At 35.8% G+C, this 52,418-nt stretch carries 47 protein-coding genes; 27 read left to right on the top strand and 20 right to left on the bottom strand.

Annotation, left to right across the window (positions count from 1 at the left end; translation table 11 throughout):
- Positions 1-53 precede the first annotated feature (53 nt).
- A complete protein-coding gene (locus ABD792_RS17320) occupies positions 54-611 on the top strand; it encodes a DUF1572 family protein (protein WP_345007633.1) in 558 nt (185 codons plus the stop codon).
- Positions 612-730: 119 nt separating this feature from the next.
- On the opposite strand, the gene ABD792_RS17315 is transcribed toward ABD792_RS17320, so the two are convergent.
- Positions 731-2,020, bottom strand: coding sequence for an NAD(P)/FAD-dependent oxidoreductase (locus tag ABD792_RS17315; RefSeq protein ID WP_345007631.1), 1,290 nt, complete (start codon positions 2,018-2,020; stop codon positions 731-733).
- Between the two features lie 107 nt (positions 2,021-2,127).
- On the opposite strand from ABD792_RS17315, the gene lpdA reads away from it, so the two are divergent.
- Positions 2,128-3,504, top strand: coding sequence for a dihydrolipoyl dehydrogenase (gene lpdA / locus ABD792_RS17310; RefSeq protein ID WP_345007630.1), 1,377 nt, complete (start codon positions 2,128-2,130; stop codon positions 3,502-3,504).
- 253 nt (positions 3,505-3,757) lie between these two features.
- Here lpdA and ABD792_RS17305 read toward each other — a convergent pair whose 3' ends face one another.
- The 12 genes from ABD792_RS17305 to lon form a co-directional block, all read right to left on the bottom strand.
- A complete protein-coding gene (locus ABD792_RS17305; RefSeq protein WP_345007629.1) occupies positions 3,758-4,252 on the bottom strand; it encodes a CAP domain-containing protein in 495 nt (164 codons plus the stop codon).
- A 155-nt stretch (positions 4,253-4,407) separates the two neighbouring features.
- Positions 4,408-5,055 carry a pyridoxamine 5'-phosphate oxidase gene (gene pdxH, locus ABD792_RS17300; protein ID WP_345007628.1) on the bottom strand — a complete coding sequence of 216 codons (648 nt, stop codon included), beginning with the start codon at positions 5,053-5,055 and terminating at the stop codon, positions 4,408-4,410.
- A gap of 151 nt (positions 5,056-5,206) precedes the next feature.
- Entirely contained in the window at positions 5,207-6,121 is a 915-nt protein-coding gene (locus ABD792_RS17295) for a ribonuclease Z (protein WP_345007627.1), read from the bottom strand.
- The gene (locus ABD792_RS17290; RefSeq protein ID WP_345007626.1) at positions 6,118-6,591 is read right to left on the bottom strand and encodes a DUF3291 domain-containing protein; all 474 of its coding nucleotides are present in this window, start codon (positions 6,589-6,591) and stop codon (positions 6,118-6,120) included. Before ABD792_RS17290 ends, ABD792_RS17295 begins: the two co-directional genes overlap by 4 nt.
- A 2-nt stretch (positions 6,592-6,593) precedes the next feature.
- Positions 6,594-6,926, bottom strand: a complete 333-nt coding sequence (locus ABD792_RS17285; protein ID WP_345007625.1) for a ribonuclease Z — start codon at positions 6,924-6,926, stop codon at positions 6,594-6,596.
- 3 nt (positions 6,927-6,929) lie between these two features.
- On the bottom strand, positions 6,930-7,859 hold the full coding sequence (locus ABD792_RS17280) for an aspartate carbamoyltransferase catalytic subunit (protein WP_345007624.1): 930 nt from the start codon (positions 7,857-7,859) through the stop codon (positions 6,930-6,932).
- A 73-nt stretch (positions 7,860-7,932) separates the two neighbouring features.
- Positions 7,933-8,472 (bottom strand): bifunctional pyr operon transcriptional regulator/uracil phosphoribosyltransferase PyrR, encoded by a 540-nt coding sequence (gene pyrR, locus ABD792_RS17275; protein ID WP_345007623.1) that lies wholly within the window; start codon positions 8,470-8,472, stop codon positions 7,933-7,935.
- Positions 8,473-8,652: 180 nt separating this feature from the next.
- Positions 8,653-10,485, bottom strand: a complete 1,833-nt coding sequence (gene rpsA, locus ABD792_RS17270; protein ID WP_345007622.1) for a 30S ribosomal protein S1 — start codon at positions 10,483-10,485, stop codon at positions 8,653-8,655.
- Between the two features lie 272 nt (positions 10,486-10,757).
- A complete protein-coding gene (locus ABD792_RS17265; protein WP_345007621.1) occupies positions 10,758-11,384 on the bottom strand; it encodes a hypothetical protein in 627 nt (208 codons plus the stop codon).
- 445 nt (positions 11,385-11,829) lie between these two features.
- Positions 11,830-12,528 (bottom strand): (d)CMP kinase, encoded by a 699-nt coding sequence (gene cmk / locus ABD792_RS17260; protein WP_345007620.1) that lies wholly within the window; start codon positions 12,526-12,528, stop codon positions 11,830-11,832.
- A 5-nt stretch (positions 12,529-12,533) separates the two neighbouring features.
- Entirely contained in the window at positions 12,534-13,553 is a 1,020-nt protein-coding gene (gene porQ, locus ABD792_RS17255; protein ID WP_345007619.1) for a type IX secretion system protein PorQ, read from the bottom strand.
- A 102-nt stretch (positions 13,554-13,655) separates the two neighbouring features.
- The gene (gene lon / locus ABD792_RS17250; RefSeq protein WP_345007618.1) at positions 13,656-16,106 is read right to left on the bottom strand and encodes an endopeptidase La; all 2,451 of its coding nucleotides are present in this window, start codon (positions 16,104-16,106) and stop codon (positions 13,656-13,658) included.
- A gap of 258 nt (positions 16,107-16,364) precedes the next feature.
- Here lon and ABD792_RS17245 point away from each other — a divergent pair, with 258 nt between their 5' ends.
- Complete coding sequence (locus ABD792_RS17245; RefSeq protein WP_345007617.1) at positions 16,365-17,159, top strand: hypothetical protein; 795 nt, start codon at positions 16,365-16,367, stop codon at positions 17,157-17,159.
- A gap of 121 nt (positions 17,160-17,280) precedes the next feature.
- Here ABD792_RS17245 and ABD792_RS17240 read toward each other — a convergent pair whose 3' ends face one another.
- On the bottom strand, positions 17,281-17,931 hold the full coding sequence (locus ABD792_RS17240) for a rhomboid family intramembrane serine protease (RefSeq protein ID WP_345007616.1): 651 nt from the start codon (positions 17,929-17,931) through the stop codon (positions 17,281-17,283).
- 159 nt (positions 17,932-18,090) lie between these two features.
- Between ABD792_RS17240 and ABD792_RS17235 the strand changes: the two genes are divergently transcribed.
- Positions 18,091-18,969 (top strand): lysophospholipid acyltransferase family protein, encoded by an 879-nt coding sequence (locus ABD792_RS17235; protein ID WP_345007615.1) that lies wholly within the window; start codon positions 18,091-18,093, stop codon positions 18,967-18,969.
- Positions 18,970-18,984: 15 nt separating this feature from the next.
- On the opposite strand, the gene ABD792_RS17230 is transcribed toward ABD792_RS17235, so the two are convergent.
- Positions 18,985-19,647 carry an ATP-binding cassette domain-containing protein gene (locus ABD792_RS17230; protein WP_345007614.1) on the bottom strand — a complete coding sequence of 221 codons (663 nt, stop codon included), beginning with the start codon at positions 19,645-19,647 and terminating at the stop codon, positions 18,985-18,987.
- 305 nt (positions 19,648-19,952) lie between these two features.
- The gene (gene glmM / locus ABD792_RS17225; protein ID WP_345007613.1) at positions 19,953-21,344 is read right to left on the bottom strand and encodes a phosphoglucosamine mutase; all 1,392 of its coding nucleotides are present in this window, start codon (positions 21,342-21,344) and stop codon (positions 19,953-19,955) included.
- Positions 21,345-21,414: 70 nt separating this feature from the next.
- On the opposite strand from glmM, the gene ABD792_RS17220 reads away from it, so the two are divergent.
- The 5 genes from ABD792_RS17220 (at position 21,415) to ABD792_RS17200 (ending at position 25,583) form a co-directional block, all read left to right on the top strand.
- Positions 21,415-22,002, top strand: coding sequence for an acyl carrier protein phosphodiesterase (locus tag ABD792_RS17220; RefSeq protein WP_345007612.1), 588 nt, complete (start codon positions 21,415-21,417; stop codon positions 22,000-22,002).
- 16 nt (positions 22,003-22,018) lie between these two features.
- Positions 22,019-23,704, top strand: a complete 1,686-nt coding sequence (gene ggt / locus ABD792_RS17215) for a gamma-glutamyltransferase (protein WP_345007611.1) — start codon at positions 22,019-22,021, stop codon at positions 23,702-23,704.
- 82 nt (positions 23,705-23,786) lie between these two features.
- Positions 23,787-24,500, top strand: coding sequence for a hypothetical protein (locus ABD792_RS17210; protein WP_345007610.1), 714 nt, complete (start codon positions 23,787-23,789; stop codon positions 24,498-24,500).
- A gap of 112 nt (positions 24,501-24,612) precedes the next feature.
- Positions 24,613-24,846: a thioredoxin family protein gene (locus ABD792_RS17205; RefSeq protein WP_345007609.1), complete on the top strand. Its 234-nt coding sequence runs from the start codon at positions 24,613-24,615 to the stop codon at positions 24,844-24,846.
- A gap of 137 nt (positions 24,847-24,983) precedes the next feature.
- Positions 24,984-25,583, top strand: a complete 600-nt coding sequence (locus ABD792_RS17200; RefSeq protein ID WP_345007608.1) for a MarR family winged helix-turn-helix transcriptional regulator — start codon at positions 24,984-24,986, stop codon at positions 25,581-25,583.
- Positions 25,584-25,632: 49 nt separating this feature from the next.
- Here ABD792_RS17200 and ABD792_RS17195 read toward each other — a convergent pair whose 3' ends face one another.
- Positions 25,633-26,157, bottom strand: a complete 525-nt coding sequence (locus ABD792_RS17195) for a hypothetical protein (RefSeq protein ID WP_345007607.1) — start codon at positions 26,155-26,157, stop codon at positions 25,633-25,635.
- Positions 26,158-26,719: 562 nt separating this feature from the next.
- Here ABD792_RS17195 and ABD792_RS17190 point away from each other — a divergent pair.
- From ABD792_RS17190 to ABD792_RS17135, 12 genes are all read left to right on the top strand, one after another.
- Positions 26,720-27,091 (top strand): hypothetical protein, encoded by a 372-nt coding sequence (locus ABD792_RS17190; RefSeq protein ID WP_345007606.1) that lies wholly within the window; start codon positions 26,720-26,722, stop codon positions 27,089-27,091.
- A gap of 172 nt (positions 27,092-27,263) precedes the next feature.
- A complete protein-coding gene (gene uvrA, locus ABD792_RS17185) occupies positions 27,264-30,098 on the top strand; it encodes an excinuclease ABC subunit UvrA (RefSeq protein ID WP_345007605.1) in 2,835 nt (944 codons plus the stop codon).
- A gap of 115 nt (positions 30,099-30,213) precedes the next feature.
- Positions 30,214-30,903, top strand: coding sequence for an LOG family protein (locus ABD792_RS17180; RefSeq protein ID WP_345007604.1), 690 nt, complete (start codon positions 30,214-30,216; stop codon positions 30,901-30,903).
- Between the two features lie 105 nt (positions 30,904-31,008).
- Positions 31,009-33,840: a gluzincin family metallopeptidase gene (locus ABD792_RS17175; RefSeq protein WP_345007603.1), complete on the top strand. Its 2,832-nt coding sequence runs from the start codon at positions 31,009-31,011 to the stop codon at positions 33,838-33,840.
- A 172-nt stretch (positions 33,841-34,012) separates the two neighbouring features.
- Positions 34,013-36,424 carry an alpha-ketoacid dehydrogenase subunit alpha/beta gene (locus tag ABD792_RS17170; RefSeq protein WP_345007602.1) on the top strand — a complete coding sequence of 804 codons (2,412 nt, stop codon included), beginning with the start codon at positions 34,013-34,015 and terminating at the stop codon, positions 36,422-36,424.
- Positions 36,425-36,452: 28 nt separating this feature from the next.
- Positions 36,453-36,833: a DoxX family protein gene (locus tag ABD792_RS17165; protein ID WP_345007601.1), complete on the top strand. Its 381-nt coding sequence runs from the start codon at positions 36,453-36,455 to the stop codon at positions 36,831-36,833.
- A 6-nt stretch (positions 36,834-36,839) separates the two neighbouring features.
- Positions 36,840-37,310 carry a hypothetical protein gene (locus tag ABD792_RS17160; protein WP_345007600.1) on the top strand — a complete coding sequence of 157 codons (471 nt, stop codon included), beginning with the start codon at positions 36,840-36,842 and terminating at the stop codon, positions 37,308-37,310.
- Positions 37,311-37,328: 18 nt separating this feature from the next.
- The gene (locus tag ABD792_RS17155) at positions 37,329-37,880 is read left to right on the top strand and encodes an NUDIX hydrolase (protein ID WP_345007599.1); all 552 of its coding nucleotides are present in this window, start codon (positions 37,329-37,331) and stop codon (positions 37,878-37,880) included.
- Positions 37,881-38,555: a PrsW family intramembrane metalloprotease gene (locus tag ABD792_RS17150; RefSeq protein WP_345007598.1), complete on the top strand. Its 675-nt coding sequence runs from the start codon at positions 37,881-37,883 to the stop codon at positions 38,553-38,555. It abuts the gene before it with no gap.
- 175 nt (positions 38,556-38,730) lie between these two features.
- The gene (locus ABD792_RS17145) at positions 38,731-39,216 is read left to right on the top strand and encodes an acyl-CoA carboxylase biotin carboxyl carrier protein subunit (RefSeq protein WP_345007597.1); all 486 of its coding nucleotides are present in this window, start codon (positions 38,731-38,733) and stop codon (positions 39,214-39,216) included.
- A 217-nt stretch (positions 39,217-39,433) separates the two neighbouring features.
- On the top strand, positions 39,434-40,873 hold the full coding sequence (gene accC / locus ABD792_RS17140; protein ID WP_345007632.1) for an acetyl-CoA carboxylase biotin carboxylase subunit: 1,440 nt from the start codon (positions 39,434-39,436) through the stop codon (positions 40,871-40,873).
- Between the two features lie 9 nt (positions 40,874-40,882).
- Positions 40,883-42,424 carry an acyl-CoA carboxylase subunit beta gene (locus ABD792_RS17135; RefSeq protein ID WP_345007596.1) on the top strand — a complete coding sequence of 514 codons (1,542 nt, stop codon included), beginning with the start codon at positions 40,883-40,885 and terminating at the stop codon, positions 42,422-42,424.
- Here ABD792_RS17135 and ABD792_RS17130 read toward each other — a convergent pair whose 3' ends face one another.
- The 3 genes from ABD792_RS17130 to rocD form a co-directional block, all read right to left on the bottom strand.
- Positions 42,425-43,510 carry an amidohydrolase family protein gene (locus ABD792_RS17130; RefSeq protein ID WP_345007595.1) on the bottom strand — a complete coding sequence of 362 codons (1,086 nt, stop codon included), beginning with the start codon at positions 43,508-43,510 and terminating at the stop codon, positions 42,425-42,427. It lies immediately after the preceding gene.
- Positions 43,511-43,776: 266 nt separating this feature from the next.
- On the bottom strand, positions 43,777-44,415 hold the full coding sequence (locus ABD792_RS17125) for a MarC family NAAT transporter (RefSeq protein ID WP_345007594.1): 639 nt from the start codon (positions 44,413-44,415) through the stop codon (positions 43,777-43,779).
- A 1,372-nt stretch (positions 44,416-45,787) separates the two neighbouring features.
- A complete protein-coding gene (rocD, locus tag ABD792_RS17120; RefSeq protein ID WP_345007593.1) occupies positions 45,788-47,032 on the bottom strand; it encodes an ornithine--oxo-acid transaminase in 1,245 nt (414 codons plus the stop codon).
- 241 nt (positions 47,033-47,273) lie between these two features.
- Between rocD and rlmD the strand changes: the two genes are divergently transcribed.
- From rlmD to ABD792_RS17090, 6 genes are all read left to right on the top strand, one after another.
- Positions 47,274-48,683, top strand: coding sequence for a 23S rRNA (uracil(1939)-C(5))-methyltransferase RlmD (rlmD, locus tag ABD792_RS17115; protein WP_345007592.1), 1,410 nt, complete (start codon positions 47,274-47,276; stop codon positions 48,681-48,683).
- Positions 48,684-48,874: 191 nt separating this feature from the next.
- Positions 48,875-49,411, top strand: coding sequence for a DUF6452 family protein (locus ABD792_RS17110; RefSeq protein WP_345007591.1), 537 nt, complete (start codon positions 48,875-48,877; stop codon positions 49,409-49,411).
- Positions 49,377-50,105 (top strand): DUF6048 family protein, encoded by a 729-nt coding sequence (locus ABD792_RS17105; protein WP_345007590.1) that lies wholly within the window; start codon positions 49,377-49,379, stop codon positions 50,103-50,105. Before ABD792_RS17110 ends, ABD792_RS17105 begins: the two co-directional genes overlap by 35 nt.
- Before the next feature lie 339 nt (positions 50,106-50,444).
- On the top strand, positions 50,445-51,137 hold the full coding sequence (locus ABD792_RS17100) for a hypothetical protein (protein ID WP_345007589.1): 693 nt from the start codon (positions 50,445-50,447) through the stop codon (positions 51,135-51,137).
- 188 nt (positions 51,138-51,325) lie between these two features.
- Positions 51,326-51,607 (top strand): DUF6048 family protein, encoded by a 282-nt coding sequence (locus ABD792_RS17095; protein ID WP_345007588.1) that lies wholly within the window; start codon positions 51,326-51,328, stop codon positions 51,605-51,607.
- Between the two features lie 274 nt (positions 51,608-51,881).
- Positions 51,882-52,358 carry a hypothetical protein gene (locus ABD792_RS17090; protein WP_345007587.1) on the top strand — a complete coding sequence of 159 codons (477 nt, stop codon included), beginning with the start codon at positions 51,882-51,884 and terminating at the stop codon, positions 52,356-52,358.
- Positions 52,359-52,418 lie beyond the last annotated feature (60 nt).

Below are 52,418 nucleotides of genomic sequence, written 5' to 3'. Positions count from 1 at the left end.
TTTAATATACTGAATATCAATATAATAAACTAAAATAAAAACACTTTTTTCTTATCCGAGATTCACGTTATTTAGCAAGTGTTATTAAGCAATTTAAATATTACAAAAGTCTGGGAGACAAAACCTTTGAACAATTAAACTTCGATGAGCTAAATAAAGAATTTGCCCAGGATGCTAATTCTATTTCAATTATTATAAAACACCTTGTTGGCAATATGTTAAGCCGATGGACTAACTTTTTGACTGAAGACGGCGAAAAAGAATGGAGGCAACGTGATCTTGAATTTGAAGCTACTTTCACATCTAAAGAAGAACTTAATGTAAATTGGAATAAAGGCTGGTTTTGCTTATTTGAAGCGCTTGAATCATTAAAAGTATCCGATTTGGAACGCATTATATATATTAGAAACCATGGACATACTGTTATTGAAGCCGTTAACAGACAGCTAATGCATTATGGCTATCACGTAGGACAAATTGTATTTATAGGCAAACTTATAAGAGGAGTGCAATGGCAATCATTATCAATACCAAAAGGGCAATCTAAAAGTTATAATGAAAAAAAATTCAGTAAAGAAAAAACCAGAAAGCATTTCACTGACGATCTATAGATTAATTTATGCTTATTAAGGTAATTGCTGTCTTATCCATTACTTTTTCAATTCCACTGTAATGCAAACAGCATACTACTTAATATATTTCGTTTACTTTCCTTAAAATTAAGATCAACCTAGCCTTTAACTTTTCGCCTGGTTTTAAATGGCCTAATAATCAATCGTGCTTCCCTATCAAACCTTATATAATTGTAAACCCAATTAACAAATACGACTACCCTATTTCTAAAACCAATTAAAAAAAAGAGATGCACAAACATCCATACGTACCATGCAAAAATACCCTGAAACTTAAAGCGCTTAAGATCTACTACGGCCTTATTTCTGCCAATCGTTGCCATAACACCTTTATCTTTATAAACAAAAGGTTCCATTGGCTTTCCTTCTATTAGCCTAAGCAGATTATCTCCTAACTGATCGCCTTGCTGAATGGCTGGCTGAGCCATCATTGGTAAGCCATTGGGAAAACTGTCGGTAAGCATATTTGCTACATCACCAACAGCAAAAATATGTTCAAACCCTTTAACCTGGTTATATGCATTAACCAAAAGCCTATTACCTTTGGTTACCATATATGTTTCGTCCATTCCTTTTATGGTAGCGCCCTTTACACCCGCCGCCCATATTAAGGTTGCTGTTTCAAAAGTTAAATCGGTGTTTGTTGTTACGGTCATTCCATCGTAATTAGTAACCCTCACATTTTTCCAGATGTTTACTCCTAGTTTTTCTAAAAAATCTTCTGCTTTTTCGGATGCCTTTTTACTCATACCCTTCAGTATACAATCACTGGATTGAATAATATGAATTTGTGCCAAGCGTGTATCCAAATCGGGGTAATCCTTAGGTAAAATACCTTTTTTTATTTCTGCAAGTGCACCGGCCAACTCAACACCTGTTGGTCCACCTCCAACAATCACAAAATTCATTAAGGCATTACGCTCATTAAGATCGGATGTTAATAAGGCGTCCTCAAAATTCTCTAATATGAGGCTTCTTAAATTGAGTGACTGTGGTATGGTTTTCATTGCCATACTATGAGCCTCAATTACTTTATTTCCAAAATAATTGGTTTTGGCTCCTGAAGCAATAACCAGATATTCAAATTTAAGCTCTCCAATATTCGTTATTACTTTGTTGCTTTCTGCATCAATCTCATTAACATTCGCCAATCTAAAATGAAAATTAGGAAAGTTTTTAAGTATTTTACGAATGGGGTAAGCAATCGAATCGGGTTCTAGACCACCAGTAGATACTTGGTACAAAAGTGGCTGGAAAGTATGGTAATTATTCTTATCCAACAAAACTACTTGAACTTCACGCTTAGACAGTTTCTTGGCCAGGGCAACTCCTGCAAAACCACCTCCAATGATTACAATTCGTGGGTAACTCGTTCTTGGTATGTTCATGTATCAATACTTACACTACAAAGGTAGTATTAAAGATGTAAATTAAAAGCGATGTAAATTCTTTATTCAAATTCGATTTCGTAAATTCGTAGCCTAAAAATTAACACATGAGTAAATACGATATTATTGTTCTTGGAAGTGGTCCTGGTGGTTATGTTACAGCCATTAGAGCGTCACAATTAGGATTTAAAACAGCTATAGTTGAAAAAGAAAGTCTTGGTGGTGTATGTTTAAATTGGGGGTGTATTCCTACTAAAGCATTATTGAAATCTGCTCAAGTTTTTGAATATCTTAAGCATGCAAATGATTACGGATTATCTGTTAAAGATTTTGACAAAGATTTTGACGCTGTCGTAAAACGTAGCCGTGGAGTGGCCGATGGTATGAGCAAAGGCATCGAGTTTTTAATGAAGAAAAATAAAATTGATGTTATTAAGGGCTATGGCAAATTAAAGCCTGGCAAAAAAATTGATGTTGACGGCACGGTATATAGTGCAGATCATATTATAGTAGCTACGGGCGCCCGCTCTCGTGAGCTACCAAGTTTACCACAAGACGGCAAAAAGGTAATTGGATATAGAGAAGCCATGACATTGCCTACCCAACCTAAAAAAATGATAGTCGTTGGATCTGGTGCTATTGGTGTTGAGTTTGCTTATTTCTATAATTCCATGGGAACAGACGTAACTATTGTAGAATTTTTGCCAAATGTAGTGCCTGTAGAAGATGAAGAAGTATCTAAGCAACTTGAGCGCTCATTTAAGAAAAGTGGCATTAAAATTATGACATCGGCTGAAGTTACTCATGTAGACACTTCTGGCGATGGAGTAAAAGCAACGGTTAAAACAAAAAAAGGAGAAGAAATTATCGAAGCCGATATAGTACTGTCTGCTGTAGGTATAAAAACTAACATTGAAAACATTGGACTTGAAGATGTAGGTATTGCTGTAGACAGGGACAAAATACTGGTAAATGATTATTACCAAACAAACATTCCCGGGTATTATGCAATAGGCGATGTAACCCCTGGCCAAGCTTTGGCTCATGTTGCTTCGGCGGAGGGTATATTATGTGTTGAAAAAATTGCTGGGCAACACGTTGAGCCTTTAGATTATGGTAATATTCCAGGATGTACATATTGTTCTCCAGAAGTAGCCAGTGTTGGTCTAACAGAAAAGCAAGCAAAAGAAAAAGGTTTTGATATCAAAGTAGGTAAATTTCCATTCTCAGCATCTGGTAAAGCAAGTGCAGGAGGAAACAAAGAAGGTTTTGTAAAAGTTATCTTTGATGCTAAATATGGAGAGTGGCTAGGTTGCCATATGATAGGAGCTGGTGTAACCGACATGATAGCTGAAGCTGTTTTAGGTAGAAAGCTAGAAACCACTGGGCATGAAGTCTTAAAGGCCGTTCATCCACATCCTACGATGAGTGAAGCGGTTATGGAGGCTGTCGCCGATGCTTACGACGAAGTAATTCACTTATAGCATAACGATTTTAACTAAACCAAAAAAGCTCTCAACATAATGTTGGGAGCTTTTTTTACCTAAAGCTAAATTCAATAACAATAATGCATGCTATCAATAATAATCTACCACTTAATATGACTGTAGATTAAGTTTTAAGGTTGCCTTGAAAGAATCCATCTTGGGGCATTAAGAACCTATCGCTATAGATTAAAATTTTAATCCGTTATTAGGTCATTCTTTGCATTCTGAAAGATTCCTTAGTTAGGCTCATCTATTTTTTTATGAATATATTAGTGTAATACCACTTCCCCTCTTCGTTCTTTTCTGCAGAAATATCAAAATTCGAAAAATCGCCTTCAATATTTTCTTTATGCCCTTCACTTTTAATCCAGGCATTAACAACAGATTGTGCAGAAGTATAGCCATATGCCACATTTTCAGAAACTTTAATGGCTCCTGCATTAGATTTTAAATAATTACTTCTTTTATAAAAGTTATCGTGAGACACTATATTGTTCTCTACCATATAATCGGTATGGGTATAAGCTTGTGACTTAATAATATTCATATTACCTAAAGGGTTTAAACCTTTTGATAAACGGTGGTTATTAATAAGTTCTAATATTTCAACTTCAATTGGTTTGGGCTCTGGAACTACAAGATTTTTGGTAATGTCTTCTACTTGGTCATCCAAACTATCTGTAGAGCAGGAAAAGGATAGCATGGCAAGGAATGTCAATAATGACAGTTTTGTTAACAACTTCATGGTTAAGTAAATTTAGATTTGGTTCAGTAAAATTAGAACCCTAACCCAAAGTAACTGTTAACAAAATGTTAAAATCGATTAAAAACATGTATTTTATCGTGTTTTTATGTTTTTAATCGATTAACTGTCGAAAATAAATGTATTTCAACGATGATTTAAGGAGATAATCGATTAATCAACCAATTGTAATCCTCTTGAAGTTTATATCGTATTCTATCGTGTAATCGGTTTGCCCTACCTTGCCAAAACTCAATTTCTACGGGTTTAACAATGTAGCCTCCCCAATTATTAGGTCTAGGAATTTCCTTGCCTTCATATGTCTTTTCTAAAGCTAAGAGCTTTTGTTCAAGTATCTCTCTGTCTTTAACTACTTCACTTTGTTTAGAAACTAATGCTCCTAACTGGCTTCCTCTGGGTCGCGACTCAAAATAACCGTCACTTAAATTTTCAGCAATTTTTTCGGCCCTCCCCTTTATAATAATTTGACGTTCTGCTCCATGCCAAAAAAAGGATAAACATATATTTGGATTTGCTGAGATGGCCTTTCCCTTCTCACTTTCATAATTGGTATAAAATATAAATCCCTCGAAAGTGTAACGCTTCAATAAAACCACCCTATTTTTAGGATAACCATCCAAGCCTATTGTTGAAACAGTCATGGCATTGGTTTCATCTTCTGGAAAAAAGGCATCGACCTGATGAAACCAAGTTTGGAATAATTCCATAGGATTCTCTGGTACGTCTTCTAAACGCAGTTCATCCTTTTCATAAGATTTTCTATAACCGCTTAAATCTGTATTCATTATTAAATTCTATTTGTCTTAATCTTTTAATTGTTTATTTAAAACGACTATAAAATTAAGCATTAATTTGTAGTAATTAATCTTTAAGCAAATTTAAATTGACTCTAAAGAAACTCTTTACAACGTAATATTGCCGAGATGCTTATATAAATTATTTTGAAGGGAACTCGAAGGTTTTTCCATCATCGCACAATGCAACAGGCTTAAAGATTTCCTGGGCTTCTACCTTAAAGGCCTCTAAGCTATCGTAACGTGTTGAGTAATGCCCTAAAAGCAACATGCCCGCATTTGCTTTTTTTGCAATAGTGGCTGCTTGTTTTGCTGTAGAGTGCTTTGTTTTTGGAGCTAATTTTGCATGCTTTTCTAAAAAAGTAGATTCATGATATAGCACGTCTACGTTCTTAATAATTGTAACAATATCTTCTTTATAGGCCGTATCACTACAAAATGCGTAGCTCATAGGAGGTTCTGGTGGGCTGGTTACTTTTTCATGGTCAATTAGTACACCATCTTCGTTTACCACATCAAATCCTTGTTTAAGTTTTCGGTAATACGCTACATTTATATTGGCCTGCTCTACAGCGTTAACATCCAGTTTACGTTCTCCAGGTTTTTCTTTAAAAAGATAACCATTGGTGTACACACGATGGTCTAATGGAATGGTGTAAACTTCTACACTATCATCTTCAAAAACCAACTGCGATTCGTTTGAACTGAGTTCATGAAAAATAAGCTTATAATTGGTCCACGAATCCGCTAATTTCATTTGAAGGGTAACAATCTCCTTTATCCCCTTAGGCCCATATACATGGAGATCGGCCTCTCTTGTAAGCAACCTAAATGTCGATATCAATCCTACCAAACCAAAAAAATGATCGCCATGCAAATGAGAAATAAAAACATGTTTAATCCTGTTAAACTTTATTTTATGCTTACGTAATTGTACTTGTGTCCCCTCTCCACAATCAATTAAAAACATGTGGTTGTTTATTTCTAAAACTTGGGATGTAGTATTTGTTAAAGCTCTGGGCGTGGCACTGTAGCAGCCTAATATGGAAAGCTTCATACAGTAGTAGGTTTATAGTTTAATAAATCGGTTACAGTATATTTCTTTTTAAATGTAAAAGCAAAAGGAGTTTCTCCATTTGCATTTAGGTAATCCAAACGCTTTTTGGCCTCTACCAATGTTGGCTCGTGTCCAATTGGAACATACCAAAAAACCATATGCTTCATTTTTAACTTTGAAAACCATTCTTTTCGACGTTTAAAAACGGCTACATGCAAAGAGTTATAGGTATATTCAAACAAGGATTCTATATCATTCCAAACTGACATATTAACAAGCAATGAATCATCCTTAAAAACATTGGAAGTAACGGCTTTGTCTTCATCTTTTAATCGCCAAACAAACCCTTTACTTTTTTCTGCGACAGCATTTATTCTATCGATATTTTCAACAAAGTCCTTCATGATAGGATCTTCTAAAGGAGCTAGCATTTTGGCTATATTAATCTGTGCAAGATGAAACTGGTTCATATCTAAAAACCTAAATCTCTTTCCATTTCTTCCATTTCAATAATATCGTATGCCTCTTGAATTGTTGGTACCACTACAATTTCGTCTGGCACATTATCTAAATCAATCTTGTTCGACACAATAACGAACGAATGCTTATCTCCCCTATGTTTATTTGATATTTCGAGAAACTCAATAATATCATTAACTCTTACTTTATCTAACGATGTTAGAACAACAATAATGTTATTATGCTTAAATTTAGAATAAACGCCCCATAGTCTTTTTACCAACTCTACGATGGTTGCTTTCTCTTGAGTTATTATTGACGTATTGCCATCTTGATCGAAAATCATAACTTACTGTTTTATTTTTGATGCTAATAAGTAAATCACTGCCATACGTATCGCAACACCATTTTGAACTTGATCTAATATAATGGCTTGTTTCGAATCGGCAACATCACTAGTTATTTCTACACCTCGGTTAATAGGTCCTGGGTGCATGATAACAATTTCTTTATCTAATGAGTCGAGCAAGGCTCTATCGACCCCAAATTGTTGGGTGTATTCCCTTGTAGATGGAAAATAGCTTATATCCATACGTTCATTCTGCACTCGTAACATGTTTGCTACATCACACCAGTTTAAAGCTGTACGTAAATTTGTTTCCACTTTAACACCTAAATCGCCTATGTATTTAGGTATTAATGTTTTTGGCCCACATACCATAACTTCTGCCCCCTGCAACTTTAAGGCAAAAATATTGGACAATGCCACACGGCTGTGTAATATATCGCCAACTATAACCACTTTTTTTCCTTGAACATCCCCTAACCTTTCTCTTATTGAATACGAGTCCAACAATGCTTGCGTTGGGTGTTCGTGCGCACCATCTCCTGCATTTACGATACTCGCCTTTACATGTTTTGACAAAAAGATACCAGCTCCTGGATTTGGATGTCTCATAACAACCATATCTACTTTCATTGAAAGGATATTGTTAACCGTATCTATTAACGTTTCGCCTTTTTTTACCGAAGATTGTGCTGAAGAAAAATTAATAACGTCTGCCGACAACCTCTTTTCTGCTAACTCAAATGATAATTTGGTACGCGTAGAGTTCTCAAAAAAAAGATTGGCTATGGTAATGTCACGTAGTGAGGGAACCTTTTTAATAGGTCTATTGATCACTTCTTTAAAATGATCGGCTGTTTCAAAAATAAGTTGAATATCTTGTGGGTTAAGATATTTGATTCCTAATAAGTGATCAACACTTAATTCGCTCATTGTTAAAGTTAAAAGTTAAAAGTTGAAAGTAAAAGTTGCTGCGTTGCTTTTAATTTAAACTTTATTTATCATTTTATTTTTCAATTAAGTACACGGCATCTTCATTTTCATTTTCTTTCCAATGCACTTTTACTTTTTCATTGTTAATAACATCTACCTGCCTTCCTCTATAATCTGGTTGAATAGGCAAATGCCTGCTAAAACGCCTGTCTATTAAAGTCAGCAACTCTATCTCGTTAGGCCTACCAAACGACTGAATAGCCGTTAGAGCTGCTCTGATACTGCGACCTGTATATAATACATCGTCTATAAATACAATATTTTTATCTTCTACCAAAAAATCTATTTTAGTTGAGTTGGCTGATAAAGGCTTTTCTCCCCGACGAAAATCATCTCTAAAAAATGTAATGTCCAAATAACCTAAATGTACATTTTCTACCTTATAATCGTCCTTTAATATTTTGGCTATACGATCTGCTAGGAATACACCCCGAGGTTGTAACCCTATTAAGACGGTATTAGAAAAATCATTATGTTTCTCAATAAGTTGACAAGCCAATCGGTGAAGAATGATGTTTACCTCTTTTGCGTTAAGTAAAACTTTTTGACTCATATACTATCCAAACGTATTTGGAAAGCAAAGTTAGTTAAAAAAATGTTGTGCACAATATGAAATGCCCCTGTATTAATGTAATAATTTTATCTAATGTCCAAACTTTACAGGGTGTAAAAAAAAGAGGTCGTCTAAAAAGTAAAATTAGACAACCTCTTTAATATTTAAAAGAATCGGTAATTATATTTTACCGTCCATTTTATCTTTTAAAGCTTGTAATGCATCATTAGCGTCACCAAGAGTTGGCTTAGCTTCTGCAGCTGCATTAGCAGCCTTCTTAGCCGCAGCTTTAACATTAGCAGCTTCTTCTGCTTTATATACTGCTGTATGAGAAGCAACTACACGTTTGAATTCTTTATTAAACTCAATGATTTTGAATTCGGCAGATTCACCTTTTTTAAGCTTACCTCCTTCTTCTTTTTCAAGGTGACGTGTAGGTATGAAAGCTACGATGTCTTCATTAAACTGAACTGTTGCTCCTTTATCAACTATCTCAGCTATTTCGGCTGTATGAACAGTTTCTAGTGCAAAATCCTTTTCGTAAACATCCCAAGGGTTATCTGTTGTTTGTTTGTGACCTAAACTTAATTTACGTCCTTCTACATCCAATTCTAACACAATAACATCTAATTTATCACCTACAGCACAGAATTCACTTGGGTGTTTTATTTTCTTGGTCCAAGATAAGTCTGAGATATAAATCAATCCGTCAATACCTTCTTCCAACTCAACAAAAACACCAAAGTTTGTAAAGTTACGTACAACACCAACATGCTTAGAACCTAGTGGGTATTTACCAGTAATATCTGTCCATGGGTCTGGTGTTAATTGCTTAATACCAAGTGACATTTTACGCTCTTCTCTATCTAAAGTTAAGATAACTGCTTCAACTTCATCTCCTACAGATACGAAATCTTGTGCAGATCTTAAATGTGTAGACCAAGACATTTCAGAAACGTGGATAAGTCCTTCAACTCCATCAGCAACTTCAATAAACGCACCGTAATCTGCTATAACAACTACTTTACCTTTTACTTTGTCACCAACTTTAACTTCTTCAGCAAGAGCTTCCCAAGGGTGCTTGCTTAATTGTTTTAAACCTAATTGGATTCTTGATTTGTTTTCATCAAAATCAAGGATTACCACATTAAGTTTTTGATCTAATTCTACGATCTCGTTTGGATGGTTAATTCTAGACCATGATAAATCTGTTATATGAATTAATCCATCAACACCGCCAAGGTCAATAAATACACCATAAGAAGTAATGTTTTTAACAACACCTTCTAGTACTTGACCTTTCTCTAATTGACCAATAATTTCTTTCTTTTGTTCTTCAATATCAGCCTCAATAAGTGCTTTATGAGAAACAACTACGTTTTTAAATTCATGGTTGATTTTAACAACTTTGAATTCCATAGTTTTGTTTACGTACTGATCGTAATCTCTAATTGGCTTAACATCAATTTGAGATCCTGGCAAGAACGCTTCAATACCAAATACATCTACAATCATACCACCTTTAGTACGACATTTAACAAAACCGTTAACGATTTCACCTGAATCGTGGGCTGCATTAACGCGATCCCATGCTTTGATTACACGTGCTTTTCTATGAGACAATACTAACTGACCTGTCGCATCTTCGCGTACATCAATTAGTACTTCTACCTTATCTCCTACTTTTAAGTTTGGATTGTAGCGGAACTCGTTTAAAGAAATAACACCTTCAGATTTTGCATTGATATCAATAATCGCATCACGATCAGAGATATGTACTACAGTACCTTCAACTACCTCATCGTTAAGGGTGTCTACAAAGTTTTCTGCTACTAGTTTTTCAAATTCTTGTAATTGTTTGTCATCAACTTCATCAATACCTTCCTGGTAATTGTGCCAATTAAACTCTTTTAAGAATTTTTCAGGATTTGCTTGTGCTTCTGATACTACAGGAGCTTCAGCTGTTTTTGCTTCAGTTGCTTCAACTTCAGCTTTGTTTGCATTTTCAGCCATGTGCTGATAATAAATTTGTATTCTGCATGCTTTGGAAGATTTAAGCGATTAACACACAGAAGTGTTAAAATAATTTTTGTTTCTTTTCCTCTTATCTTTCCAACGACTCGCTAAAAGGAGTGCAAAAGTAATGTTTTTTTAACAAAACACCTAATGTATTAGGCTTAAAATTAGGTTGGTACTATTATTTACCCAACTACACACTTCGTAAAGCAAACAAAAAGGCTCCTAATTAAATAGAAGCCTTTGTATATATTATTTAGGTTATGTTACTATTTAAAATCCGGACGACTTTCTGATAGGTAAATATCCCTGGTAGCTACTTGCATCGCTCCCTTTTTTTCAAGGCGCAGCATACTTTTAACAACTTCAGAACGACAAGCAAGCGTTAAATCTGCTATTAGTGGATCGTCGTCAAAAAAGAAAGGATTCATATCGTATTCAGGATTTCCTGGTACTTTAATCACCCTATTGATTTGCTTAAGCTCTTTTGTACGTAGAAATTTCCCTGGCATAAAAGTGTAAAATGTATACCTTCCATCGGCATCAGTCTTTATCCAGGCTCTGTGATGTACGTATCGTTTACGATTACTATCACGCTTCATCACAAAATCACCATCCTCATCGGGTTGGCATATGTAGAGGATAACATCCTTTGCTGGTGTTTTTCTATCCTTTTCATAAATAATTCCAGTAACCATAAGTTTATTGGATGCTGTTTCAAAACCCGGAACGGTATCTGTATTATTAAGTTGTTTTTCTGAATAATCGTAAATGGGATTGCGCTTCTTGTAATTGGCAGGTACATCCATTGATGCACTTGCTATATCTTGAGCCTGTACCGTATAGAAGCAACCTACAAAACAGACAGTGAAAAAGAAACTTATTAGATTTTTCATGAGGCATTATTATTAAATTCGTTTAAAATTATACAATTCAGCTCATTACAACCTAAAAAATCATATGAACTAAAAAAATAAACGATGAAATGAATAAATAATACCTGCCATAATAGCTATATCAATCTTTTACTACTTAAAATTTTGGTAACATCAAGAATAAAAACGCACATATACGACGCTTTCAGTAAAAATGAACTGCAAGTTACAATTTCACACCAAACCTCCAAATGGGAGTTAATACTTGTACACAATTATATAAACGACTAAATCTAAAAATCAAATAGAAAGCTATTTAACAATCCCCTTTAATTATATAATTATAATTTGTGCTTTATAAACTACAGCAATTATGCCACAAAGGTCTAAGGTGATGCCGCCATTGCTTGATTTGATAACCCAAAAACACCTCGTAGTTCTTCTAAAGTGGTTATCTCCTTAACTATTAAGCATTTGAAATAGCCTTAGTTACCAGATTACTTATTACTTTAAACTGCTCATCAATGGTCATATTGGAGTTGTCTATTTCAATAGCATCCTTAGCTTTTATTAAAGGCGAATCTTTTCTGTTTGAGTCCATATAATCACGTTCCTGAACATTTTTTAAAACAGCTTGGTAATCTACCTCATCACCTCTTTCAATAAGTTCGTTATAGCGTCGCTCAGCTCTTGTTTCTGCTGATGCTGTCATGAACAATTTAAGATCTGCATTAGGAAAAACCACGGTTCCTATATCTCTTCCATCCATAACAACGCCTTTATTTTCACCTATTTTACGTTGCTGATCAACTAATTGCTTTCTTACTTCTGGAACAGCTGCCACTTGACTTACAAAACCTGAAACTTCCAAAGTTCGTATGTCTTTTTCTACATTAACACCATTCAAGAAAACTTCTGCAAATCCAAGTGTTTTGTTGAATGCAAAACTTATATCAATAGTTGGCAATTGTTCAATAAGTGTTTCTTCTTTAAAATAGGCATCTCCTATTAAGTTATTTTGCATAGCATATAGTGTAACTGCCCTATACATAGCACCTGAATCTACATAAACGTATCCCAACTGATTTGCCAGTTGCTTAGCTATAGTACTTTTTCCTGTTGAAGAAAAGCCATCAATGGCTATGGTAATTTTATTATTGTCCATCTTAATTATTGCAAGTCTATTTGTAGTCCAAAAAAGTTTGAGTTGGCTGCACTCGTATACTTGGCATGTGCGTAACTAAACCGCATTTTATTCATCTTGATTGAAAAACCAGCAGATAACCCGGAAAAATTACGTTGATCTACTATTCTTAATTCTTCAGATCTTCTAAAGTTGTACCCCAATCTTATGTTAAAACCCCCTTTAGGAAAAATTTCAGCTCCTATAATGGTATGCCTAATAACTTGTCCAAAAAACCCAATTCTTTCTTCGGTTTGGTTACCACTTAAATCACTTTCAACCCGGGAAGGATTAGGACGTGCTATGGGCCACTTTTGTAAATTTTCAAGTGTTATATGCCAACGTATTGGCACGTGCTCAAGAGTTTGTGACATGCCAAAATCTACTTCAAAAGGCAAAGGTTCATTTAACCCAGCATAAGTAGTAATTTGTGTTCCCAAGTTCCTAACTGCTATGGCAGCATGAAAATCTAAATCTTCGTCAATGTAAAGTAAACCCAAATCAATTGCTGCTCCAAAGGAACTGTATTGTTCCAATTTAGATGTAATTAATTTTAAATTGCCTCCAAGATAAAAATCAGAATACCCAATTTGGAATGCATAGCCCATAGATAAAGCGGCTTCACTACCAGAAAATGTCCCTGTTGCATTTCCATTCTCATCATAGCCATCAAATGATCCGTAATTAATATAGGTAATACCTCCATGTAGTGTTTGGGCATGTCTATCTATATTATAAGCGTAAGCAGCTGAACCATAACCAATACCTCCCAAATAACTCACATAATTTATGGCCAACTGGTTATGCATTTCAACATTGATGGTAGCAGGGTTGTAAAGCCCCTGGGTCACATCATAATCTACATTAGTTAGGATTTTACCTCCCAATGCAGCTTGACGTGGTGATGCCATTAAATTAAGAAATTGATAGGTCGTTTCACCCCCAACTTGAGAATAAGTCAAAACGGAAGAAAACAAACACAAAAGGGCAATTATTGTTCTTAACATATGATACCACAAAGTAAACAAATCTATCTTAAAACGACAGTAGCATTCATTTATTTTAAATCAAAAAAAACCTCGATGTGTATCGAGGTTTTTGGTCTTGACTTATAGAGTCTTAGCATTTTTTACTTTTTGGTTTGTGAGCGCTATCTTAATTACATCGCTCATATCGGTGACATAATGAAATGTTAAGCCTTTTAGATACTCTGACTTAATCTCTTCTATATCCCGGCGGTTTTCTTCACAAAGCAAGATTTCCTTTATACGCGCACGTTTAGCCGCAAGGATTTTTTCTTTTATCCCACCTACGGGCAATACTTTACCACGCAACGTAATCTCACCTGTCATTGCTAAACTTTTCTTTACCTTACGTTGTGTAAATAAAGATACGAGTGATGTTAACATAGTTACACCAGCACTAGGCCCGTCTTTAGGTGTTGCACCTTCAGGTACGTGTATATGTACATTGTACTTATCGAAAACTTCTGGGTTTATGCCAAATTCATCTGCATTCGATTTAATAAACTCCATAGCGATGGTTGCCGACTCTTTCATAACCTTACCTAAATTACCGGTAATAGTAAGCCCTCCTTTTCCTTTTGATAAAATAGACTCTATAAACAGAATATCGCCTCCCACACGCGTCCATGCCAATCCAGTAACAACACCGGCTACGTTGTTATTCTCGTATTTATCACGTTCTAATTTAGGAGCACCTAGAACCTCAACAACATCCTCATTGGTTACTTTTACATTATAGCCCTCTTCCATGGCAATGTTCTTAGCTGCATAGCGCACCATTTTTGCTATTTGCTTTTCTAAACCACGAACACCAGACTCGCGCGTATACCCCTCTACAATTTTTTCCAATTGTGGCTTAGCAATCTTTAAATCGTCTCCCGTTAAGCCATGCTCTTTTAATTGCTTAGGTAACAAATGACGCTTGGCAATTTCTACTTTTTCCTCAATAGTATATCCAGTGACATTAATGATCTCCATGCGATCTAACAAAGCTGGCTGGATGGTAGACAAGCTATTGGATGTTGCAATAAACATTACTTTAGAAAGGTCGTACCCCATTTCTAAAAAGTTATCGTAAAACTCACTATTTTGTTCTGGATCCAATACTTCTAACATCGCTGATGACGGATCGCCTTGATGTGAATTTGTCAATTTATCAATTTCGTCCAAAACGAATACTGGATTGGAGGTACCTGCTTTTTTAAGGCTTTGAATTATACGCCCTGGCATGGCTCCAATGTATGTTTTTCTATGACCACGTATCTCGGCTTCATCTCTTAAACCTCCTAATGAAATACGTACATATTCCCTACCTAATGCTTCAGCTATCGATTTGCCAAGCGATGTCTTACCTACCCCTGGAGGCCCGTAAAGACATAAAATAGGTGACTTCATATCGTTGCGCAATTTTAAAACAGCAAGGTATTCTATGATACGGCGCTTAACATCCTCCAATCCGAAGTGATCGCGGTCTAGTATTTTTTTAGCACGCTTTAAATCGAATTTATCCTCACTAAATTCATTCCATGGTAAGTCTAAAAAGAGTTCTAAATAGTTTCTCTGAATGGAATACTCGGCTACTTGGGGATTCATACGTTGCAGCTTAGCTATTTCCTTATCAAAATGTTTCGCTATTTTTTCATCCCATAATTTTTCTTCAGCCTTTATTTTCATCTCTTCGATTTCCTGATCGTGGCTTACACCTCCCAATTCTTCTTGAATGGTTTTCATTTGCTGATGCAGAAAATACTCTCGTTGTTGCTGATTCATATCCATTTGGACACGAGACTGAATGTCGTTTTTAAGTTCCAATTTTTGAAACTCAACATTCATATACTTTAGGGTTGTAAGTGCGCGTTTCTGTAAATCGTTTATTTCTAAAAGAGCTTGTTTTTCGTCTACAGAAAGATTCATGTTAGACGAAACAAAGTTCACTAAAAACGAATTACTCTCTATATTTTTAATGGCAAATGATGCTTCACTAGGAATATTGGGACTGTCTTTTATAATCTGTAGTGCCAAATCTTTTATAGACTCAATAATTGCTGTAAACTCAGGATTATTAATTGCAGGTTTCGCTTCTGGAATGTCCCGAATGGTAGCATTCATATAAGGTTCTTCTGTAATAACCTCAGCTACCTTAAATCGTTTTTTTCCTTGAATAATAACTGTAACATTCCCATCTGGCATTTTTAAAACGCGTAAAATACGGGCAACCGTACCTGTTTCATGAATGTCTTTGGCTGTAGGGTCTTCTACAGATTCATCTTTTTGAGCAACAACGCCTATTACTTTACTACTACTATTGGCATCATTAATCAATTTAATGGATTTATCGCGTCCGGCAGTAATAGGTATAACAACCCCTGGAAACAATACTGTATTTCGTAACGAAAGTATTGGTAAGGTCTCTGGGAGGGACTCATTGTTAATCTCTTCTTCGTCTTCAGGTGTCATTAATGGAATTAATTCTGAATTTTCATCAAATTCCTGTAATGACAAACTGTCAAGGCTTATAAAATTAGATTTTTTCATATATACTTTTAAGTCAATTTGTCATTAAAACAAGATTGACGTTTTTTATAAATTATTCTTTTAATCCTTTAAAACACTTACAAGCACTATTTTAAGGCATTATAAGTAGTATTTACAATACTATAATTTCAATTGTTATGCCACACTTAATAATAGCAAAGCAAAAGAAGAATAAATATTTATTTTAAAAATAAACTTTTGCATAATAATTTGTAAGATAATACACTTATATTTGTAGCTTAATTTTAATAAAACATTATGAATTTAAAACAATTTTTACTAGTGACTTTATTTATTAGTGTATTAGCATGTAGTAGTGAATCTGATGATTCTAAAGAAACTCCAAATGATGGGATACTTATTGAGAAAATAATTTATGACAAGGGAACTGAAGATGAGTATACCGAAACTTTTATTTATGATGGCAATAAGCTAATGAGCGTAGACTATGGAGATGACTACAAAAATGTTTATACCTATGATGACAATGATAATTTAATTAAAGATGATGCCTACGCAGAAAATGAGCTAATGGCTACTATAGCTATAGAATATAATTCTGAAAATAAAGTAGCAAGTTATACAGAGACTTTTCACGACGGTTCTGGGTTAGAAGGAATCTACAAATATGAGCTCAGTTATAATAATGATGCTACCATTACTGTAAAAGTATATAACAAAACTTCAAGCTCTGACTTTGAATTATATAATACTGAAACAATTACCTTAAACGGAAAAAACATTGTGAAAATAGTACACGATGATGGTTACACAGAATCCTATACATATGACAATAAAAATAGCGCCTTTAAAAATATTCATGCCATTGAAGTCTTAAACCTTTTAAGCCATCATGAATATGGTGCTGAAATTTATTCTAACACCCACAACATTATTAGTTTTGTAGAAAGTGGTGATAGTATAAGTGACAACTATAATGATATCTACGAATATACGTATAACGAAAATAATTATCCCAAAACAGGTATAGCAACCTATTCATATGGTAATCTAGAGAACGAAGTTTCTACTATAGAATTTGTCTACAAGTAAGTGATCTGATTAATCAATAAAAAGGGCTGTCGATATTTTTGGACAGCCCTTTTTATATTGTAAGCATTGTATAAATGATTATAGAACACCCTATTTTCAAAATATCTAAACAACTTGTATTCTACATTTTACCCGATTTTTTTAAAGCATACAACAAAACAATTGGTATCGCCAATAAGACAATCATGAGTAAGTTTGTTTTTAATAACCAAGGAGCCAAAATCAAAGTTAAGATATAGCCTCCAACAGCCCCTCCTACATGTGCGTCGTGACCAATATTGCCTAAACTGTTCTTCATTCCATAAATAGAATACAATAAATAGCCAATACCAAAAATATAAGCAGGAATAGGGATTGGTATAAAAAATATATACAAGCTCATTCCGGGTTGCAATAAAATAGCTGCATAAATAACTCCCATAACTGCGCCACTAGCCCCAACAGCACTATAATGGTATTCGTTCTTATGGAAATACAACGATACTAAACTCCCCATTAAAAGGCTTCCCACATAAATAATTATAAAACTGGAAACGCTCATTAGATTTATAACAACCTGAGCAAAAAAGTACAGGGAAAACATATTAAAGAATAAATGGGCATTATCTACATGCAAGAATCCCGAACTAAACAAACGCACCTTCTCTCCCCTTTGTATTGCCCCAACATTGAACTTATATTTTTCAAAAAAACCAAAATCACCAAATCCTTTATAGGATATTATAACATTTGCAACAATTATAACGATCGTAACTAAATCCAGATTACCCATTTAATATACTTTTTGAAATTGAAGAATTGAATTCTTTTATTTTGAACAAACAAATCTAAACGAAAAAATGATATTGTCTCTTGCTTTAACTAATTAAATACATTTTCTTTTCAGTTAAAATATAACATATCTTTGCACCTGCAAACCTAAAATCATTTCATGCAATTCTTAATATTTTTGCTGGTTTACCCTCTTTTATGGGGAATTTCCAAATTACCTTTTAAAATACTTTACTTAATATCAGACGGTCTATATGTTTTAATGTACCATATTATTGGTTATAGAAAAAAAACAGTTACTGAAAATCTAAAACTCGTTTTCCCCAAAAAAACAGAAAAAGAAATTACCATTATAAGGAAAAAATTCTACCAGCATTTGTGCGATATGTTTTTAGAAATGGCAAAGACCATGTCCATTTCAAACAAAACGCTGGAAAAACGTTTTAAAATTCTTAATCCCGAAGAATTTAAGCGACTTGAAGGCTTAAATAAAAGTATTATTTTAATGTTTGGACATTATGCCAGTTGGGAATGGACTATTGTACTGCAAAACTACATAAACTTTAAGACCCTTGCCGTTTACAAGAAATTAGCAAACAACCATTTTGACAAACTGGTACGGGGTATTCGTTCTAAATTCAATTTAACATTAATAAGTACGAAGGAAACCATTAACACTATTAATAACAACGAAAGCAATAATATTAAAAGTATAATAGGTTTTTTAAGCGACCAGTCTCCCCGATTATCGAAAGATGTGTATTGGGGGGAATTTATGGGTATTGAAATCCCTTGCTTTACAGGTGCCGAGCGCCTAGCGAAAAAACTAGACCTAACTACTGCTTTTCTAAAAGTTACTAAAGTAAAACGCGGTTTTTACGAAGCCAAAATTATAACGCTTGCGGAAGACTCCAGAATATATCCAGATTATGAACTAACAGATCTGTTTTTAAGAGAAGTTGAAAAACAAATTATTGAAGCACCCGAATATTATTTTTGGACCCATAAACGTTGGAAACACAGAGGAAAAAAGCAATAGTTCAAGATTTTAATGTTACAAATCTGGTATGTATCCATACCTGTAAAGTTCATCCAAATTATTGATTTTCTTAATAGCTCCATCAAAAACCATATGCCACGTATTGGCCACATCCAATACATTTCTATAGTCATGATCCGTTAAAATAACACCCTTGGTTAACGCTGCTTTCCGTATCAAATCCTTTAATGAGTCTATTAATACAGGAGCCACACCGTTAAATGGTTCATCCAACAGAACAAATTTTGAATGTCCTTCCAAAAGAAGTTTAATTTCTAAATACCTCAACTCTCCACCCGATAAAGTAGACACTTTTTGTCCCCATAATTTTACCAACAAGGCATCATCCAAAAAAGAAGCAACATTTTCTTTTCCTAAATATGCCTCAATAATTGTTTCTATTTTCAAGTTATATGGCAAAAAATTATCTTGGGGTAAATAGGCAATTAATCCTGTCTCCTTATAAGGTTTGTTATAAACTTTCCCATTGCTCTTTATAAACTTTCTATCGGCAGAAACGGTTCCGAACAAAATTTTTAAAAGTGTGGATTTTCCCGAACCATTTCTTCCTAAAAGACCTATTATGTGTCCCGTTTCACATTTTAAATAAATATCTGTAAGTACTTGGTTGCCATTATAAGATTTAATAACACTATCTATTTCAAGAACATCAGGCATAAAGTCACTATTGAAATTAAAATGATAATAAATAACACATTGATAAGGAAATTAACTAACAATAATTGCATTTTTGTAATACCCGCATTGTAATAATAGTAATACACATTCTTATGCGTTATTTCTTTATACCCCCAACTAACAAGAAATCCCACAGAACAAAATACTCCTCCAAAAACCAAAACAGATTTTGCTATAATCGCAAATGCTACCGAAATTAAAAAATTAATAAGAAAGGTGCTTTTGTAAAATTGCCAATATATGCTCCATTTGTTATGCATATAGTAATTGTCCTTGTTATAGTATTACAAACTTTTAGCAACGGCTCCAATCTCCAAAATAAACTTATCTGCCAGTGCATTTGCCTCGTCCTGCGATTTTGCTTCAGTATAAACGCGAATAATAGGTTCTGTATTGCTCTTTCTTAAATGCACCCAATTTTCAGGAAAATCAATTTTAACGCCATCAACTGTTGACACCTCTTCATTTTGATAGCGATTTGCTATAGTTTTTAAAATTCCATCAACATTTAAATCTGGAGTTAATTCTATTTTCTTTTTGCTCATAAAATAATTGGGGTATGTTTTTCGCAATTCGCTTACAGTCATTTTCCTATCTGCTAACAAACTCAAAAACAATGCTACACCAACAAGGGCATCTCGACCATAATGCGATTCTGGGTAAATGATACCTCCATTCCCTTCTCCACCAATAACCACATTATTTTTTTTCATCAAGTTCACTACATTTACCTCTCCAACTGCACTAGCTTCGTATGTGCCTCCATACGCTTCCGTTACATCTCTTAAGGCTCTGGTCGAACTCATATTGCTCACAGTATTACCTGGCGTTCTACTAAGCACATAATCGGCACAAGCTACAAGTGTATATTCTTCACCAAACATTTCCCCATTTTCATCCACAAACGCCAAACGATCAACATCTGGATCCACAACAATACCAAAATCGGCATGCACTTCAACAACTTTCTTTGATAAATCTTCCAAATGCTCCTTTAAAGGTTCTGGATTATGCGGGAAATGCCCTGTTGGCTCACAATACAACTTTACAACATCAACACCCAAACGCTCCAACAATAAAGGAATCGCTATCCCTCCTGTAGAATTCACACCATCGACCACAACCTTAAACCTAGTCTCTTCAATAGCTTTAACAGTTACTAACGACAAGTCTAAAACTTCAATAATATGCAAATCTATATATGCACGGTTCTTTGTGATCTTTCCTAAACTATCAACATCCGAGAAACCAATACTGCCACCTTCAGCTATATCTAAAATTTTCGCTCCTTCTTCAGCATTTAAAAACTCGCCTTTTTCATTTAGTAACTTTAAAGCGTTCCATTGCTTTGGGTTATGGCTGGCTGTTAGAATAATTCCGCCATCGGCATGCTCCATTGGCACAGCAATCTCCACCGTAGGTGTTGTAGACAACCCTAAATCAATAACATGAATCCCTTGAGCTACCAATGTGTTCATAACTAAATTCTGTATCATCTTTCCCGAAATACGGGCATCTCTCCCTACTACAACCCTATAATTATCTTTATTACGCTGTTGCTTTATCCAAACTCCATAAGCGGCTGCAAATTTAACAGCATCGAATGGGGTTAAGTTGTCACCTGCTAGTCCGCCAATTGTTCCCCTAATTCCTGAAATTGATTTTATGAGTGTCATTATAAGTTAGTTTTGTAATATATACACAAATATACAGTTATTCTTAATTCCTAATTCGTAAATTACACCAATGAACTACTTAGCCCACATTTACCTTTCCGGAGACAATAACTTGGTCACTATTGGAAACTTTATTGCAGACGGCATTAAAGGAAACTCGTACAAGGAATACCCTAAACCCATCCAAATCGGGGTTCTCCTCCATCGTCATATCGATACCTTTACAGATGCCCATCCTATAGTAAGACAAAGTACCAAGCGCCTTCATACAAAATACAGTCATTATTCTGGGGTTATTGTCGACATCCTTTATGATCATTTTTTAGCTAAAAACTGGGATCAGTACAGCCTTATCCCTCTAAGTAAATATGCAAGTGATTTTTATGATTCATTAGACGAACATTACGATATATTACCGATACGCGTAAAAAAAATGATTCCGTATATGATGGCTGACAATTGGCTGGTCAGCTATGCCTCGATTGAAGGAATAGCTAAGGTGCTATATGGCATGGACAGAAGAACCAAAAATAAATCTGGAATGCATAAAGCTGTGCACGAGCTAAAAGTGTTTTATTCTGATTTTGAAACAGAATTTACACTATTCTTTAATGAACTAATTACTTTTTCGAAACATAAGCTAATTGAGTTATCATAAATTGTTTTCTACTTCTATGAAATGCATTCTAATAAGCCTTCTCTGTAGTTTTTTTCTAATTGGATCGTGCGATAATAAGAAGCATCAAAGGGGTCTTATCTCCAAACAAGCAATGGTTGTATCGGCTCGTAAAGAAGCATCAAAAATTGGTAGCGATATATTAAAAAAAGGCGGAAATGCCTTTGATGCTATGATTGCAACAGAATTGGCCTTAGCTGTAGTCTACCCTTATGCCGGTAACATTGGTGGCGGCGGCTTTATGGTTTACAGAAAATATGATGGCAAAACAGGCTGTTTGGACTATAGGGAGAAAGCACCTTTGCTCGCAACAAAATCCATGTACCTAGATGAAGAGCATAATATTATTCCCGAAAAAAGCACTTTAGGAGCTATGGCTATTGGTGTTCCCGGTACCATTGCTGGTATTTTTGCCGTACATGAAAAATTTGGTACTTTACCCATTAAAGAAATATTTCAGCCCATAATTAATTTAGCAAACAAAGGTATTGTTGTAACAGAAAAACAAGCCAAACAAATTTGCAGTAAACAAGCTAATTTTTTAAAAGTCAATAAGGATTCCATACTTTTTTCCAAAAAGTGGACAACAAACGATACTATTGTCCAAACAGAACTTGGTAGAACGCTAACACGTATCATGCAAAACGGTCGTGATGAATTTTACAAAGGAGAAACCGCCAAAGTGCTTTCAAGTTTCATACAAGATAATGGTGGTATTATTACTGAGGAAGACTTGGCTAAATATGAAGCAAAGTGGCGTACCCCTATTACATTTGAATATGACAACCTAAAAATCATCTCTATGTCTCCACCTTCGAGCGGTGGTATTTGCTTAGCACAAATCATGAAAATGATAGAGCCTTTCGATCTTCATGATTTTGGACATAATGCATTAAAAACCATACAAGTTATAACTGAAGCAGAACGCCGCTCGTATGCAGACAGGAGTTTTTATCTAGCCGATCCCGATTTTGTAGACATTCCTAGTTTAAAGCTAATTGATAATACTTACCTAAAAATGCGAATGGCTGATTTTTCGTTCGATAAAGCAACGAGGTCAAATGATGTCTCTCATGGCAATATTACAATAATAGAAAGTAATGAAACAACACACTACTCCATAATCGATCAATTTGGAAATGCCGTTTCAGCAACAACTACCTTAAATGGTGCTTATGGCTCAAAACTCTATTGTTCTAGGCTAGGGTTCTTTCTAAACAATGAAATGGACGATTTTAGCAGTAAACCAGGAGTCCCTAATATGTTTGGTCTTATAGGTGGAGATGCCAACAGTATTGCTTCAGAAAAGCGCATGTTAAGCTCTATGACCCCCACAATTATTGAAAAAGACGGCTCCTTATTTATGGTTGTCGGAACGCCAGGAGGCTCGACCATTATTACCTCCGTCTTACAAACAATTTTAAATGTACATGAATTTGGCATGACTATGCAAGAAGCTGTAAATGCCCCACGGTTCCATCACCAATGGCTTCCCGACGAAATTCGTACGGAGCCTAACACGTTCAGTACAGGTCTCATTAAAAAATTAGAACAACTAGGATACAATATAAACCCTAAGCATTCTCCTGTAATTGGTAAGGTCGATGGAATACTTGTTTTGGATGATAAAACGTTAGAGGGGGGTGCAGATTATCGAGGAGACGATACAGCCGTCGGTTTTTAAGTATTTTCCTTTATTAGATGGGTGGTATTTAATAATTTAGTTTTGAAAACAAAGCATATCTAAACAAAAGAAGTTAGGACCAATGAAACCTAAAAAAACACTAAAACTGATTATTGGGATCTTTGTATTTCTCACCCTCCCCAGTATCTTGTTTTTAGGTTTTATGTTCTTTAAGTACAATGAAACACTTCCTATTGGCAAATCTGGAGAACAAGCAGATTTGTTGGCACATAAAATGTTAACGGCTCTAAATCATGAAGCCTATAAAAATACCAATTACATTGAATGGACCTATAAAAAACGACGGCATTACGAATGGGAAAAAAGTAAAAATATATGCCATGTATATTGGAAAGAATATAAAGTAAGCCTAGATCTAAACGATCCTTCCAATAGCAAAGCCTTCGTTCATAGTTTTATAGTAGAAAGTGATATTTCCAAAGAGCTCATTACCAAAGCCCAAAGTTATTTTAAAAGAGATTCTTTTTGGCTAATAGCACCCTATACTGTTTTTAATGAAGGTACTCAGCGAAAAGTAGTTACAATTAACAATAAAGAAGCACTTTTGGTAACCTACACATCAGGTGGTTTAGCTTCTGGAGACTCCTACCTATGGTTCTTGGATAACAACGGAAAACCAAAAAGTTTTAAAATGTGGACCTCTGTACTTCCAATTAATGGATTAGAAGCAACCTGGTCCGACTGGACTACAACAGAAAGTGGTGCCCTACTCCCAACATTTCACAAATTATTGATTACCGGATTAGAAATTAGTGCCATTAAAGGTACTCTATAACCCATTTTTTCACCACTATATAGAATAAATTCTATAAAATTCACAAAAAAACTTTATTTAGTTAGGATTCCTTACTATATTTGTAAACTAAAACTAATTAAATTTTATAATTATGAGTAAATCCATCTTTTATCACGCAGGTTGTCCAGTATGCGTAAGTGCTGAACACGATATTGTAACCCTATTGGGAGTCAACAATGTAGATATTGTTAACATAGGAGAAGACAAATCTAGAATTGAAGAAGCTGAGGATGCAGGGGTTAAGTCTGTTCCTGCCCTATTAACCCCTAATGGTAACGTTCTACATATCAACTTTGGCGCTTCCATTACCGATGTAAAAAGTTAACACACAGTCCTTAGTTTATTAAATCAAATTAAAAGCAAATTGGTTGAGTGCTATAATTGATGCCGTAAATTGCAATTAATTAACTTTAGGATTGTTAAATTTGCCTGTCGGTCATTATTCCGGCAGGCATTTTAATTATGGACGACTCTATTTTTAATCCCAATGGCAAGCAGAGTACCTCTAGCAAAATTACTGTAGGTCTGGAGCGTATCTCTGAAGCCTTTAAAGTGTTACTTTGGGAAAAAGCTAAGTTAGTTGGCTTAAGTCCCATACAAATTCAAATACTCATTTTTACTGCCTACCACCAACAAAACTTATGCAATGTAAGTCATCTAGCCAAGGAATTTAATGTTACCAAACCTACAATTAGCGACGCTGTTCGTGTTTTGCTACAAAAGGAACTGATAATAAAAAAAATCGCTTCAAATGATAGCAGAAGATATTCCATAGTGCTTTCAGGCCATGGCCACAAAATGGTTAGAGATACCGAAAATTTTGCTGCACCTTTACATACTCAGCTCGAGAGCATTGAAACAAACGATCTGGAGAACCTTTTTAAAACACTCGCTAAATTAATTTACAAACTCAATCGCAGTGGTATTTTAACCGTTCAGCGTACCTGCTATGGTTGTAAATTTTATGCTCACAAAGACAACAACGATTTTTGCAACTTACTTAACAAACCCCTTAAATCTGAAGAAATCCAGTTGGACTGCCCAGAATTTAAAGAGGTTTGATAGTCTTAAATTTATTTTTAGACTACAACTAGACAGTATCCAATCTAAGTTATTTGCTCCTTTGTCCAACAAAATAATGGCTCTTGGATTTGAACAATACGTTAAATGTGGTTAAACTGCCATAAATTCGTGTAATATACTGCTGCAAATCTATTTTTCCTTGCTCATCCAAATCACTTGAATTAATGCGCTGTTCCATAACGCGTAAGCGATCCCTAACCATTGTTATTTTATGAAAAAAAGTATCAATCGGAATTTCTTTTCCTTGCAGTGTCGAATCGGTTGGTTGTAGCACCATCGTCCCACCTTTCCATTTATCTGCAATTGGTACTATTTCAGAAACATCGCTCCATTTCTTTAAAATATTCACCAAACTACTTTCAACATCAAAAAAGCTCACCGTGTCTACATCGCCATCGGCCGCCTCTATAATTTCAAATTCACTATCAATAGCTATGGTCTCTAACCCTTTATCTATAAAAGTAACCCAATAATGTTGTGAGGTTACGTTGGTAACAACCCCCTTACCATAATCTGCATGATCGATTCTTGATCCAATCCCTAATAATTTCACGCGTTTAAATTTTTAGTTAATTATTTGACTATATATTAATTATAAAATTGATAACCTATACAAGCCTGCCCCTTCCTAATATTTTTTTGAAGCCACTCTTGAAATCATACAAATCTTGATTTTGAAAACAAACCTCAGAGCATCTTAAATCGCGATTATCAATAAAATAAATACTTATAATTCACTTTGTACATTCTGTATAAAAATACACAATCCACTTAATTCATCACAAGAAAAAAATGATATGTTTTTAATGATAAGTATATTCAACCTTTAATTTCATTATTCTTAAAATTTTGTTAAAGTCTGATTTTGACTTTATTTTAAACACCCCTTTAAACAAAGGGGTCTCTAAAAATTTTAGCACAATAGAACACCTAACACCATATCCAGATTCAGGCTCAAATAAAGTATAAGTTTCTTCCGTTTTCATCACCCCTTATTTATAGACAGGTTAGCCTTTACTGTGCATTTTCCAAGAAAGGTTAAATATTTCTAAAGGCACTTTAAAATGCGCTTATTTAACCATTATTTTGCTTCAAAACCTAAAAAAATATTGATTATGAAAAAAATGCTACTTCTACTTTTATTGGTGACTGGATACACTTTTGCAAATGATTTAAACATTGTTGACTTCGACAATAATGAACCAAAAGTTGGAGATATATTGATTATAAACGCAACTTCAAACACCAAATACAATCATATAAGTTTTCCTAAATTAAATACCATTGTTAAAAGAGGTGGTTTGGCGAACTATAAGACGGTTCATGGTCAAAAAGTAATTATAAAAAAAGTAATCGATAACAAAAACGGAAGTACTACTGTTATATTGGAAAGTAAAGACAAGACTAAGTTCTTTGGATTTCTAAAATCCGTAAAAGCGAACTACCATAAATCGCTCGATTCTGGTGAGTTATCTAAAGTTAACTAATTTGTAAATGACATATGATCGCTTAGAGATAAAAGCCGTATAACCCTATGCGGCTTTTGTTTTTTTACAAAATCTGAGTGTAACCTATATTAGGCAAACTATATAAAAATTCAAGGTATGACCTTCCAAAAAATTAACAACTAAAATTGTAACTTTGCCTCTTTGCATTTCTATGAGCCAATTCGAAGAACATATTGAAGTAAAGGGGGCTAGAGTCCATAACCTTAAAAATATAGACGTTACCATTCCACGTGAAAAACTCGTGGTTATAACCGGATTATCCGGAAGTGGAAAATCTTCCTTAGCTTTTGATACCATATATGCCGAAGGACAACGACGCTATATTGAAACCTTTTCGGCCTATGCGCGCCAGTTTTTAGGAGGATTGGAACGTCCCGATGTCGATAAAATTGATGGACTATCGCCCGTTATAGCCATAGAGCAAAAAACTACCAGTAAATCCCCTCGATCGACGGTTGGAACCATTACAGAAATTTATGACTTCATGCGCCTGCTCTTTGCTCGTGCGAGCGATGCGTATAGTTATAACACAGGAGACAAAATGGTGAGCTATAACGATGAACAAATTAAAGAACTTATTGTCGATAACTTTAAAGGCAAACGCATCAATATACTAGCACCAGTAGTACGCTCACGCAAAGGGCATTATAGAGAGCTATTTGAACAAATAGCCAAGCAAGGTTTTGTAAAAGTAAGAACAGATGGTGAGATTAAAGATCTGGCTAAAGGCATGAAACTGGATCGCTACAAAACCCACGATATAGAAATTGTTATTGATAGGCTAATTATTAATGAAACGGACGACAACGACAAGCGTCTTACCGAAACCATTAATACTGCTATGTACCATGGCGACGATGTACTTTTGGTAATTGACCAGGACACCAATGAGACCCGTTATTTTAGTCGAAACCTAATGTGTCCTTCATCTGGCATATCCTATCCAAATCCAGAGCCCAACAATTTCTCTTTTAATTCCCCTAAAGGTGCCTGCCCTAATTGTAATGGCATTGGTGAATTACATCAAGTAAATGAAAATAAAATCATTCCAGATACCTCCTTGTCTATTAAAAATGGAGCCATAGCTCCTCATGGACCTGAAAAGAATAGTTGGATCTTTAAACAATTGGCAACCATTGCACAACGCTATGATTTTAAACTAACCGACGCTTATAAAGATATACCAGAGGCTGCTAAGCATATGATTTTGTATGGAGGTAACGAAAAGTTTTCGATAGAAAGTAAAACACTTGGTGTTACGCGTGATTATAAAATAGAATTCGAAGGAGTCGCTAATTTTATTGAAAACCAATACAAGAATGCCGATTCTACATCGCTAAAGCGCTGGGCAAAAGCTTATATGGACAAAATTAGATGTCCTGAATGTCAAGGCTCTCGGCTTAAAAAAGAGGCGCTTTATTTTAAAATACAGGACAAGAATATTGCAGAATTAGCGCATATGGATATTGTTGAACTTTCAAAATGGTTCAACAGTTTACACGAGTACCTATCCGAAAAGCAATTAAAAATAGCTGAGGAAATCATTAAGGAAATTAAATCCAGGTTACAATTTCTACTGGATGTGGGGCTAGATTATCTTAGTCTTAACAGGAGCTCAAAATCGCTGTCCGGCGGTGAAGCTCAACGTATTAGACTAGCAACACAAATTGGTTCCCAATTAGTTGGTGTTCTGTACATTTTGGACGAACCAAGTATTGGATTGCACCAACGCGATAACGAAAAACTTATCGATTCATTGGCTTCACTCAGAGATATTGGGAATTCGGTGATAGTTGTAGAACACGACAAAGATATGATTGAACGGGCCGATTATGTAATTGACATAGGGCCAAAGGCAGGAAAGCATGGCGGAGAAATTATTAGTATAGGAGATCCAGATGCTCTCAAAACACACCACACGCTCACTGCCGATTATTTAAACGGTAGCAAACAAATAGAAATCCCCAAAAAACGTAGAGAAGGAAACGGCAAAACACTTAGTCTAAAAGGCTGTACCGGAAACAATTTAAAAAATGTCTCCGTAAATTTCCCTTTAGGCAAAATGATTGGAGTTACTGGTGTTTCTGGGAGTGGTAAATCAACACTAATAAACGAAACCCTCTACCCTATCTTAAATGCCCATTACTTTAACGGTGTTAAAAAACCCATGCCATATAAGAGCATTAAAGGTTTAGAACACATCGATAAAGTTATAGATATTAACCAATCCCCTATAGGGCGAACCCCTAGAAGCAACCCAGCCACCTATACTGGAACCTTTAGTGAAATTAGAGCTTTATTCGCTAAAATCCCTGAAGCCATGATACGTGGTTACAAAGCAGGACGCTTTAGTTTTAACGTAGCTGGTGGTCGTTGTGAAACATGTAAAGGCGGAGGATTGCGCGTCATTGAAATGAATTTTCTTCCCGATGTATATGTTGAATGCGAAACCTGTCAAGGAAAACGCTTTAATAGAGAAACACTGGAAATTCGCTACAAAGGAAAATCCATTAGCGACGTTTTGGACATGACTATAAACGAAGCCGTAAGTTTTTTTGAGCACATACCTAAAATCCATAACAAGCTTAAAACAATTAAGGACGTTGGCCTAGGATATATAACATTGGGGCAACAAAGTACAACACTCTCGGGAGGAGAAGCACAACGCATAAAACTAGCAACCGAACTAAGCAAGCGCGATACAGGTAATACTTTTTACATTCTTGACGAACCTACAACCGGATTACATTTTGAAGATATTCGTGTGCTCATGATTGTATTAAATAAACTCGTAAACAAAGGCAACACGGTTCTCATCATAGAACACAATTTAGATGTTATTAAAGCCGTAGACCATATCATTGATATTGGTTACGAGGGCGGCAAAGGTGGAGGGCAAATAGTTGTTGAAGGCACACCCGAAGACGTTGCTAAGCACAAAAAAAGTTACACTGCCAAGTTCCTTAAAAAAGAATTGGTCCTATAAAAAATATTAGCCTCCATTTACAACTAACAACTTCTAAAAAAAAATTAAATTTGAAGCATTGGCGCAATTGTACAAATGATTAGCACTAATGAATTAACCTATTATAAAGTAATACATGAGAAAAGAAAAGCACCACAAGGGGTGGAACGAGATAAAAACAAACGATTCGTGGGCCATTTTTAAAATAATGGGCGAATTTGTTAACGGTTTTGAAAAAATGAGTAAGATAGGTCCTTGCGTTTCTATATTCGGATCTGCACGAACAAAACCAGATAACCCTGAATACAAACTTGCCGAAAAAATAGCCAAGCGGATTGTTGAATCTGGTTACGGCGTTATAACAGGTGGTGGGCCAGGAATAATGGAAGCAGGGAATAAAGGTGCCCATTTGGGAGGAGGCACCTCTGTTGGGCTAAATATAGAACTCCCTTTTGAACAGCATGACAATCCATATATAGACGATGACAAAAGTTTAGACTTCGATTATTTCTTTGTACGTAAAGTCATGTTTGTAAAATACTCCCAAGGTTTTGTTGTTATGCCAGGAGGCTTCGGTACGCTAGATGAACTATTCGAAGCGATCACCCTAATACAAACACACAAAATCGAAAAATTCCCAATCATCCTAGTTGGAACAGCTTTTTGGGAAGGGCTTTTAGATTGGATAAAAACAACTTTATTGGACAAGTTTCAAAACATTAGCCCTAAAGATCTTGACTTAATACATGTTGTAAATAATGAAGAGGAAGTTATAGACATATTGGATGCATTCTACAAAGAATTCCAGTTAAGCCCTAATTTCTAAGTAATCTAAGTCTTAATTTTAGATTATAAATCTAATAAAACATGATATTTTATTATCTTGTGTCGCCTTACACAATTTATCAATCTTTAAAGCCTGTTTAGTAAATTGAAATTTCATTTTATAAGTTGTTTAATATATATTTTTATAAGCTTTAATGGTTTTGGTCAAAACAAAATTAACCTTAAGGCCACATTTGATATTGACAACGAACAAATTAAAATTTCACAGACTATTACCTACAAAAACACGTCAAAAGATACATTACAGACTATTTTTCTAAACGACTGGAACAATAGTTATTCCTCTAAAAACACCCCTCTGGCTATCAGACTAGCCGATGAGTACAAAAATGTTTTTCATTTAGCCAAAGATAAAGATCGTGGGTATTCTGAAATATCTTTCCTTAAGCAAGGTAACAACCTGTTAGAATTTGAAACAGTCAAAAATCAACCAGACATTATAAAGGTTTTGTTGAATACCCCCATAAAGCCCAATGAATCCTATACCATTCATTTAAAATATACTGTACATGTACCGAGTGATAAATTCACAGAATATGGTATATCAAAAACTGGCGATATGAATTTAAGGTATTGGTACATTACCCCTGCTGTATATAATGGGGAATGGCAATACTATAGCAATAAGGATTTAGATGATCTTTTTATTCCGAAGGCCGATATACACATAGAGGCTGAATATCCTATTGGATACACCTTAATAACAGAGCTAAACACCCTTATTAAAAGCCGTACCAATAACAAGCAAACAATAGTACTCGCAGGTGAAAACAGAACAAATAATAAATTATTCCTAAATAAAATACCCTCTTTTAAATCAATAGAAACACAAGGTATAAAAGTTGTATCCAATATCAACGGAGAGGATTTGGAGGATCTCGACAAAGCGATGATAACGGAAAGAATTATTGATTTTATGCTTGATAACCTTGGAGAATATCCACATGAAAAACTTCTTTTAACCAGTATTGACAATAGTAAAGACCCTGTTTACGGACTAAACTTTTTACCGAGTTTTTTAAAACCTTACCCACATCATTTTCAATATGAGTTAAGACTTTTAAAAGTAGCTCTATATAATTATCTAGAAAACACCTTACTCATAAACCCAAGAAAACACCAATGGCTTATTGATGGTTTACAAATCTATTACTTAATGAACTATGTTGAGCTGTACTATCCTGACATGAAGTTTTTGGGATCTTTTGCTAAGATGTGGGGCATTCGTTCATTCCATGCTGCCGATATGGATTTTAATGATAAATACAACATTGCATTTATGATAATGGGGCGCACCAATAAGGATCAACCCCTAACAATGCAAAAAGACTCCTTGCTAAAATTCAACAAAAACATAGCCAACAAATACAAAGCGGGTTTAGGCCTAAAATATCTCGATGACTTTATTAACAGTAATGTACTGGAAAATTCCATAAAGTCATTTTTAAACCAAAACAAATTAAAGGAAACAACTCCAAATGCATTTGAGAACTATTTAAAATCCAATACGCATAAAAATATAGATTGGTTTTTTACCGATTATCTTAAAACTAGAAAGAAGATCGATTTTAAAATAAAAAATGTTACAAAAACCAATGATTCCATAACCTTAACTGTAAAAAACAAGCGTAACAACAGTATGCCCATTTCCCTTTACGCATTGAACAATGACAGTATAATTTCTAAATTATGGATTGAAAACGTAACCGGCAACAAGACAATCACGATCCCCAATAACAATGCAAACAAACTGGTATTAAACTACGATAAGATTATACCAGAAACGAATATTAGAGACAACTGGAAATCCTTAAAAGGTTTCTTTTTTAACAACAAACCCTTACAATTTAGACTGTTTAAAGACATTGAAGACCCCCATTACAATCAAGTGTTCCTTATGCCTTTACTTGAGTTTAATAATATATATGACGGCTTTTCCTTGGGGATGAAAATGTACAATAAAACCATTTTACGAAAACATTTCGATTATAGAATAGAACCTAAATATGCATTTAAATCCAAATCGCTAACCGGCGCAGCATCAGCATCAATAACGCATAATTTAGAAAACAACGATCTTTTTTTTATTAACTACGGTATTCGATCCAGCTACACCTCTTATGCCGACGATTTATTTGTAAGTCAAATAACCCCATCATTAACCTTATTATTTAGGCAAGACAACGATTTTAGGTCCAATAAAAGGAAGTTATTAATGTTTAGGCATATAAACATCAACCGAGACAAGGATCCCAATAACCCACTAAGCTCTACAGAACCTAATTACAGTGTTTTCAATATTCGTTATATCAACTCTAACGACAACCTTATAAATTTCAGCAAATGGCACACCGATTTTCAAGTTGGAAAGACCTTTAGTAAAATTGCCTTTAATTATGAATACAGACGCTTGTTCCAAAACAACAGGCAATTAAACCTTCGGTTTTATGCTGGAACCTTTCTAAGAAACGATAACGATGTTAGTTCTGATTACTTTAGCTTTGCATTGGACAGGCCTACCGATTATTTATTCGATTATGCGTATTTAGGACGTTCTGAATCTAGCGGTATATTTAGTCAACAATACATAACAGCCGAAGGAGGTTTTAAATCTAAATTAGACACCCCATATGCTAACCAATGGATAACAACGCTTAATACCAGTACGACACTCTGGAAATATATATTACTATATGGAGATGCCGGCTTTGTTAAGAACAAATCCAATGCAGCCAATTTTGTATACGACTCAGGCATAAGAATTAACCTGGTAACCGATTATTTTGAAATTTACTTACCCCTTTATTCAAATCTAGGTTGGGAAATAGGCCAACCCCATTACGATCAAAAAATAAGATTTAAGTTCACCATAGACCCCGAATCGCTACTTGGTCTTTTTAGACGGCGTTGGTTTTAAAAACAACCTGTATTTTGAATATTTATCATTTTAAATATAATTTTTATAAAAAATTAATATTTTAAAGCTTATATATAAGCGATTTTTAAATATTATTCAAAGAATAAGACTGCTCTAAAATTGCAAAAAACATAAAGATTAACTACTTTTGCACAAGTTAAAGCATAGCAGCATGCAAATAATTCCAGATTTGAAAAACAACATATCATTCGACGATTTTAAAGCCGAAGTTTTAAATGACTATAAAATAGCTGTAAGAAGTCGAGAATGTAGTTTGTTGGGGAGACGAGAAGTATTAACGGGTAAAGCTAAATTTGGAATATTCGGAGATGGAAAGGAAGTTCCACAATTGGCTATGGCAAAGGCATTCCTAAAAGGCGATTGGCGTTCGGGCTATTATCGTGACCAAACCTTTATGATGGCTATAGGCGAATTAACTATGGAACAATTCTTTGCCGGATTATATGCCAATACCGACCTTACCATAGAACCTATGTCGGCAGGAAGGCAAATGGGAGGTCACTTTACCACCCATAGTTTAGATGACAAAGGACAATGGAAAGATTTAACTAAACAATACAATTCAAGTGCCGATATCTCTCCTACTGCAGGGCAAATGCCTCGGCTTTTAGGGCTGGCACAAGCTTCAAAAATCTTTAGGCACGTTAAAGATATTAATGCTTCAAACTTTTCTGTAAACGGTAATGAAGTTGCTTGGGGAACCATAGGTAATGCCAGTACTAGTGAGGGCTTGTTTTTCGAAACCATCAATGCAGCAGGCGTGTTACAAGTTCCTATGATAATTAGTGTTTGGGATGACGAATACGGTATTTCCGTGCATGCCAAGCATCAAACGACAAAAGAAAACATATCCGAAATCCTAAAAGGTTTTCAACGCGATAAGAACAGTAAAGGCTATGAGATTTTGCGTGTTAAAGGTTGGGATTACGCTAATTTAATTGAAACCTACCAAGAAGCGTCAGCTATTGCCAGAGAGGAACATGTACCTGTACTTATCCATGTAACAGAACTAACACAGCCACAAGGGCATTCCACTTCGGGCTCACATGAACGTTATAAATCCAGAGAACGCTTAGACTGGGAAACCGCACATGATTGCAATACCAAAATGAGAGCATGGATCATAGAGAATGGGATTGCAGATAATGAGATCCTTACAGATATTGAAAGAACTATAAAAAGAGACGTTAGAGAAGCTAAAAAAAGTGCTTGGGCTACTTTTTTAAAACCTATTTTAAAAGATCAAAAAAACCTAGCTTCCATCCTTACACAAATAGCACCTACAAGTACTAATGCTACTTTTATAACCAATATCAAGAACAACCTATTGGCTATAGACGAACCAACGCAAAAGGATATTCTATCCCACGCAAGAAAGGCATTAAGATACACCTTAGGAGATACTTCTTCAGAAAAAGATTTACTCAGAAATTGGATCAACAACCAATTTGAAACAAACCAGCCCAAGTTTAGTTCTCACCTGTACGTAGAAACAGAAAGATCTCCCGTTCTCATTAAGGAGGTCAAACCGATATATTCAGAAGATGCACCAATGGTTGACGGACGTATTATTATTCGCGACAATTTTGATGCTATTTTTAAGAACAAGCCTGAAGCCTTGATTTTTGGGGAAGATAGTGGTAATATTGGTGATGTTAACCAAGGACTTGAAGGCTTACAGGAAAAATATGGTGAATTACGTATCGCCGATACAGGTATTCGTGAAGCTACTATCGTAGGACAAGGTATTGGTATGGCATTACGGGGCCTTAGACCCATTGCCGAAATCCAATATTTGGATTACCTCATGTACGCGCTTCAAATAATTAGTGACGATCTGGCCACAACACATTACAGGACCAAAGGGAAGCAAAAAGCACCCTTAATAGTAAGAACAAGGGGGCACAGACTAGAAGGTATCTGGCATTCTGGTTCTCAAATGGGAGGCATCTTAAATTTAACGCATGGTATACACATTCTGGTACCGAGAAACATGACCAAAGCAGCCGGTTTTTATAATACCCTGTTACAAGGGGACGATCCTGCCTTGGTTGTAGAGTGCTTAAATGGGTATCGATTAAAAGAAAAAATGCCCAGCAATCTAAGCGACATAAGAACTCCTATTGGTATTGTAGAAACTATTAAAACAGGAGAAGACATTACATTGGTGTCTTATGGGTCGACCCTACGTATTGTAGAACAAGCAGCAAAAGAATTACTGGCCGTAGGAATAGATGCCGAAGTAATTGACGTACAGTCGTTGTTACCTTTAGATTTAAATCATGACATTGTAAAAAGTATCGCTAAAACCAATCGTGTTTTAATCATCGATGAAGATGTTCCTGGCGGTGCCTCGGCTTATATTTTGAATGAAATATTAAACAATCAAAATGCCTATCAGTACCTCGATAGCCAACCTAAAACACTAACTGCTAAAACGCACAGACCCGCATATGGCAACGATGGCGATTATTTTTCAAAACCATCTATAGAAGACGTTTTCGAAGCTGTTTACGATATTATGCATGAATTGGCACCTTCAGATTTTCCTAAATTAAGATAACAACTTTCAATTTCTAAAATCTACCAAAATGATACGACCATCTACGGACTTAGCTTTATTAATACTTCGAGTAGGAGTATCATCATTGATGCTTACGCACGGTATCCCGAAAATAAAACTGTTATTTGAAAGCCCAATAAAGTTTGCTGACCCCATAGGTTTTGGCGAACCGCTTTCTTTAATTTTTGCTTTAATTGGCGAAGTGATAGCCCCAATTTTAATCATCATAGGGTTTAAAACAAGATGGGCCACCCTTCCCTCCATTATTACAATGGCTGTTGCTGCTTTTGTTGTCCATATAAGCGACCCTCTTGGAACTAAAGAAAAAGCACTTCTTTTCTTAATTGCTTTTATAGCGATCTTTTTTGCTGGACCAGGCAAATTTTCTATTGACGGTTCAAAAAAATAACAACAATTGAAAGCTGCTTCGATTGTTAATATTAAACACGAATTAAAGCATAAGTCCAATGCTGAGTTGGAAGCACTCTGTTTACGTTTAGCCAAGTTCAAAATAGAAAACAAAGAACTACTCACCTACCTCCTTTTCGAATCCCATGATGAAAACGGATACATCGAGACTGTTAGGGACTACATGGATGAACAGTTTGAGTTGATTAACACCAGTAGTTTTTTCTTCATAAAAAAAAGTGTTCGGAAGATATTGCGAAACAAAAAAAAATACATCCGTTACTCGCAAAACAAAGAAACCGAAGTAGAACTGCTACTGCATTTCTGTTACAAACTAAAACACTTTTCACCAAGTATAAATAAGAGTGTGCAATTGGTAAACATGTACCAACGGCAATTGCAATTGGCTAAAAAAATAATTACTACCTTACATGAAGATTTGCAGTACGATTATAGTATAAAGTTAGAAAACTTATAAGCTCAATACTAAAGCCTCATGGACGAATATATAGACGTTGTTACCAAAGAAGGAAAGCCTACAGGAAAATCGGAATTAAAATCTATTATTCACCAAAAGGGCTATTACCATAATACGGCCCACATCTGGTTTTATACCAAATCGGGCTATATATTGTTATCGCAACGCGCTGCCAGTAAAAGTATTTGTCCGTTACTATGGGATGTTTCCGTAGCGGGGCATATAGATTCGGGTGAAACTGTAATAGAGGCAGCCATTCGTGAGACCAAAGAAGAGATTGGACTAAGTATTTCTCAATCCGAACTAAATAAAACAGGTGTTTTTGAATGCTTTCAAAACTATGAAAATGGTATAGTAGACAATGAATTTCACCATAGTTTCATTTGTGAATTGAAAGTAGACATCACCGATCTTAGCCCTCAAGAAGATGAAGTTGAAGCCTTAAAACTAGTCTCTTTGGACGATTTTGATTATTTGATAAAACATATTGGCAACGATAATCATTTGGTTCCTTCAAACAAACCTTATTACAAAATAGTGTTGGAAAGTATAAAACAAATTATAGCGTAAATGAACTTACTCCTCACAGCCATTGCTCCAGCTGCTATTATAATCCTTTACATATATTATAAGGATCGTTACGAAAAGGAACCAAAAATCATTCTCCTTTATTGTTTCTTGATGGGAGCTGTTTTAAGTATTCTGGTGACCACCCTTATCAGTTATATCCTTAATATATTCCTCCCCTTGCCCAACCATTTTAGTATATTTCAACAATTTGTAAAAGCCTTTTTTGTTGTTGCTTTAACCGAAGAGTTTAGCAAATACATTATTGTACGCTATTATGCTCAGTCGAATAAAGCTTTTAACGAACCTTTTGACGGGATTGTGTATGCCCTTATGGTTTCTATGGGATTTGCCACGACCGAAAATATATTTTATGTATTGGACGGAGGCTACCAAACGGCTTTGCTTAGAGCCTTTACGGCTGTTCCTGCACATGCCACTTTCGGGATTTTAATGGGGTACTACATGGGAAAAGCTAAATTTTCAAAAAACAGAATACGCCTTAATCTTGCAGGCTTATTGTTGGCTATTCTGTTTCATGGTGCCTACGACTTTTTCTTATTCATTGATTTTATACCGGGTATTTGGCTTGGTGCCTTTGCCTCACTGTTCTTTGGTGTTTACCTATCCAGAAAGGCTATTAAAAAGCATCAGGATCGATCGCATTTTAAACTCTAAACTTAGTTCGCCAAAAGAGCAAATACATCCAAAAATTCTTATATTTATACCTAAGGCTGTTTCTAATTTAAATTAGCTTAACATTCGTGTATTCGTAGCGCATATATTTTTTTAGATGCTAAAGTGAGATGCACTATAAAGTGTACCTTTTGACTTAATTTAAGACCAATAAACTATGGATAGTATTTTTAAAGCCAAAGTAAACGACTCATACGAATTCGAAATCAACGAAGCGTCGCTTGAGCAACTAGACATATTAAAAACATCTAGTAATACATTCCACATACTCCAAGCGCACAAATCCTATCAAGCAGAAATTACAAAAGCTGATTTTAATGCCAAAACGTATTGTGTAAATATTAATAACTCAACTTACGAAGTCCTTATTTACAATGCACTCGATATTCGCATTAACGACATGGGATTTACTACGGGCACCACAAAACATATTAATTCCATAAAAGCACCAATGCCCGGTTTAATACGTGATATAAGTGTAGGTGTTGGAGAAACTGTAGAGGAAAATAGTCCTTTATTGGTTTTAGAGGCTATGAAGATGGAAAACAGTATAGTTGCGCCTAGAAATGGTATCATAAAATCCATAGAGGTTGGTATAGGGGATGCCGTTGACAAAAACCAGTTGCTAATTGCTTTTGAATAACCGTAATAACTAAAAAAAAATAAATATCCGTTATGTGTCATGATACAAAAAAGCAGCGTTTTGTCATTAGGATATTTCGACAAGCTCAACACAGGCTTTAGTGGAACTTCTTTCATAATCAAAAGATTCTTCGCTTCGCCAGGCTCCGTTCTGAACGACAACACGCAGATTATTACTAATAACGGATAATCAATAAAATAATCGAACTATGCTTCAAATTAACAAACTACTTATTGCCAACCGAGGTGAAATAGCTATGCGCATTATAAAAACAGCTAAAAAGATGGGTATAGAAACGGTCGCTGTTTACTCTGATGCAGACAGAAATGCGCCTCATCTTAAACTAGCAGATGAAGCGGTCTGTATAGGAGAAGCCCCATCTAGTGCATCATACCTAAATGCGAGTAAAATAATAGATGCTGCTAAACAATGCCATGTAGATGCCATACACCCTGGTTATGGTTTTTTAAGTGAGAATGCCGATTTTGCCGAATTATGTGAGGCCAATCATATCATTTTTATTGGACCGCCTTCTAAAGCCATAAGAACCATGGGAAGCAAACTGGCAGCAAAAGAAGCTGTAAAACAATACAATATCCCTATGGTTCCAGGGATTGATGAAGCCATTACCAATACTTCTGAGGCTAAGGCTGTTGCTAAAACAATAGGGTTTCCGGTTTTAATTAAAGCTTCGGCTGGAGGTGGCGGCAAAGGCATGCGCATCGTTGAAAAAGAAGCGGACTTAGAAGCGCAAATGGAGCGTGCTGTCAGTGAAGCAACATCTGCTTTTGGTGACGGTTCTGTGTTTATTGAAAAGTATATCGATTCACCAAGACATATCGAAATTCAAGTCATGGCTGATAGTCATGGTAATATATTACATTTTTTTGAACGTGAATGCAGTATCCAAAGAAGGCATCAAAAAGTAATTGAAGAGGCACCATCTACCGTGTTAAGTCCCGGGTTACGATCTAAAATGGGGGAAGCAGCCATTAAAGTAGCTAAATCTTGTAATTATTTAGGAGCGGGTACCGTCGAGTTCCTATTGGATGCTAACCACAATTTCTACTTTTTGGAAATGAACACCCGCCTACAGGTTGAGCACCCTGTTACGGAATTGATTACTGGAGTTGATCTGGTAGAACTCCAAATTAGGGTCGCACAAGGGGAAGCACTTAAAATAAAGCAGTCCGATTTAAAGATCAATGGTCATGCACTGGAATTACGGGTTTATGCGGAAGACCCCTTAAATAATTTTCTGCCCAGTGTTGGACATCTAAATACATACAGGCTTCCAACGGGAAAAGGCATTCGCGTAGATAATGGTTTTGAAGCGCATATGGATATTCCCATTTATTACGATCCTATGCTATCTAAATTGATAACACATGGAAAAACACGCCAAGAAGCCATACAGCTTATGCTTCAAGCCATTTCCAACTACCACGTTGAAGGTGTAGCAACTACTTTGGCATTTGGTCGCTATGTATGTGAACATGAATCTTTTAGGTCTGGGAACTTTGACACTCATTTTGTAGAACATCACTTTAAACCAGAAATAATAAGGACAAAACTAAAAACCGAAGCTAAACTGGCGGCATTGATTGCTGTAAAGCAATACACTGAAGATCTAAAAACATTACGTTTACCTCATTAAAACAAGTCTATGGATTCTAAAATAAACAAACTAAACGAGCGCATTGCCTTGGCTCATCTTGGTGGTGGACAAAAGCGTATAGACAAACAGCACGCAAAGAAAAAACTAACAGCCAGAGAGCGCATTGCCTATCTTTTGGATGAAGGCTCGTTTGAAGAAACAGGTTTGTTGGTAACGCATCGTACCACCGATTTTAATATGGAGAAAGAGGTATACTATGGTGATGGTGTTGTTACGGGCTATGGGACAATACGAGACAGGCTTGTTTATGTTTATGCACAAGATTTCACGGTTTTTGGTGGATCCCTTTCTGAAACGCATGCCGAAAAAATATGCAAAATTATGGACATGGCCTTAAAAGTTGGAGCACCAATTATTGGGCTTAACGACTCTGGTGGGGCACGCATTCAAGAGGGGGTTCGATCTCTTGGGGGCTACGCTGATATATTTTATAGAAATGTACAGGCTTCTGGTATGGTACCACAAATATCGGCTATTATGGGACCATGTGCAGGTGGTGCTGTATACTCACCAGCCATGACCGACTTTACTATTATGGTAGAACAAACCAGTTACATGTTTGTTACTGGTCCCAACGTGGTTAAAACGGTTACCAACGAAGAGGTTTCCAGCGAAGCTTTAGGGGGTGCACATACCCATGCTTCCAAATCTGGGGTTGCCCATAAGACAGCGGCCAATGATGTTGAATGCTTAGAAGCAATTAAAACACTTTTAGGCTATTTACCTCAAAACAACAGGGAAACAACTAAATTATTGGATACAACTTTTAATGACGAAGTGCGTGATGTCCTAACAAATAGCATTCCCGACAATCCCAATAAGCCCTACGACATGCACAGTGTTATTTCGGGCATTATTGATGTGGATTCTTTTTATGAAATTCATAAGGACTATGCCGAAAATATTATTGTAGGGTTTGCTCGATTAGGAGGTCGCAGTATTGGTATTATCGCCAATCAGCCCATGGTTTTAGCTGGTGTTTTAGATGTAAACAGTTCGAAGAAAGCGGCACGCTTTACACGTTTTTGCGATTGTTTTAATATTCCTTTACTAGTGTTGGTAGATGTTCCTGGGTTTTTACCAGGTACGGACCAAGAATGGCAAGGTATTATTGTACATGGTGCTAAACTATTGTATGCACTCAGTGAAGCCACGGTTCCCCGTGTAACAGTTATTACCAGAAAAGCCTATGGGGGTGCTTATGATGTTATGAACTCAAAACACATTGGTGCTGATATGAATTTTGCATGGCCTACGGCCGAAATTGCTGTTATGGGAGCCAAGGGAGCCAGTGAGATTATATTTAAAAAAGACATTGCAGAGGCTAAAGATCCTGCTAAAAAACTAGTTGAAAAAGAAACCGAGTATGCCGAAAAATTCGCGAATCCCTACAGAGCAGCCAGTCGCGGTTTTATAGATGAGATTATTTTACCTAAAGATACGCGACGTAAACTCATAAAGGCATTTGCCATGCTGGAAAACAAAGAGGTAAACCGCCCCAAACGAAAACACGGTAATATACCGCTATAATCAATTAGGAAACATGGTACTATCAAGCCCAGTCACAATACGCAGGGCATTTTTATAGTATACTTTTTTTAGCACCTTGTCTGGCAAGTCCAAACCATACATAGCCCAAAATGCATGGTACTTTTTATGGTATGGAAAATACTCATCGGCACTTTCTAGAACTCTAAAGTAGGTAGGGAATTCTTCGGGTTTCCAACTGTCTTTCCCAAATAAGATACGGTCTTGGTATTTTATAAAAAAGGCCTTTGCGAATCGTGGTTGTCGGCCCAACTCGGCTATAATGGCACCTATCCCTACGTTCATGTTAGGGATTTCGTCTAGCAATTCCCCTAACCTACCTAAATTATTGGCATACCATCCCATATGGGCATTTATGAATGTTGTTTTAGGGTGCTTTTTAAACATACGATGTTGTTCTGCAATAATTTGCTCCCAGGGTGCTGGATCATTTGCACTGCGTTTTCTTCGGGGATGGGTTTTAAGCTCTAACCAACGTTCATTATCTGCATTAAAATCGTCCCAAAAGGATTTAGGGTCTGCCGAGTGAATAAGCACAGGGATTCCTAAATCACCACAGGTTTCCCAAATAGGATCCAACCGCGTATCGTCTACAGCCAATCTATTTCCTTGTACATCTTTATTATGCATCCCCAGGCTTTTATAAACCTTTAATCCTTTTGCTCCGTTTTTTACATCTTGCTTTAATTGGGCAACTGTTTTTTCTATCCATCCTTCTGCTCCGGCATTATTAAAGTCGATATTAGCGAATACTACAAACCGATTTGGGAAGTGGTCTGCTATATTTTTAACAGCCATTTTCAAGTTATCTCCTGAGCGCCCACTTAAATTGACCATAATCTTCATGTTTAGGGTGTCCATGGCCGCTACAACTGGAGACAAATCTTGTGTTGCCATTCTGTATTGATGTCCATGTACGTCAATAAATGGAAACTTTGCTTGTTTTATTATTTTACCGGGAACAACGAGTGTTGAGGTTGGATTGTAGGTTTCAAAAGACATGTCCTGAGCATTGCTAATTGTAAAAACACATGTTAGCAATAGAAAGAGAAGGTTTTGTAATTTCATTCGTTTTAATTTTGATAATTATTTAATAATAAGTTAATTATAAAATTGAGAACGTATGAAACCGCTACGCTCTCACATTAAAAGTTTTAAACATTTCCTTTTGTGAAGTAATTTTTAAAATTTCTTAATGCTCGTTTCATTCGGTTATGGTTATATATGAATATCCTTAATGTTATTCTATTAGTCATATCTAAAATTACTATTATTCAAATAATTACATATAACTTTAAGATTGGTTTAACACCTAGACAAGCAATCCCTGTATTTTATGCTATAGTGATATTATGAGTTACAATATCGACTACAGCCGAAATAATATACTCTACTCCAATCGCAATAACTACAAATCCGATAATTCTTGATAGTGCATTGATTCCTGAAGCTCCCAACAGTTTAACAATTGCATGGGCGCTCTTTAAAATTAGATATATACTAATGGCTGATAGCAACATGGCACTTATTAGTATGGCAACCTGATCTGGTAAATGGTATTCCTGATTGTACGTAATTAACATGGATATTGTTCCCGGACCTGCCAACATGGGTATGGCCAACGGTGTTAGGGCGATCGAATCGCGTGTACGGATATCTTCTTCTACGCGTTCGCGTTTCATGCCTTTATGTTCTCTAAATTTACCTGTTAAAAGCGCAAAACCGGAAGATACAATAATAAGTCCGCCAGCTATTTTTAAAGCATTTAGGCTAATACCAAAAAAGGACAGGATATACTTTCCTGCGAAAAACGACAATAGTAAAATGGCCAACACATCGATGGCAGTCCAAAATGCTGTTACAGCGCGTTCTTTTTTATTATTATCGAGGGTAAGGCCAACAAAAATGGGCACGGTCCCCAGTGGATTCATGATTGAGAATAAGGCTCCAAAACTCAACAAAAATAGTTCCATGTTTTTTTGGCAAAAACACCACTATTTATCGGCTTAAGGGTTATGAAATGATTAAGATAAGATTAAATATTTAGGAATCTGAGTTTGCTCAACAAAACTATCTAATATAATGAAAATCATTTCTACAGAGTGGGAAACAACTAAGCTTGTACTGAGCAAAGTTGAAGTGAGAAATCTTATAATAATGAGATTCTTCCTCATACTTCGTCAGGATGACGTTAAAAACTGATTAGCTATACAAATAATGACCTGCTTTCCCCAAATTGATTGTCCAAACCCTTGTTACAAACCCAAACAAAAAACAAACACGTACGTCATGGCGAGGGAGGTACGACCGAAGCCATCTCTTGGTTACCCCCTACTCACAGATTGCTTCACTGCGTTCGCAATGACATAGTTTGTCTAAAACATGCAGCACACATACCCCACAGCTTACTTTTATAAGGGGTTTACATGGTGTTGACATGGCTTTGGGTGCACTTAGATACGGGTGAACCCTCATCGGGACATTCCTTTATATGGTATAGGACAGCGAGACAATAAAGGTGATCGGTCTACTTGATTGGGAAGTTAATTCTTTGCAAAATGTGTCATTCTACAAAGCTTTCTGTAACCATTTTTCTAGCGTTCGGGTGGTTCAATTTACATAACAACAATGAGATATGCAACCTTGAAAACATTTTCTACTTATGCAAGGCTCTTATTTAAATAGGTTACTAATGCGTTGTTTCTGTTTTCTTGGTTTGGATTGCTAGTTGAACCTATATGCTTTTAATACAAGCCTTGGGGTTTCCTAAATTTTATGAGCTGCTAATTCACGAATGGCAGGGGTTAGAAATCTTCGTGAATTCGTGGCAATACAGGCTTTGGTTTGTAATAAAGAATTTCTTGAAACGAACTATCCCTGATGTAGAACCGTAGGGGCATACTTCGACAGAGCCTGTATCGAGCTTGTCGAGATGCTAAGTACAGGTTTCGCTCGTTTCATTTTGATCTCACAAGGCCAAAAACCGACATTCTGTATTTAGATTTCCGTTAAAAACGGGAATGACAATTTCAACGAAAACCCAGACGCTGAGCGTCGAGGAATTCTTTTTGATTAAACCTGTGGGCTTACCATCGGATGGGGTTTAGTCAAAAAATTACCCCAAAGCCAAGCCTTGGGGTACTTTATATAAATAAAGAATTTCTTGAAACGAACTATCCTCGAGGCAGAGCCATAGAGGTATTTCGCTCGTTTCATTTTGACCTTTTAGGTCAAAAACCGAAATTCTATATTTAGATTCCCATTTCCATGGGAATGACAATGTCAGTGGAAACCCCGACGCAAAGCGTCGAGGAATTCTTTTCGATTAACTCAACAAGAAACTGCTTAAGGTTCGAACTGTTTTAATGTCTTTTTAATAATAGCCACACAGTCTAATAACTGTGCTTCTGTTATTACTAAAGGTGGGGCAAACCGAATAATATTACCATGTGTTGGCTTGGCTAACAGACCATTATCGCGTAAAGCCAAACAAATGTTCCAAGCTGTATCGCTATTTTCATCATCATTTATCACGATTGCATTTAAAAGGCCTTTGCCTCTCACCAACTTAGCTATATTACTTGTTTCAATGTATGCATTGAGTTCATCACGGAACAAACGCCCCAAAGTCTCTGCCCTATTGGCTAGATCTTCTTCTTGCACTACTTCTAAAGCAGCCATAGCTACTGCTGCTGCTATGGGATTGCCTCCAAATGTACTGCCATGACTCCCTGGTTTAATTACTTTCATAATGGCATCATTTGCTAAAACTGCACTTACTGGATAGGCACCGCCACTTAAGGCCTTACCTAGTATCAAAACATCCGGGCGTACATTTTCATGATCTACCGCTAAGAGCCTTCCCGTACGTGCAATACCAGTTTGCACCTCGTCTGCTATAAACAAAACGTTGTACTGATTACAAAGTGCTTTGGCTTTAGCCAAGTACCCTTCGCTTGGCACGTACACGCCTGCCTCTCCTTGAATAGGCTCGACCAAAAATCCGGCTACATTTGGATTATTTTTTAGTTCAGATTCCAAGGCTTCAATATTATCATAAGGTATTTTAACGAAGCCTTTGGTATACGGCCCAAAGTTTTCACGTGCTACGGGATCGTTTGAAAACGAAATAATGGTTGTTGTGCGTCCGTGAAAATTGTTTTCGCATACAATAATATCAGCTTGATTTTCGTCAATACCCTTTACTTCGTATGCCCAGCGCCTGCAAATCTTTAAAGCTGTTTCCACAGCTTCAGCACCAGTATTCATTGGTAAAAGCTTATCGAATCCAAAAAATTGGCAAGCCATCTTCTCGTACTTGCCTAACATATCGTTATAAAATGCACGAGAGGTTAGTGTTAGTGTTTGTGCTTGTTGCACCATAGCACCTACGATCTTAGGGTGGCAGTGTCCTTGATTAACAGCTGAATAGGCCGATAAAAAGTCATAGTATTGTTTACCTTCTATATCCCAAACATGTACGCCTTTTCCTTTGCTCAATACTACTGGAAGCGGATGGTAATTATGCGCACCGTATTGGTTTTCTAAATTAATTACTTGTTGGGGTGTTGTGTGTTCTAAAACAGCCATTTTAATGGTATTAAATTGATAAAATAACCATTCCTACTGTACCTTTATCCTTTCGAAGTGTCGAAAATTCAGCGTGGGAGAGAAATCATCCTTAGGGCTTGCAATTTACTAAATATTCGCGATGTCCTAAAATTTTGTATATACATTTTGGTGCTCTGCTATCTAACACATGCTTAAAAAAAATCTCATAAAGTAAATATAAATAAGCAATATATATGGTGGCTATTATTATTTTTGCAGCATGTCAAGAAGAAACAAAAAACAGGTCTTTACCAACGTTGAGGTTATAGATGCTGGTGCAAAGGGCAAAACTGTTGCCAAAGCACCGGATGGTAAAGTTATATTTTTACCAAATGCCGTTCCGGGTGATGTTGTAGATGTACAAACTTTTAAGAAGCGTAAAGCGTATTATGAAGGAAAAGCTACTGTATTTCATAAGTTGTCGGATAAACGGGTACGCCCGGTATGCGAACATTTTGGAACGTGTGGTGGTTGTAAATGGCAACACATGGGCTACGAGCACCAATTGTATTATAAACAAAAGGAGGTTGTTAACAATTTAACGCGACTGGGGCACATTCAGCTTCCTGAGGTAACGCCAATACTTGGATCTGCTAAGCAGTATTTTTATCGTAATAAAATGGAATTTTCCTTTAGTGACAGTCGATGGTTGACTTTAGAGGAAATACAATCTGACGAAGCGCTTACTGATAAAAACGCTTTGGGGTTTCATATTCCGGGTATGTGGGATAAAATTCTGGATGTTAAGTCTTGTCATTTACAGGAGGATCCATCGAATGCCATACGTAATGCTGTTAAGCAATTTGCAATTGATAACGATTTGGCATTTTTTAACACTCGTAATCAAACGGGCTTGCTACGTACCATGATGATACGTACAGCCAGCACTGGAGATTTAATGGTATTAATCCAGTTTTTTATGGATGATAGGGTAAAGCGTGAGCTTTTATTGGATTTCCTTTCTGAAAGCTTCCCACAAATAACGTCTTTACAATATGTAATTAACGGTAAAGGGAACGATACTATTTACGATCAGGAGGTTATTTGTTATAAGGGTAAGGATCATATTTTTGAAGAAATGGAGGGTTTACGCTTTAAAATCAATGCCAAGTCTTTTTACCAAACCAATAGTGACCAGGCTTACGAGCTTTATAAAATAACCCGTGATTTTGCTGGGCTTACGGGTAATGAGCTGGTTTACGATCTTTATACGGGCACTGGAACCATTGCGCAGTTTGTTGCCAAGAAAGCGCGTAAAGTAGTTGGTGTAGAGGCGGTTCCTGATGCTATTGCCGCGGCCAAGGAGAATGCACAATTAAATGACATTAATAACGTTGACTTTTTTGTGGGTGATATGAAACACGTCTTTAATAACGAATTTATTACTGCGCACGGGCATCCGGATGTTATAATTACCGATCCGCCCCGTGATGGTATGCATAAGGATGTGGTACAGCAAATATTAAATATTGCCCCCCAAAAGGTGGTTTACGTAAGTTGTAACAGTGCCACTCAGGCCAGGGATCTGGCGTTGATGGATGGTATGTACAAAGTAACGAAAACGCAGGCGGTAGATATGTTTCCGCAAACGTTTCACGTTGAAAATGTAGTGCTTTTGGAAAAACGTTAGGCAGAGCTTTTATTGTTTATGTGTTTATTCGTTTATTTGTAACTTAATGAAAGCCCATAATGCATTTGGCAAGGAACGGACGATGCCACAACGGATATAATTAATTACTAACACATGCCAGTGCTAAAATTTAAGTGTATAAAAACCTATTTGTTAAGTCATCATAACTAAAAACAGCGTACCCTAAATTCATGAAGAAACTAAGTTTACTAATTCTCCTAGCTATTTTAACGGCGCATACAGGCTGCGAAAGGGACGATATCTGCCCGGGTAGCACTCCTACTACCCCCCATTTAATTATTGATGTTTTTGATTTCGAAAATCAGGAAAGCAAAAAAAACATCTTTAACCTGGTTGTTGCCAAAGGCACGGAAAGCACCATACTTCCGGGCTATGCATTTGAATCAAAAAACAATTTGGTTTTACCTTTGGACACCAAGGCCAACACAACGCAATACAGGCTTATAAAGAATGCAAAGGTAAATGACAATGGTACACCCGATGATACGAGCGATGATGTTATTGAAGGTAATTACGATGTTTTAACTATTAACTACAGTCGTGAAGAGATATATGTGTCGCGTGCCTGTGGTTATAAAACCATCTTTCAGAACGTAACGTTAACCATTGAGGACGATGGTGACAACTGGATATTATCGCAACAAGCTCTTAACCCCAACCAATCTGTAGAAGATGAAACAACAACGCACTTTAACATATATCACTAGTCTGTTTATGGTTTTCTTTTGTGCGTTTGCCAGCGCACAAAACGATAGTATTGTAAGTACTGTTAACGACACTTTAAAGGTACAGCTAAAATATGGCCTGCGTGTGGGTGGCGATATTGGTAAACTGGTTCGCTCGTTCGTTGATGACGATTACAGTGGTTTTGAGGTTAGTGCCGATTACCGCTTAAAGCCTAAATTATACCTTGCCGGGGAATTGGGTTTTGAAGAAAAAAATACGGTTACAGACTATTTAGACATAACAAGTAAGGGCTCGTATATTAAGGCTGGAATAGATTATAACATGTACCAAAACTGGTTGGATATGGACAATATGATCTATACTGGTTTTCGTCTGGCGGCCAGCTCGTTTAGCCATAATCTTAATAGTTATAACATCTATAACACAGATCAGTTTTGGGCACCTCAGTACAGTGTTAGTGAAGGCAGGTCTTTTGATGGCTTGACCGCTGTATGGGCTGAACTCATCCTTGGTATTAAGGCCGAATTGTTTAACAACTTATATCTTGGGCTTAATGTGCAGCTTAAAATGTCGGTTACTGAAACGGAACCAGACAATTTTGAAAATGTTTACATTCCGGGATTTCATAAAACCTACGACAGCAGTGGTATTGGTGTGGGTTATGGCTATACCATTTCGTATCGTATTCCGTTGTATAAGAAAGTGAAGGAGTAATATAGCTACACTGGTTTTCTTTTAAACAACCAAATACTTCTATAATGGCTTAAAACTTTCCATCTGATTGGTTTAGGCTTATTGATATTCTTTATAAAATTGAAGGAATTATTTTCTATGTTTATAAGAAAGTGATTATATTAGCTTCTGTGTTTTACACTTGAGAGTATACGACTAAAAAAGCAGTGTTATCTCAACTTTTGAGAACATTATTAAACATTTAGTCATCCATATAAACAAGTTAGCAAATATTATGACTCATTTATCACCAAACGACAATGATTACAATATAGTATCAAGACTTGCCAAATTAAAATAATTAAATAAATATAAAAACTTATGAAAAGCATTCCTTCATTTATCTGTTTATTTATCATATCAGTTAATTCTTTTGGACAAATTTATCAGAATACCAATGACACAATATTTTTGAAAGATGGAAGCAAAATCATTGACGATTTCAGAACAATTTTTATAAATAACAAAAACATTACCCTATTTAAAATTAAAGATGAAAGCGCAGGAAAAAAGAAATTAAAAGGAGGAGACTTTATTAAAACCAAAATCCCTAAGGATAAAATTAGTAAAATTATTGATAACGATGTTGAAATTAAAAAAATTAAGGATATTAATAAAAATGATGTAATTGCTAATATGCATACTAATAATAAGAAGGAAAAATATGTTCTTAAGCGAACTGTTATTGAAAACGTCATTTTTTCAAATGGACAGAGAGACTTTCTCGAAGTTCTCCAAGAGGGGTACTGCAATTTATATCTTCAAAAAACGGAAGGAGCTAGTCTAGACCTAAACAAATCAGGCAAAACCCATTATCACTATTACGTTAAACGTAAAGGCGAAAAAAAAATCACGAAATTAAAAGGTAGTGGCTTTATATTAGGTAGTGGTGTGAAAAGTAATTATTTTGAAGATTGTTCATTAGCAATGGATTTTATTGCTAAGGTTAAGAAAATGAATAGAGGAAATTTAATTTCCTTAGTTAAATTATATAATGAAAATTGCATTAATTGAATTGTTGAAAATAACATTTGCTAACACCGGTTGCACAAGCCCGTGGTTTTGTAAAAACAAGATACATAAACGCCCATTTTAAGGGCGTTTGTTGTTTTTTAAAAGTATTGCGTTCTAATCCAGATGGCCATATGGGCTTAAAATGGCTTCTGTAACTGCCTTAAAACGGTAAAAAATGAAGCATAGACTTGCCACGCCACTTTTACTGTGTTAGTAAAGGCAAGTCTTTTGATGGTTTAACTGCTGTATGGGCGGAACTCATTCTTGGTATTAAGGCCGAATTGTTTAACAACTTATACCTCGGGCTTAATGTGCAGCTTAAAATGTCGGTTACAGAAACAGTGCCCAACAACTTTGAAAATATTTACATTCCGGGATTCCATAAAACCTACGACAGCAGTGGTATTGGTGTGGGTTATGGCTATACCATATCGTATCGTATTCCGCTGTATAAAAAAGTGAAGGAATAATATTTTATATCTACCAAACACCTCTATAATGGCTTAAAAACTTTCTATTAGGTTGGTTTAGGCTTTGTTGATATTCTTTATAAAATTGAAGGAATTATTTTCTATGTTTATAAGAAAGTAATTATATTAGCTTCCATGTTTTGCACTTGAGAGTATAATAACAGGGGATGTACTAAAAAAAGCAGCGTTATACCACCAACTTTGGAACATTATCAAACATTTAGTCATCCATATAAACAAGTTGGCAACAATACCCAAACTGAAAGCAAAACGAATGGAAAAGAAATTAAAACAAAGCATTCTGACTTCTTATCTCATTGGAACACCAATTGGAATTTTGACTGTCGCGGCTACGATTTGGATTCCTTTTTTATTAACTGGAGAAGGACTTTTGACAATTGTTATTCTTGGAGCTTATAGAATTTCAACAATCGGACTTTTAGTTGCGTTTCTGATTGCTCTATGGGTTGGAGGAAAATTAGCCTATCAGAATATTAAAAGGGGGAAATCATTACTTCTGACTTCCTTTAAATACTCAACTATTGTGAATTTAATAATCTGGGCTACTTTTTGTTTGATTACAGTATTGACTGTTACTGAAGAAAAACTTTTAATGATGATTCCACCGATAATCGCCTTTCTTGTTTGTACAGTTCTGACAACATTTTCAATCGGACTTTTAATTTCTTATATGATTAAACGAATAAATAATAAACCGACTGAATTAAAAAATACTGTTGCCAATAACTAAGTGTTCGTGTGGTCGGTACGGCCAAACATGAACACCGTGTTGACTGAACCGGTTTTGGTC

The organism is Snuella lapsa, assembly GCF_039539345.1.
GTDB lineage: Bacteria > Bacteroidota > Bacteroidia > Flavobacteriales > Flavobacteriaceae > Snuella > Snuella lapsa.
The sequence above is the reverse complement of the archived record's forward strand: the minus strand, read 5'-3'. Positions and strand labels throughout refer to the sequence as shown.

Bases quoted from the DNA above. Each gene is read 5' to 3' on its own strand.
- ABD792_RS17265 (WP_345007621.1), bottom strand. From the start codon at position 11,384: ATGAAAAATCTAATAAGTTTCTTTTTCACTGTCTGTTTTGTAGGTTGC.
- ABD792_RS17110 (WP_345007591.1), top strand. From the start codon at position 48,875: ATGAAGAAACTAAGTTTACTAATTCTCCTAGCTATTTTAACGGCGCAT.
- pdxH (WP_345007628.1), bottom strand. From the start codon at position 5,055: ATGAATACAGATTTAAGCGGTTATAGAAAATCTTATGAAAAGGATGAA.
- ABD792_RS17155 (WP_345007599.1), top strand. From the start codon at position 37,329: ATGGACGAATATATAGACGTTGTTACCAAAGAAGGAAAGCCTACAGGA.
- ABD792_RS17235 (WP_345007615.1), top strand. From the start codon at position 18,091: ATGCAATTCTTAATATTTTTGCTGGTTTACCCTCTTTTATGGGGAATT.
- ABD792_RS17210 (WP_345007610.1), top strand. From the start codon at position 23,787: ATGAAACCTAAAAAAACACTAAAACTGATTATTGGGATCTTTGTATTT.
- porQ (WP_345007619.1), bottom strand. From the start codon at position 13,553: ATGTTAAGAACAATAATTGCCCTTTTGTGTTTGTTTTCTTCCGTTTTG.
- ABD792_RS17100 (WP_345007589.1), top strand. From the start codon at position 50,445: ATGAAAAGCATTCCTTCATTTATCTGTTTATTTATCATATCAGTTAAT.
- ABD792_RS17135 (WP_345007596.1), top strand. From the start codon at position 40,883: ATGGATTCTAAAATAAACAAACTAAACGAGCGCATTGCCTTGGCTCAT.
- rocD (WP_345007593.1), bottom strand. From the start codon at position 47,032: ATGGCTGTTTTAGAACACACAACACCCCAACAAGTAATTAATTTAGAA.
- ABD792_RS17285 (WP_345007625.1), bottom strand. From the start codon at position 6,926: ATGATTTTCGATCAAGATGGCAATACGTCAATAATAACTCAAGAGAAA.
- cmk (WP_345007620.1), bottom strand. From the start codon at position 12,528: ATGGACAATAATAAAATTACCATAGCCATTGATGGCTTTTCTTCAACA.
- ABD792_RS17305 (WP_345007629.1), bottom strand. From the start codon at position 4,252: ATGAAGTTGTTAACAAAACTGTCATTATTGACATTCCTTGCCATGCTA.
- ABD792_RS17090 (WP_345007587.1), top strand. From the start codon at position 51,882: ATGGAAAAGAAATTAAAACAAAGCATTCTGACTTCTTATCTCATTGGA.
- ABD792_RS17145 (WP_345007597.1), top strand. From the start codon at position 38,731: ATGGATAGTATTTTTAAAGCCAAAGTAAACGACTCATACGAATTCGAA.
- ABD792_RS17295 (WP_345007627.1), bottom strand. From the start codon at position 6,121: ATGAAGCTTTCCATATTAGGCTGCTACAGTGCCACGCCCAGAGCTTTA.
- ABD792_RS17165 (WP_345007601.1), top strand. From the start codon at position 36,453: ATGATACGACCATCTACGGACTTAGCTTTATTAATACTTCGAGTAGGA.
- ABD792_RS17240 (WP_345007616.1), bottom strand. From the start codon at position 17,931: ATGGGTAATCTGGATTTAGTTACGATCGTTATAATTGTTGCAAATGTT.
- glmM (WP_345007613.1), bottom strand. From the start codon at position 21,344: ATGACACTCATAAAATCAATTTCAGGAATTAGGGGAACAATTGGCGGA.
- rpsA (WP_345007622.1), bottom strand. From the start codon at position 10,485: ATGGCTGAAAATGCAAACAAAGCTGAAGTTGAAGCAACTGAAGCAAAA.
- ABD792_RS17280 (WP_345007624.1), bottom strand. From the start codon at position 7,859: ATGAGCGAATTAAGTGTTGATCACTTATTAGGAATCAAATATCTTAAC.
- lon (WP_345007618.1), bottom strand. From the start codon at position 16,106: ATGAAAAAATCTAATTTTATAAGCCTTGACAGTTTGTCATTACAGGAA.
- ABD792_RS17290 (WP_345007626.1), bottom strand. From the start codon at position 6,591: ATGAACCAGTTTCATCTTGCACAGATTAATATAGCCAAAATGCTAGCT.
- ABD792_RS17190 (WP_345007606.1), top strand. From the start codon at position 26,720: ATGAAAAAAATGCTACTTCTACTTTTATTGGTGACTGGATACACTTTT.
- ABD792_RS17170 (WP_345007602.1), top strand. From the start codon at position 34,013: ATGCAAATAATTCCAGATTTGAAAAACAACATATCATTCGACGATTTT.
- ABD792_RS17105 (WP_345007590.1), top strand. From the start codon at position 49,377: ATGAAACAACAACGCACTTTAACATATATCACTAGTCTGTTTATGGTT.
- rlmD (WP_345007592.1), top strand. From the start codon at position 47,274: ATGTCAAGAAGAAACAAAAAACAGGTCTTTACCAACGTTGAGGTTATA.
- ABD792_RS17245 (WP_345007617.1), top strand. From the start codon at position 16,365: ATGAATTTAAAACAATTTTTACTAGTGACTTTATTTATTAGTGTATTA.
- ABD792_RS17180 (WP_345007604.1), top strand. From the start codon at position 30,214: ATGAGAAAAGAAAAGCACCACAAGGGGTGGAACGAGATAAAAACAAAC.
- ABD792_RS17220 (WP_345007612.1), top strand. From the start codon at position 21,415: ATGAACTACTTAGCCCACATTTACCTTTCCGGAGACAATAACTTGGTC.
- ABD792_RS17130 (WP_345007595.1), bottom strand. From the start codon at position 43,510: ATGAAATTACAAAACCTTCTCTTTCTATTGCTAACATGTGTTTTTACA.
- ABD792_RS17230 (WP_345007614.1), bottom strand. From the start codon at position 19,647: ATGCCTGATGTTCTTGAAATAGATAGTGTTATTAAATCTTATAATGGC.
- ggt (WP_345007611.1), top strand. From the start codon at position 22,019: ATGAAATGCATTCTAATAAGCCTTCTCTGTAGTTTTTTTCTAATTGGA.
- ABD792_RS17150 (WP_345007598.1), top strand. From the start codon at position 37,881: ATGAACTTACTCCTCACAGCCATTGCTCCAGCTGCTATTATAATCCTT.
- pyrR (WP_345007623.1), bottom strand. From the start codon at position 8,472: ATGAGTCAAAAAGTTTTACTTAACGCAAAAGAGGTAAACATCATTCTT.
- ABD792_RS17125 (WP_345007594.1), bottom strand. From the start codon at position 44,415: ATGGAACTATTTTTGTTGAGTTTTGGAGCCTTATTCTCAATCATGAAT.
- ABD792_RS17205 (WP_345007609.1), top strand. From the start codon at position 24,613: ATGAGTAAATCCATCTTTTATCACGCAGGTTGTCCAGTATGCGTAAGT.
- ABD792_RS17200 (WP_345007608.1), top strand. From the start codon at position 24,984: ATGGACGACTCTATTTTTAATCCCAATGGCAAGCAGAGTACCTCTAGC.
- ABD792_RS17315 (WP_345007631.1), bottom strand. From the start codon at position 2,020: ATGAACATACCAAGAACGAGTTACCCACGAATTGTAATCATTGGAGGT.
- uvrA (WP_345007605.1), top strand. From the start codon at position 27,264: ATGAGCCAATTCGAAGAACATATTGAAGTAAAGGGGGCTAGAGTCCAT.
- lpdA (WP_345007630.1), top strand. From the start codon at position 2,128: ATGAGTAAATACGATATTATTGTTCTTGGAAGTGGTCCTGGTGGTTAT.